52 protein-coding genes and 1 tRNA gene (2 of these 53 cut by a window edge) are annotated in these 57671 nt (G+C 40.8%); 30 read left to right on the plus strand and 23 right to left on the minus strand.

Translation table 11 applies throughout. The features are described 5' to 3' along the window. Together H6G75_RS09720 and H6G75_RS09725 are read left to right on the plus strand one after the other, a co-directional pair. On the plus strand, nt 1–1488 hold the 3' portion of the coding sequence (locus tag H6G75_RS09720) for an NADH-quinone oxidoreductase subunit M (RefSeq protein ID WP_190979735.1). The gene continues 27 nt to the left of window position 1, outside the view; 1488 of the gene's 1515 nt are visible here — the last part of the coding sequence; its start codon lies off the left edge, out of view; the stop codon is at nt 1486–1488. A gap of 67 nt (nt 1489–1555) precedes the next feature. Further along, a complete protein-coding gene (locus tag H6G75_RS09725; RefSeq protein ID WP_190979736.1) occupies nt 1556–2686 on the plus strand; it encodes a CO2 hydration protein in 1131 nt (376 codons plus the stop codon). A 131-nt stretch (nt 2687–2817) separates the two neighbouring features. On the opposite strand, the gene H6G75_RS09730 is transcribed toward H6G75_RS09725, so the two are convergent. The 3 genes from H6G75_RS09730 to H6G75_RS33500 form a co-directional block, all read right to left on the minus strand. Beyond that, the gene (locus tag H6G75_RS09730) at nt 2818–3126 is read right to left on the minus strand and encodes a P-II family nitrogen regulator (protein WP_190979737.1); all 309 of its coding nucleotides are present in this window, start codon (nt 3124–3126) and stop codon (nt 2818–2820) included. 4 nt (nt 3127–3130) lie between these two features. Next, nucleotides 3131–4102 (minus strand): sodium-dependent bicarbonate transport family permease, encoded by a 972-nt coding sequence (locus H6G75_RS09735; RefSeq protein WP_190979738.1) that lies wholly within the window; start codon nt 4100–4102, stop codon nt 3131–3133. 311 nt (nt 4103–4413) lie between these two features. Beyond that, on the minus strand, nt 4414–4539 hold the full coding sequence (locus H6G75_RS33500) for a hypothetical protein (RefSeq protein ID WP_277884085.1): 126 nt from the start codon (nt 4537–4539) through the stop codon (nt 4414–4416). Nucleotides 4540–4589: 50 nt separating this feature from the next. On the opposite strand from H6G75_RS33500, the gene H6G75_RS09740 reads away from it, so the two are divergent. Further along, nucleotides 4590–6155, plus strand: coding sequence for an efflux RND transporter periplasmic adaptor subunit (locus H6G75_RS09740; protein ID WP_190979739.1), 1566 nt, complete (start codon nt 4590–4592; stop codon nt 6153–6155). A 77-nt stretch (nt 6156–6232) separates the two neighbouring features. Beyond that, entirely contained in the window at nt 6233–9367 is a 3135-nt protein-coding gene (locus tag H6G75_RS09745) for an efflux RND transporter permease subunit (RefSeq protein ID WP_190979740.1), read from the plus strand. Nucleotides 9368–9494: 127 nt separating this feature from the next. Here H6G75_RS09745 and H6G75_RS09750 read toward each other — a convergent pair whose 3' ends face one another. The 11 genes from H6G75_RS09750 to H6G75_RS09800 all read right to left on the minus strand — a co-directional run bounded on the left by H6G75_RS09750 (nt 9495) and on the right by H6G75_RS09800 (nt 18865). Further along, nucleotides 9495–9728 (minus strand): hypothetical protein, encoded by a 234-nt coding sequence (locus tag H6G75_RS09750; RefSeq protein ID WP_190979741.1) that lies wholly within the window; start codon nt 9726–9728, stop codon nt 9495–9497. A gap of 348 nt (nt 9729–10076) precedes the next feature. Continuing rightward, nucleotides 10077–10811, minus strand: a complete 735-nt coding sequence (locus H6G75_RS09755; RefSeq protein ID WP_242051495.1) for a DUF928 domain-containing protein — start codon at nt 10809–10811, stop codon at nt 10077–10079. 52 nt (nt 10812–10863) lie between these two features. Beyond that, nucleotides 10864–11760: a DUF928 domain-containing protein gene (locus tag H6G75_RS09760; RefSeq protein ID WP_190979743.1), complete on the minus strand. Its 897-nt coding sequence runs from the start codon at nt 11758–11760 to the stop codon at nt 10864–10866. Between the two features lie 31 nt (nt 11761–11791). Next, complete coding sequence (locus tag H6G75_RS09765; protein ID WP_190979744.1) at nt 11792–12598, minus strand: DUF928 domain-containing protein; 807 nt, start codon at nt 12596–12598, stop codon at nt 11792–11794. A gap of 45 nt (nt 12599–12643) precedes the next feature. Then, nucleotides 12644–13366, minus strand: a complete 723-nt coding sequence (locus H6G75_RS09770) for a molybdopterin-dependent oxidoreductase (protein ID WP_190979745.1) — start codon at nt 13364–13366, stop codon at nt 12644–12646. 10 nt (nt 13367–13376) lie between these two features. Further along, nucleotides 13377–13985, minus strand: coding sequence for a cytochrome b/b6 domain-containing protein (locus tag H6G75_RS09775; protein WP_190979746.1), 609 nt, complete (start codon nt 13983–13985; stop codon nt 13377–13379). 198 nt (nt 13986–14183) lie between these two features. Beyond that, a complete protein-coding gene (locus H6G75_RS09780) occupies nt 14184–14672 on the minus strand; it encodes a DM13 domain-containing protein (protein WP_190979747.1) in 489 nt (162 codons plus the stop codon). Nucleotides 14673–14890: 218 nt separating this feature from the next. Next, nucleotides 14891–15580 carry a cytochrome c biogenesis CcdA family protein gene (locus tag H6G75_RS09785; protein WP_190979748.1) on the minus strand — a complete coding sequence of 230 codons (690 nt, stop codon included), beginning with the start codon at nt 15578–15580 and terminating at the stop codon, nt 14891–14893. A gap of 6 nt (nt 15581–15586) precedes the next feature. After that, nucleotides 15587–16207: a thioredoxin family protein gene (locus H6G75_RS09790; protein WP_190979749.1), complete on the minus strand. Its 621-nt coding sequence runs from the start codon at nt 16205–16207 to the stop codon at nt 15587–15589. 338 nt (nt 16208–16545) lie between these two features. Then, complete coding sequence (locus tag H6G75_RS09795) at nt 16546–16902, minus strand: hypothetical protein (protein ID WP_242051496.1); 357 nt, start codon at nt 16900–16902, stop codon at nt 16546–16548. 1054 nt (nt 16903–17956) lie between these two features. After that, a complete protein-coding gene (locus H6G75_RS09800) occupies nt 17957–18865 on the minus strand; it encodes a rhodanese-related sulfurtransferase (RefSeq protein ID WP_190979750.1) in 909 nt (302 codons plus the stop codon). Nucleotides 18866–18937: 72 nt separating this feature from the next. Here H6G75_RS09800 and H6G75_RS09805 point away from each other — a divergent pair. Then, nucleotides 18938–19010 (plus strand) — tRNA-Ala (locus tag H6G75_RS09805). A gap of 48 nt (nt 19011–19058) precedes the next feature. On the opposite strand, the gene H6G75_RS09810 is transcribed toward H6G75_RS09805, so the two are convergent. Further along, entirely contained in the window at nt 19059–19967 is a 909-nt protein-coding gene (locus tag H6G75_RS09810; RefSeq protein WP_190979751.1) for an LD-carboxypeptidase, read from the minus strand. Nucleotides 19968–20124: 157 nt separating this feature from the next. Then, nucleotides 20125–20295, minus strand: a complete 171-nt coding sequence (locus H6G75_RS09815) for a hypothetical protein (protein ID WP_190979752.1) — start codon at nt 20293–20295, stop codon at nt 20125–20127. A 325-nt stretch (nt 20296–20620) separates the two neighbouring features. Between H6G75_RS09815 and H6G75_RS09820 the strand changes: the two genes are divergently transcribed. Then, a complete protein-coding gene (locus H6G75_RS09820) occupies nt 20621–21985 on the plus strand; it encodes an ATP-binding protein (RefSeq protein ID WP_190979753.1) in 1365 nt (454 codons plus the stop codon). A gap of 183 nt (nt 21986–22168) precedes the next feature. Continuing rightward, nucleotides 22169–22624 (plus strand): DUF2141 domain-containing protein, encoded by a 456-nt coding sequence (locus H6G75_RS09825; protein ID WP_190979754.1) that lies wholly within the window; start codon nt 22169–22171, stop codon nt 22622–22624. Here the strand turns inward: H6G75_RS09825 and H6G75_RS09830 are convergent. Together H6G75_RS09830 and H6G75_RS09835 are read right to left on the minus strand one after the other, a co-directional pair. After that, the gene (locus tag H6G75_RS09830) at nt 22619–23788 is read right to left on the minus strand and encodes a peptidoglycan-binding protein (RefSeq protein WP_190979755.1); all 1170 of its coding nucleotides are present in this window, start codon (nt 23786–23788) and stop codon (nt 22619–22621) included. The genes H6G75_RS09825 and H6G75_RS09830 overlap by 6 nt on opposite strands. Nucleotides 23789–23924: 136 nt before the next feature. Beyond that, nucleotides 23925–24995, minus strand: coding sequence for a DMT family transporter (locus H6G75_RS09835; RefSeq protein ID WP_190979756.1), 1071 nt, complete (start codon nt 24993–24995; stop codon nt 23925–23927). A gap of 212 nt (nt 24996–25207) precedes the next feature. Here H6G75_RS09835 and H6G75_RS09840 point away from each other — a divergent pair, with 212 nt between their 5' ends. The 6 genes from H6G75_RS09840 to H6G75_RS09865 all read left to right on the plus strand — a co-directional run bounded on the left by H6G75_RS09840 (nt 25208) and on the right by H6G75_RS09865 (nt 31213). Continuing rightward, nucleotides 25208–25696: a hypothetical protein gene (locus H6G75_RS09840; RefSeq protein WP_190979757.1), complete on the plus strand. Its 489-nt coding sequence runs from the start codon at nt 25208–25210 to the stop codon at nt 25694–25696. A 21-nt stretch (nt 25697–25717) separates the two neighbouring features. Beyond that, nucleotides 25718–27355, plus strand: coding sequence for a DUF3352 domain-containing protein (locus H6G75_RS09845; protein ID WP_199337791.1), 1638 nt, complete (start codon nt 25718–25720; stop codon nt 27353–27355). 151 nt (nt 27356–27506) lie between these two features. Beyond that, entirely contained in the window at nt 27507–27998 is a 492-nt protein-coding gene (locus H6G75_RS09850; RefSeq protein WP_190979758.1) for a hypothetical protein, read from the plus strand. Nucleotides 27999–28120: 122 nt separating this feature from the next. Next, on the plus strand, nt 28121–28642 hold the full coding sequence (locus H6G75_RS09855; protein WP_190979759.1) for a hypothetical protein: 522 nt from the start codon (nt 28121–28123) through the stop codon (nt 28640–28642). 209 nt (nt 28643–28851) lie between these two features. Next, entirely contained in the window at nt 28852–30816 is a 1965-nt protein-coding gene (locus tag H6G75_RS09860) for a VgrG-related protein (protein ID WP_190979760.1), read from the plus strand. Nucleotides 30817–30925: 109 nt separating this feature from the next. After that, the gene (locus tag H6G75_RS09865) at nt 30926–31213 is read left to right on the plus strand and encodes a PAAR domain-containing protein (RefSeq protein ID WP_015114470.1); all 288 of its coding nucleotides are present in this window, start codon (nt 30926–30928) and stop codon (nt 31211–31213) included. On the opposite strand, the gene H6G75_RS09870 is transcribed toward H6G75_RS09865, so the two are convergent. Next, entirely contained in the window at nt 31126–32919 is a 1794-nt protein-coding gene (locus H6G75_RS09870; protein WP_190979761.1) for an ATP-binding protein, read from the minus strand. The two genes, H6G75_RS09865 and H6G75_RS09870, sit on opposite strands and share 88 nt — an antisense overlap. A 579-nt stretch (nt 32920–33498) precedes the next feature. On the opposite strand from H6G75_RS09870, the gene H6G75_RS09875 reads away from it, so the two are divergent. The 10 genes from H6G75_RS09875 (at nt 33499) to H6G75_RS09920 (ending at nt 50794) form a co-directional block, all read left to right on the plus strand. Then, the gene (locus H6G75_RS09875) at nt 33499–33900 is read left to right on the plus strand and encodes a GPW/gp25 family protein (protein WP_190979762.1); all 402 of its coding nucleotides are present in this window, start codon (nt 33499–33501) and stop codon (nt 33898–33900) included. A gap of 56 nt (nt 33901–33956) precedes the next feature. Beyond that, entirely contained in the window at nt 33957–36149 is a 2193-nt protein-coding gene (locus H6G75_RS09880) for a putative baseplate assembly protein (protein ID WP_190979763.1), read from the plus strand. Between the two features lie 56 nt (nt 36150–36205). Beyond that, nucleotides 36206–37234 (plus strand): phage tail protein, encoded by a 1029-nt coding sequence (locus H6G75_RS09885; RefSeq protein ID WP_190979764.1) that lies wholly within the window; start codon nt 36206–36208, stop codon nt 37232–37234. An 84-nt stretch (nt 37235–37318) separates the two neighbouring features. Next, nucleotides 37319–38551 (plus strand): DUF4159 domain-containing protein, encoded by a 1233-nt coding sequence (locus H6G75_RS09890; RefSeq protein ID WP_190979765.1) that lies wholly within the window; start codon nt 37319–37321, stop codon nt 38549–38551. Nucleotides 38552–38596: 45 nt separating this feature from the next. Further along, a complete protein-coding gene (locus H6G75_RS09895) occupies nt 38597–40765 on the plus strand; it encodes a hypothetical protein (RefSeq protein ID WP_190979766.1) in 2169 nt (722 codons plus the stop codon). Nucleotides 40766–40846: 81 nt separating this feature from the next. Further along, the gene (locus tag H6G75_RS09900) at nt 40847–43576 is read left to right on the plus strand and encodes a hypothetical protein (RefSeq protein WP_190979767.1); all 2730 of its coding nucleotides are present in this window, start codon (nt 40847–40849) and stop codon (nt 43574–43576) included. A gap of 82 nt (nt 43577–43658) precedes the next feature. Next, entirely contained in the window at nt 43659–46004 is a 2346-nt protein-coding gene (locus H6G75_RS09905; RefSeq protein WP_190979768.1) for a CHAT domain-containing protein, read from the plus strand. An 85-nt stretch (nt 46005–46089) separates the two neighbouring features. Then, nucleotides 46090–47850 (plus strand): ShlB/FhaC/HecB family hemolysin secretion/activation protein, encoded by a 1761-nt coding sequence (locus H6G75_RS09910; RefSeq protein ID WP_190979769.1) that lies wholly within the window; start codon nt 46090–46092, stop codon nt 47848–47850. 514 nt (nt 47851–48364) lie between these two features. Next, on the plus strand, nt 48365–49180 hold the full coding sequence (locus H6G75_RS09915) for an SDR family oxidoreductase (RefSeq protein ID WP_190979770.1): 816 nt from the start codon (nt 48365–48367) through the stop codon (nt 49178–49180). Nucleotides 49181–49252: 72 nt separating this feature from the next. Continuing rightward, the gene (locus H6G75_RS09920; protein ID WP_190979771.1) at nt 49253–50794 is read left to right on the plus strand and encodes a GMC oxidoreductase; all 1542 of its coding nucleotides are present in this window, start codon (nt 49253–49255) and stop codon (nt 50792–50794) included. A gap of 147 nt (nt 50795–50941) precedes the next feature. Here the strand turns inward: H6G75_RS09920 and H6G75_RS32680 are convergent, their stop codons facing one another. Beyond that, on the minus strand, nt 50942–51349 hold the full coding sequence (locus H6G75_RS32680) for a hypothetical protein (RefSeq protein ID WP_199337793.1): 408 nt from the start codon (nt 51347–51349) through the stop codon (nt 50942–50944). Further along, a complete protein-coding gene (locus H6G75_RS09930) occupies nt 51306–51617 on the minus strand; it encodes a hypothetical protein (RefSeq protein WP_190979772.1) in 312 nt (103 codons plus the stop codon). The genes H6G75_RS32680 and H6G75_RS09930 overlap by 44 nt, the downstream gene beginning before the upstream one ends. Before the next feature lie 148 nt (nt 51618–51765). On the opposite strand from H6G75_RS09930, the gene H6G75_RS09935 reads away from it, so the two are divergent. The 5 genes from H6G75_RS09935 (at nt 51766) to H6G75_RS09955 (ending at nt 56123) form a co-directional block, all read left to right on the plus strand. After that, nucleotides 51766–52152 carry a rhodanese-like domain-containing protein gene (locus H6G75_RS09935; protein ID WP_199337795.1) on the plus strand — a complete coding sequence of 129 codons (387 nt, stop codon included), beginning with the start codon at nt 51766–51768 and terminating at the stop codon, nt 52150–52152. Nucleotides 52153–52542: 390 nt separating this feature from the next. After that, nucleotides 52543–53640, plus strand: coding sequence for a heat-inducible transcriptional repressor HrcA (hrcA, locus tag H6G75_RS09940; RefSeq protein ID WP_190979773.1), 1098 nt, complete (start codon nt 52543–52545; stop codon nt 53638–53640). Between the two features lie 215 nt (nt 53641–53855). Further along, nucleotides 53856–54593, plus strand: a complete 738-nt coding sequence (locus tag H6G75_RS09945; protein ID WP_190979774.1) for a PLD nuclease N-terminal domain-containing protein — start codon at nt 53856–53858, stop codon at nt 54591–54593. Between the two features lie 21 nt (nt 54594–54614). Then, entirely contained in the window at nt 54615–55292 is a 678-nt protein-coding gene (locus H6G75_RS09950) for a DUF2834 domain-containing protein (protein WP_190979775.1), read from the plus strand. 162 nt (nt 55293–55454) lie between these two features. After that, complete coding sequence (locus H6G75_RS09955; protein WP_190979776.1) at nt 55455–56123, plus strand: hypothetical protein; 669 nt, start codon at nt 55455–55457, stop codon at nt 56121–56123. Nucleotides 56124–56209: 86 nt separating this feature from the next. Here the strand turns inward: H6G75_RS09955 and H6G75_RS09960 are convergent, their stop codons facing one another. Both H6G75_RS09960 and H6G75_RS09965 read right to left on the minus strand, forming a co-directional pair. After that, nucleotides 56210–56413 carry a chlorophyll a/b-binding protein gene (locus H6G75_RS09960; RefSeq protein ID WP_190979777.1) on the minus strand — a complete coding sequence of 68 codons (204 nt, stop codon included), beginning with the start codon at nt 56411–56413 and terminating at the stop codon, nt 56210–56212. 286 nt (nt 56414–56699) lie between these two features. Continuing rightward, nucleotides 56700–57008, minus strand: coding sequence for a TIGR03792 family protein (locus tag H6G75_RS09965; RefSeq protein WP_190979839.1), 309 nt, complete (start codon nt 57006–57008; stop codon nt 56700–56702). Nucleotides 57009–57143: 135 nt separating this feature from the next. Between H6G75_RS09965 and H6G75_RS09970 the strand changes: the two genes are divergently transcribed. Continuing rightward, nucleotides 57144–57467, plus strand: a complete 324-nt coding sequence (locus H6G75_RS09970) for a phasin family protein (protein ID WP_190589226.1) — start codon at nt 57144–57146, stop codon at nt 57465–57467. A 78-nt stretch (nt 57468–57545) separates the two neighbouring features. After that, a protein-coding gene (locus H6G75_RS09975; RefSeq protein WP_190979778.1) for an FKBP-type peptidyl-prolyl cis-trans isomerase crosses the window boundary here: on the plus strand, nt 57546–57671 show its start. Its footprint extends 396 nt past the window's final position; 126 of the gene's 522 nt are visible here — the first part of the coding sequence; its start codon is at nt 57546–57548; its stop codon lies beyond the right edge, outside the window.

Below are 57671 nucleotides of genomic sequence, written 5' to 3' on the forward strand. Positions count from 1 at the left end.
TTGTTAGGCGCAACTATCATTGGTTTTTGGCCTGCTGTTCTTGATGGCAAACTTGCCCGTAGTATGGCGTTTGTCTGTGCTGGTATTACCTTTTTGTGGTCAGTTTTTCTCGCCATTCAATTTAACCCAGGAGAAATTAGTCAACAGTTTAGTGAGTTTATTCCTTGGGTAGATGCCATCGGGTTAAGTTACAACCTGGGAATTGATGGTTTATCTTTGCCCCTACTGGTTTTAAATGGACTGTTGACTTGTATTGCTATCTCTAGCAGCGATATTTCCCAACCAAGACCCCGATTGTATTACTCGCTCATCTTACTGTTAAGCACAGGGGTAACAGGCGCTTTTTTGGCACAGGATTTACTATTGTTCTTCCTGTTTTATGAACTGGAACTGATTCCCCTGTATCTGCTAATTGCCATTTGGGGTGGTGCGAAAAGAGGTTACGCCGCGACTAAGTTTTTAATTTACACAGCCATATCTGGGATTTTGATTTTGGCAAGTTTCCTGGGTATGGTTTGGCTGAGTGGCGGTTCCAATTTTGCCTTAGCCAATTTGAATGCTGCTTCTTTACCACTAGCCACACAAATCTTATTGCTGGTAGGAATTTTGGTCGGCTTTGGGATTAAGATACCGTTGGTTCCCTTCCACACTTGGTTGCCTGATGCCCACGTTGAAGCTTCCACACCCATTTCTGTATTGTTAGCTGGGGTGCTGTTGAAGTTGGGAACTTACGGCTTATTGCGGTTTGGAATGAACTTGCTACCCGATGCTTGGAGTTATGTTGCACCTTGGTTAGCAACTTGGGCAGTAGTGAGTGTGCTTTATGGTGCATCTTGCGCGATCGCCCAAACTGACATGAAAAAAATGGTAGCCTATAGTTCAATTGGACACATGGGCTATGTATTATTAGCTGCCGCTGCTTCTACACCTCTGAGTGTCTTGGGTGCTGTAATGCAGATGATTAGCCACGGTTTGATTTCTGCCCTGCTGTTTTTGTTGGTTGGAGTTGTCTACAAAAAAGCAGGTAGCCGTGATTTAGAAGTGATTCGTGGCTTATTAAATCCTGAACGCGGAATGCCTGTGATTGGTAGCTTGATGGTTTTGGGAGTCATGGCCAGTGCAGGTATTCCAGGAATGGTAGGCTTTATTTCAGAATTTGTGATTTTCCGCGGTAGTTTTGCCATTTTCCCGGTGCAAACCCTACTATCTATGCTGGGGACTGGTTTGACTGCGGTTTATTTCTTAATTTTGATGAATCGAGCCTTCTTTGGGCGCTTATCTGCACAGGTAGTTAATTTACCACAAGTTTATTGGAGCGATCGCCTGCCATCTGTAGTGTTAGCTGTACTGATTGTAATTTTAGGTATTCAACCTACTTGGTTATCTCGCTGGACTGAACCAACCATCACCGCCATGATGAATGTAGATAAGGTAGTGGCAACAGTCTCTATAGAAAAGGCAAGCAAAAACAATTCAAGTCAAAAGTAAGAAGTAAAAAGTAAAAAATTTTACTTTTGCCTTTTTATTGACTCATTCCCAATTTGGAGAACTGGCAATGGTAACTATTCAAAATAAACCTGGCTCACATCCTTTAGCTGAGTATGTAGAAAGATTGCAAACAGGCGGGGCATTATTACCTGAGAGCAAGGAAAATGTTTTAGAAGTAGTTGGCATTCTGAAAAGCTATGGTGTGGTTTTAGATGCCTACTCTAACAATCTTATATATATTGCTGATCATCAATTTTTAGTATTTTTTCCTTTTTTTAAATACTTTAACGATGAATTTTCCTTGGCAAAATTACTGCGTCACTGGTGGCATGATCGCATCAATTATGAATATGCCGAATATTGCATGAAAGCCATGATGTGGCACGGTGGTGGTGGTTTAGATGCTTATTTAGATACCAAAGAATTTCAAGAACGTGCCAAAGCAGTTATCACGGCCAAATTTAAAAATAATCCCTTTGTTTTAGGATTAAACCAATTATTCCCTGAGTTTTTAACGGAACAATTGCGAGTTTCGGCTTACTACAGTGGTTTAGGTCAATTTTGGCGCGTCATGGCTGATATTTTCCTCAGTTTATCTGACCGCTATGACAACGGCGAAATTACATCAATTGCCCAAGTTGTAGACCACATTAAAGCAGGTTTAGTAGCCGATGCCCTCAAGCCAATTACATATTCTGTCAAAATTCAAGATAAAGTCTACGACCTTATCCCTAAAAGTGTTGGTTTAACATTTTTAGCAGATACAGCTGTGCCTTATGTTGAGGCCGTTTTCTTCCGGGGAACTCCATTTCACGGCACAGTTTCTTACAATGCCCAAGCTTATCAAATTCCCCCAGATCAAGGACGATTCCAGTATGGTGCATTGTACGCTGATCCTTTACCAATTGGCGGTGCTGGTATTCCTCCTACCTTACTGATGCAGGATATGCGCCATTATTTGCCAGAATATTTGCACGCTGTGTATCGTCGTCGTCTGCGTGGAGAAGATGATTTACGAGTACAAATCTGTATTAGTTTCCAAAAGTCAATGTTTTGCGTGACGACAGCCGCAATTTTAGGATTGATGCCTTACTCTGCGGACACTCAAGAACCATCTGAACAAAATGCCAACCGAGTTTATCTAGAAAAGTGGATGGATAGATTTACAACCTCACGCTTAAATGATGTTAATAGTTAAAGTGTTGAGTGCTGGACACTGAGCGCAGTCGAAGTGTGAGTGCTGAGTGCTGAGTGATGAGTAATGAGTGATGAGTAAAAAATTTAATCCTACTGACTAGTCTCTAGCCTCTAATCCCTAGCCTCTTTTACTCACCCCACACATCTAGTAGTCTCAATTTCGATTGCGTCAGAAATAAAACAAACTCCGCCAAACTTATTCAGAGTTTGTCTGACATTTGACTCTACCAAGGGCAATTTTTCAGGTGGAAAAAAGGCAATGATATAAACATTGTCTAGCATTGTCATAGCTAAATCATTGGTGATGGTGCCTCTTGTACCTTTGCCGGCTACATCTTTGATAACTGAATGTCCCCTTACGCCTGCCTTTTCTAAAGATTCTAAAATTTTACCGAGTTCAACATAATTGGCAAAGATTTCTATCCGTTTTACAGGCTGCATAATCTTACCTCCAAAATAGATTAATGCCGTATAAATAGAGCGGGATGCCGACAATGATATTAAAAGGAAAAGTCACAGCTAACGCCGTCGAAACATACAAACTTGGATTCGCTTCTGGGACGGTGAGGCGCATAGCTGCTGGTACAGCAATGTAGGATGCACTGGCACACAGCACAGAGAATAACAAGCTATCTCCTTGGGACATTCCGATCGCTTTCGCAATTAATAAAGCTATGCCAGCATTAAAAATTGGTACTAGTATCGCAAACAAAATCAGGAAAAACCCAGTTTTTTGCAAATCTTTTATTCTTCTGGCAGCTAAAAGTCCCATATCCAATAAAAAGAACGTCAGCACACCATAAAACATATCTTGGGTAAAGGGTTTTAAGGTTTGCCAACCATGTTCTCCGGTAAGAATACCCATGAACAAGCTACCAACTAACAAAAATACTGAACTGTTTAGAAAAGCTTCTTGTAATACTTCTGACCAATTAAATTCGCGATCGCTTTCATCAACGGTAAAAACCTTAACTAATATTAACCCTACGACAATTGCTGGTGATTCCATTAATGCCAAGGCTGCAACCATAAAACCATCAAAACTCATTCCTAGTTGCGTTAAAAAAGAACTGGCAGTAATAAAAGTTACAGCACTAATAGAGCCATAAGTAGCTGCGATCGCGGCTGAATTGTAAGTATCAAGTTTAATTCTCAGAATAAAAAATGTGTAAACAGGAACAATACAAGCCATTAACATCGCGGCTAAAAGCGTCAGGATAACTGATTGAGTAATTCCACTTTTAACCAGTTCCACTCCACCTTTAAACCCAATGGCAAATAACAAATACAACGATAATAATTTCGGTATTGGTGCAGGAATTTCTAAATCTGTTTTAACTAATACTGCCAAAATACCTAAAAAGAAAGCTAACACAGGTGGATTTAAGATGTTGGATACAATCAAGCTGACATCCATAATTCCACCATGCCTCCAAAAATTAGCTGAATACTCATAAACAAGTTTAGGGTAATATCGTACACATCGAAAATTCTTGGGAATATATTCAGCAAGGTTACAGGTTACAGGTTAGTCAATAAGATTCAATTTTTTACTCAGCACTCAGCACTTTTTCTTGCATGTTTTACTGACAAACATTTCTATCGTCAGAAGGACGCGGGATGTGCGGAATTAGCGTAATTTTATGCTGGTGTTGATTACTTGAGTTTTTTCAGGTAGTCCTAATGGAACTCTTAGGTAAACAATAGTTTTTATTTATCTCAATTTACCTATACATAAGGTTTTTTCTGAAATTTTAAATAATCATAACTTATTATTACACTGACAAATTTAGGGGTTAAAACTACGAAAGCTGATGTTGCCGCGATCGCCATTGCTTGACTTAGTTTATACACATTTTGGTTTCCTCCAGATATAATGCAAGCAAGTACTTGCATGAAAAGCCATGTCCCAATCTGAGTTCCCTGATTCACAGTTTCCGCTTGAAATAGAACAGCCTGTTACTCCGGACTCTCATCAGGCTCAACCAACAGATTCTCCAGCCGAACCAAAACATATCTCCCCAGCGAAGAAAAAGCTGCTTTGGCCAATAATTTTAGGACTCCTGCTGCTATTTACGGGTTTGCGTGCAGGTTGGCAATGGTGGAAAACTAACCCAGCGAGTAATGCACCTGCTGGGGCAGCAGCTGGGCAACCGATGGGAGTTCCTGTGAAATTAGCCACTGTGGAGGATGCAAAAATTCAGGAAACGTCAGAATTAGTTGGGACTTTGGATGCACCACGTTCAGTCACACTCAAGCCAGAAATTGACGGACGCATCACACAAATTTTATTTCGAGAAGGCGATCGCGTTTCTCAAGGACAAGTCGTGATTCGCCTGCAAAGTGATGATGCAGCAGCGCAGTTACTCCAAGCCAAAGCCTCGCTTGAACAAGCCCAAGCACGTCTGGCAGAACTGAAAGCAGGTACACGCTCAGAAGAAATTGCCCAAGCCAGAGCGCAGCTATCACAAGCCCAAGCGCGTTTACGAGATGCTCAAACAGGTTCTAGTCCCGAAGAAATGGCTCAAGCCGAAGCCCAAATAGAAGCTGCTAAATCTGACTTAGCCCTAGCCAAATCCCGCGCCGAACGCTACGAAAACTTACAAAAACAAGGCGCGATTTCCGAAGATCAGATGGAAGGCTATCTCAAAGAACAACGTAGCGCCGCCGCCGCCTTAGTAGTAGCCGAAAAACGCCTAGAGCAACTCAGCAAAGGTAGAACTTCCAATATCAATGAGTTGCAAGCAGCCGTTGAACAGCAAAGACAAAACTTAAGACAACTAGAAAACGGCCCCCGTCAAGAAGAAATAGCCCAAGCGCGATCGCAAGTTACCCAAGCCGCAGCTCAAGTCAAAGCCGCCGAAGTACAATTGCAATACACCAACGTCCGCGCTCCCTTTACTGGCCTTTTAGGCGATATCCCGGTAAGAGTCGGAGAATTTGTCAGCAAAGCCGATAGCCTCACCACCCTCACCAGAAATGACTCTTTAGAATTAAATATCTCTGTCCCTCTCACTCAGTCCAAGCAATTACGTGTCGGTTTACCTGTGCAGATGCTTGATACTCAGGGGCAACCTACCGCTACAGGTAACATCAGTTTTATTTCGCCCAATGCCAATTCTACTTCGCAAACAGTTTTAGCCAAAGCCACCTTTAGAAATGGTGGTAGACAACTATTGAACCGTCAGTTAGTCCAAACAAAAATCATTTGGGCTGAACGTCCCGGAATTTTAATTCCTGTAACAGCAGTATCCCGTCTTGGTGGAGAAGCATTTGTATTTGTGGCTCAAGCACCGGAAAATCCCAAACCCGGAGCGCCAGCTTTAGTAGCTTTGCAAAAACCAGTCAAATTAGGAGCCATTGAAGGCAGTAATTACCAAGTGCTAGAAGGACTCCAAGCCGGAGACAAGATTGTAGTTTCTGGCATCCTCAACTTAACCAACGGCGCACCCATAACCCCGACTCCCTAAAAAAGTATGAATGATGAAGTCTGAAACTTCATACTTTATGCTTCATACTTCATACTTTACACTTCACACTTCTAATTATGTTTGTTGATTTCTTCATCAAGCGACCAGTCTTCGCTACGGTCTGTGCCATTATTATTCTGCTGGTGGGATTAATTAGTATTCCCACGCTACCCATTGCCCGATTTCCCGATATTAGTCCCACACAAATTAACGTTACAGCTAACTACAGTGGAGCCAGTGCCGAAGTTGTAGAAAGCGGTATCACTAATCTCTTAGAAAGACAAATTAATGGTGTTGAAGGTCTCAAATATATGACCTCCAGCAGCAGCAACGACGGTACAAGCAATATTACAATTACCTTTGATGCTTCACGAAATAAAGACTTAGCTGCTGTTGATGTCCAGAATCGGGTTTCCATTGCCGAGGCACAATTACCAGATGTGGTGCAACGTACAGGAGTTAGAGTCAGCAAGCAATCCAGCAATATTCTGTTGGGGATAGGTTTATATACCGAAAATAACGAGTATGACAACACATTTTTAAGCAACTATGCTGACTTGTACATAGCTGATGCACTCAAGAGAGTCAAAGGTGTTGGAGAGGTCAGAATTTTTGGTGAACGCCGCTATGCAATGCGCCTGTGGTTAGATCCAAATCGGTTAGCAACTCGTGGATTAACCACAGAAGATGTCACTACAGCATTAGCACAACAAAACTTGCAAGTTGGTGCAGGCAGAATCGGCCAAGAACCTGCACCCAAGGGACAACAATATCAAATTGATGTGCGTGCTGCCAGCCGACTTACAGAACCCACAGAATTTGAAGACATTGTTCTGAAAACAGAAGATGATGGAACTTTAGTTAAACTCAAAGATGTTGGTCGTGCCGAACTAGGGGCAGAAAATTACAACACGTTTCTGCGATATCGGGGTAAAGATGCTGTTGGCTTAGGCATCAATCAGGTTCCTGGGAGTAACGCCTTGGATGTAGCCAAGGGAGTTAAAGCCGCGATGGCGGAACTAGCTCCGAGTTTTCCACCAGGGATAAAATATGAAGTAGCTTTTGACACAACTATCTTTGTCGAAGAGTCGTTAGCAGAAGTAGTTAAGTCTCTGTTTGAAGCCGTTGTGCTGGTTGTAATTGTGATTTTTTTGTTTTTACAAAACTGGCGCACTACATTGATTCCAGCACTGACGATTCCCTTTTCTTTAGTCGGGACATTTGCTTTTGTTAAAGTTTTTAATTTTTCGATTAATAGTTTGACCTTATTTGGTTTGACTCTGGGAACAGGGATGGTGGTAGATGATGCGATCGTGGTTGTGGAGCAAATTAGCCGATTTATTCAAGATAAAGGCATCAATCCCCGCCGTGCTGCTAGTGAATCAATGGCGGAATTATTTGGTGCTGTAATTGCGACTTCCTTGGTATTGATGGCGGTGTTTGTCCCGGTAGCGTTTTTTCCAGGAACAACAGGCGCACTCTACCAGCAATTTGCGCTGACAATTGCCTTTTCCATTGCTATTTCTACGTTTATCGCTCTGACGTTAACACCTTCATTGTGTGCTTTGCTACTACGCCAAGGACAAAGACCTACTGGTTGGCTTGGCTGGATTTTTGGACATATTAACAGATTTTTGGAGTGGGTAAGACAAGGATATCAGCGATCGCTTGGTTTTCTCACACGCATTAAAAGTGTGATTATTGGTCTATTTATCGTTTCTTTGGGATTGACTGCTTGGTTGTATACCAGCGTCCCAACGGCATTCCTCCCCGACGAAGACCAAGGTTACTTCATCACAATTATTCAAGGGCCGCAAGGAGTATCGCTGCAATACACCAGCGATGTTATGTCCAAAGTTGAAAAAGAAATCTTGCAACTTCCCGAAGTCGTTGGAACTTTTGCAGTTGGCGGTTTTGGTTTCAGTGGAAGTACTGCCAACAGTGGTATTATCTTTACTACCCTAAAAAATTGGGATGAACGTAAACGACCAGATCAGACAGTCCAAGCCCTCATCGGTAAACTACAAGGCAAGTTTTTCGCCATTCCCGAAGCCAGAGTCTTTGCTGTCAACCCCCCAGCAATTCAAGGTTTAGGTAACTTTGGTGGTTTTACCTTTCAACTCCAAGACCGCAGAGGTAACGGTGGCTTAGATAACCTAGTGCAATCAATGGGTCAATTGCTTGGTCGTGCCAATCAAACTCCTGGACTGCAACGTGTATTCACCACCTTTGCCGCTAATACACCCCAGCTACTTGTAGAAGTAGACCGCAACAAAGCCAACGCCCTGCAAGTTAATGTAGATGATATCTTTACTACCTTACAAACTGCCTTGGGGTCGCAATATGTCAATGACTTTAACCTCCAGCAGCGGAACTATCGGGTATATGTCCAAGCTGATGAACAGTTTCGTTCTAACCCCCAAGATATCGGTAAACTCTACGTTCGTTCCCGCAGAAATGAAATGATTCCGTTGAGTAATTTGGTGAAAATTACTCCCACCACAGGAGCGCAAACCATCAACCACTATAATTTATTTCGCTCCATTGAAATCAACGGTGCCGCCGCGCCAGGCTTTAGTTCTGGAGACGCTATCCAAAAAATGGAACAGGTAGCAAAACAAGTTTTACCCCCTGGTTATGGCTACGAATGGTCAGGTACATCTCTAGAAGAACTCGCCTCTGGCGGTTTAGCACCCGTGATTTTTGGTTTAGGATTAGTCTTTGTCTTCTTAGTATTAGCGGCTCAATATGAAAACTACATCGACCCTTTAATTATTATGCTGTCAGTGCCTTTAGCAATTTTTGGCGCACTGTTAGCCCAATCAATGCGGGGTTTTCCTAACGATGTATACTGTCAAATTGGTTTAGTCATGTTGATTGGTTTGGCAAGTAAAAATGCAATTTTGATTGTAGAATTTGCCAACCAATTGCGAGACCAAGGACTATCAATTACCAAAGCAGTTATAGAAGCTTCTCAAGAACGGTTACGTCCAATTTTGATGACGGCTTTTTCCACACTTTTAGGGATTTTTCCCTTAGCAGTAGCCACCGGTGCCGGTGCAGGTAGCCGTCAATCTTTGGGAACAGCCGTATTTGGTGGAATGTTAATTGCAACATTCTTAAGTTTGTTTGTAGTCCCTGTTTTATATATTGTGATTAAGTCGCTGACAGAACGATTGATTAAACCACGTCACGAAGAAACAACGTATTGAATGAGGCAAAAGGCAGAAGTCAGTTTTCCTCCTGACTTCTGCCTTTTGCATTCAAAGATAAAGTTTTACTTGCTACTGCTTGGGAAAGCCTTCAACAGAAGGGGACTTAGCAATGATTTCTGACTGACTAACGACTACCAGCAATAACTAGTCGTTCAGGAAAAGCACTATCTAACATAAACTCTGGTTCTACAGGAGATGCAGACATCTGATTTAATGATGTGTGATTAATGCCAGATCCGACAGTCATATTATTAGTTAAAGTTGTTGCAGTATGAAAGCCTGGTATAGAGTAACCAAAAGCAATTAATCCAGATGCCAGAGAGGAGGCAATTAACTGAGAGTAGAATTGTGTTGTCATAGTCTCCTCCTCTGATAAACAATGCTGGCAATACAGCCACAATTGTTAATAGGAAGAACATTGTCTGAGTATGCACATGAGAGACAGGACTTATACCATTTTGGATTTTAGATTTTGCGGAAAGTTGCGTGCGGAGAGAACTTGCGTGCGCGGGTTCCCCCCGTTGAGCAAACTTTCCAAGACAGATTTTGGATTGATACCATTTCACTTCAAGGGGCGACAATCGCATCTGTGGTTCCATATTTCGTCACTTGTGTGTAAGTCTTGCAACAGTAAAAACCCTGGCTTCTTAGTAAAACCAGGGTGAGATTAAAATTAAGCTCCATTTTTTGTGAAATTGGATGCTTTCTATTGAGGTGTAGTCACTTCTGAGGTGTGATTGATTGGTTGCAGTAGATTTTTTTCTGGAACTAATGGTGCTTCAGCCACTTCAGTATCTAATTTTACGCCCTCTGTTGTTAATAAACTTACCCAATCAGCTTTGAGTGCTGAATCTTGAGGGCTAGAGTAGCGTAACTGTGCCAAAGTATTAAGAGCATCTTGCCAAATGCCAGCATCGGCATAAAGTTTCAAGCGTTCTGGCAAAGAAGCTTTGTCTACTTTACTCATCAATTGTGGATTATCAACCCGTTGGATAGTTCCTTGAACTAACTTATCCGAGGAACGGTCTTGAGTATTACAAATTATTGAAAAGTTCCAGCGATATTTTTGACCTTTAGCAAGGGTATTAGCTGGGAGGCTTACACCAACTACACCCGCATTACCATTGGGTTTGTACTTTTGTTTGTACACCTCTTGCTCATTGTCATCTTGAACAACTAATTCTACTTCTGGTGCTTTATTTTCAGGAATATAAAAATATAAGGTAGGGTTAGCTACAGTTGTTAAACCAATATTGGAAATCGGCACAATAGCAGTCAAATACTGATTTTTCGCAACACAATTTACCCCCCGTGAACCCCCCGGAACTCTTCTACCAGGGCCTTTACCTAAATCTGGTAAATTAATCTTAACTTCTGCTTGTACTGGTAATAAAGGACTGACAATTGCTAATCCCACAATTGCAGAGATTGCGGTAGACAAAAATTTTCGTGGTAAAAGGTTGTTCATAAATTATGTACTTCTGGGTTAGAGCTTAAAAGTTGTGCTTGTTGTGGGACTGTAATGCTTCTGGTGGAGGAATTAAAGGCTGCCGTACAATTTGTTGATTTAAGCGAACACCTGGTGTAGTTAACAATTCTTGCCAATCAGATGCTATTTCGGAATTATTCGGAAGCAAGTAACGTCTTTGTGCCACAGTCGCAAGGGCATCATGCCAAATACCTGCTGCTGCATACAAAACGGCACGTTCTTGTCGGGTTGCTTGTTGTAATTTTTTTACTAGTTGCAAGTCTGGTAGGATACGTTGCACCACACCAGCTACAACTTTATTTTGAGATTGATCTGTAGGATTACATATTACAGAAAATGTCCATTTGTATTGTTTGTTAACTGCTAACAAATTAACAGGCAGCCGTATGCTAATTATGCCAGCTTTGTTATTTGGTTTATATTTTTGTGTGTAAACCTCTTGCTCAGTTTCATTTTTAACAACTAACTCTAACTCTGGTGCAGAAGTTTGGGGAACGTAAAAAAACAAGCTCGGATTGGAAACTGTGGTTAATCCTAATTGAGATTCGGGAATTAAAGCTGTAAAAGGTATTTTACCTCGTAAACACTGGCCTGTAACTGGTACTGGGCTAGTGTTCTGTTCTGGCGGAATTGTATTTTCGACCGGATTACCTCTAATGCGACCCGGAGGTGCTACTATCGGTGCTGGTTGTGGTTGAATGTCTATGTTTGCATTCTCGTTCAATGGCGGTTCATACGCTCTCGTTCCGGCTGGTATCAATCTCCGTGGACTACCAAGAACCGGAGGAAGAAAGATAATTTTTTCTCTTGCTACTGCGGTATTTACTGAATAAATACCAGTCATACCGACTGTAGTGGCTAAGATTGTTATCCCGATTTTTTGTAGTTTTGGGGAGATCATCTGCTTAAATTCTGCTATGAGGAAATGTTGCTCAATTATTTAACAACAGTTTTGGAGCTTCTTTTTGGGGAATTAAAGGTTTCTGTGCTATTTGTTTATCAAACTCCACTCCTGGTGCTGTTAATAATGCTTCCCAATCAGCTTTGACTTTGAAATCATTTGGTCTTGATGATCTTAATCTTGCTAAAGTATCAAGGGCATCATGCCAAATGCCAGCTTCTGCGTATAGTTGCACACGCTCTTGCAAAGTAGCTTGTGCTAGTTTTTTCATCAGTGAAGGGTTTTCAAAACGTTGGATAGTACCTTGGACAAGTTTGCTTAAAGCAGGATTTTGGGGATTACAGATAATTGAGAAATTCCATATATACTTTTGGTTTACGGCTAAAGTATTTGGTGGCAAATTAATTCCCACTATTCCGGCTTTAGTGTTTGTTTGGTACTTCTGCTGGTAAATTGTTTGCTCATCTTCATTTTGAATCACTAATTCCAGATAAGCACCAGTATTTTGAGGAATAAAAAAATATAACGTGGGATTGCCTATGGTTGTTAATCCCACGTTGGATTGTGGAATTAGGGCTGTAAGATTTTGTTTGTTGGCTATGCAACTTCCGCCTCTTGTGGCTGCTGGGACTCGGCGATTAGGCTTACCTAAAGAAGGTGGTAGATTTAATCTCACACGAGTAGCAGACTGGACTGTTCTTTGAGGCTGTCCCAGATTATTTGGCAGAGTTTCTTTTTTTTGCTGGGCTATTGCAATGTAAGTAGGAGAGAGAAAAGTTAACCCAAAAGCAGCTGTGAAAAATGTAAGCCAAGTTTTTGGCGGCATTGTAGCGGGCATTAAAGTATACTCCTACTATTGCGTAATTTGCATAAATTTATTTAACTATATTCCCCCAAACCACTCATAACCTTCGTCAATCCAATATCCTTTTCTGCTGCTGAGAGTACTAGTTAAAGTGACACGAGTTACCCATTTAGATTGTTTGTAACCCAGTTTGATGGGAGAGGCTAAACGTAATGGCGCACCGTTTTCTGGTGATAAGGATTGACCATTTTTTTGATAAGCCAACAAGGTTTGAGGGTGTAATGTGGAGGCTATGTCCCAGCTTTCGTAGTAGTTATCAGCAGATTCAAAGTAGGCGTAACGCACTTGAGATTTTGGTTGGGCTAATTTGATCAAGTCACTCAAGCGCACACCCCCCCACTGAACGATCGCCGCCCAGCCTTCGACGCACACATGACGAATTACCATTGAGTTAAAGGGCAGTTTTTGGATATCTGCCATGCTTAATTGCATTGGCTGATTGACTTCACCATCAATAATTAGGCGAAATTTGTTGGGGTCAATTTGAGGAGTACCATTAAAGCTATTAATTAACAGTGCATTTGGTTCAATCGCACTGATGGGAAATTCGGGGACTGGTGTCTGTGGTTTAAGTAATAATTCTCCGACTTTCAGGTTCAGTGGTTCTGTCAATTTACCGACTGGCTCTGAGAGTAAACTTGTACCACAACTACTGAGGAGTAAACCCATGCTTGACACTCCCGATAGTTGCAACAAGCGGCGGCGTGTCAATAGATGGCGCGGTGCGTTGAATTCTTCCATACCACCTCTTTTAAGTAAACATTGATTTAATTAGACGATAGCCCCCAACTTTTTGGGATAGCAGAAAATGACCAATGACAAAGATGATAACTATGGGTACGGTAATAAAGTGAATTACTCGTAAGGTTTGCCAACTACCAAATAATCCAGACAACCAATGCAGTTGAGCTGGTTTGTACATTGCCACACCGGAGACGATCGCCAAAATTAATATTGGTACAATTCCGGTATAAATTAACCGATGCCAAGCATAGTTTTTCCGTTTGGGATTCTGGCCTTTCTGTAAAACTTGCAAGTCACCTTGGGAAACAAATCGCTTTTCCCAACGCCGCGTTGAAAATATGTAAATGCCATAAGCTAATAAATTCAACGCAAACAACCACATGGCTGCAAAGTGCCAATTGCGTCCACCGCCTAACCATCCTCCGAGTAAGAATGTGCGGGGAAATGTCCATCCGCCTCGTCCACCAAACACAGGGTTAGCATTGTAAATTTGCAAGCCACTGCCAATCATCAAGAATAAACTGATGATGTTGAGGCCATGAAAGATTTTAGCAGCCAATTCTTGTTTCGGCCCTGCCGGAGGTTTGCTACGTTTACCAGCTTTTGAAGCAGCCATAGAAAATCCTAATTTTTGTATTCAAACTGATAATGTCTCAGGTGTTCTACTGCCTTATTTTTATTGGGTAATAATTGCTCACTAATACTTATATCAGGTTTATTTAGCCACTTTATGCGTTATTGAGATTAGTAATAAAATGATTACAAAACTATTTATCTATTCCCGATGAATAAAGATTAATTTGTCGGCAGATGATTACTTGAAGGCTGCATAACTAAAGGTGGCGTTAAAAGTCAGACACCAAATTACTGCACTGGCAAAATCTGCAATCTTGATATTCTTGGAGATGGCATAGCGTTGGCTACCAGAAGTTTTTTGTAAGCGCCCCAAACTGACGTACTCTTTTTCAGTAATGCCGTAAATTTTGGGTTGCTGTTGCCGATGTAAAATTACTAACAAGTCTGGCCCACTGTCAGTTTTGAAGTTTTGATCAAATTCCAAAAAGGTTTTACCATTTTCGGTAATAATGCTTGCATTACCTTGAGTGATGTGTTCTCCTTTGACAAAATTACCAGATTTGACAATTTTAGTTGGGGTTGCAGTTGTGGAAGTTGCGGGTTCTGTGGCTTGAACGCTTTCTAGAACTGGAATTGTCGAATTACCAGTCGGTTTTGTCTGTACTTGGGTTGTACAACCCATAATCGCTACAGCCGCCAAACTCAAAATTAGTAATTGCCTGTGCATAGCGCCAACGCCTCCCAATACTCATCGAAACATGAGCGCAGTCTGCAATTACTGGCTGCGCTCAATTCGCTGCTCATTGATGTTGCATTTTTCTGTGTAGTCATGATTGCAACTTACCATGAAGTTACTATTAACTACACTGAAAGTAGCGGTAAACCCTGAAAATTTAGCAAGTTTTTATAAATTTCCTCAAGAATTTTATTTGCTTTTTAGAGAATTTACAGAGGGAGGCGGGGAAACATGGGAGCTAACCACAGTTGAATCTGCACATCCCAACCCAAGAGAATGGCGATCGCAGATGCGGCTACCAAAACACCACCCACTCTATGTAACATTTCACTGCGTGATCGCAACCCTAGCAAAGATTTGCTGGCATAACGCCCAGCATAAGCGATCGCTAATAACGGTAACGCTGCCCCTACACCAAAAGCCAATAATAGTGCAAATGTCCCAAAAATTTCATGCTTGCTGGCTGCCAAAACTAAAATGCTCCCCAGCACAGGCCCAGCACAAGGAGTCCACAATAAACCAAGCTGAGTGCCTAACCAAAACTCTCCGGCTAATCCTACCCCTGTATTTCTTTTAATCCTGCCTAATTGCAAATAACTCAGCAGTAAATAGCTCCATTTAGGAAAGATTGCTAACACACCCATGAGCAATAAAATCAATATGCCCAAATAACGTAGAGTATTAGCCAACCCAGCTAACCAACTGCTGGCAATTCCTAGCACACTCCCGGCTGTGGCAAATCCACCGACTAAACCCGCTACTAAGGCTACAGGCCCATAACGGTGGGTAGAAAGCGATCGCCCCACTAACACAGGCAAAACCGGCAAAACACAAGGTGACAGTACTGTTAACGCTCCCGCCAAAACTGCTAACCCGGCTGATAGGGAAGTGATTGCCATCTCAACTTATCCTAAAAGCTGACGGATCATTTGTTCTGTATCGGAATAAGCACCTTCACCGATGTGATCGTAACGAATTACCCCTTGGCGATCGGCTAAAAACAAATGCGGCCAGTATTCGTTTTTATAAGCATTCCAAGTTTGAAATTCGTTGTCTATTGGTACTGCATAGTTAATTTTGTGCTTTTTCAAAGCTTGTTTGACGTTGTTGACCACTTTTTCATAAGCAAACTCTGGTGTGTGGACACCGACGATTTTTAAGCCTTTATCAGCATATTCTTGATGCCAACGAGTCACATAAGGCAGGGTACGCTGACAGTTAATGCAGGCAAATGTCCAAAACTGCACTAACACCACACTACCTTTGAGGTCAGCAGTGGTTAAGGGTGAGGAATTTAGCCACTGAGAAATGCCTTGGAATTCTGGAAGCAGTTTTGCATCAGGAGGTAAGGCGGCGGTAGTATTTTGCGCTGGAGTACTAGAGTTAGCAGTTGGCGCAACATTTGTAGGTGTGGAAATAACGCTTTTCTCAGAACATCCAGATGCGATCGCTACTCCACCTGCTCCTATCGCTCCTAACCCCAGATAAGTAAGCAGTCGGCGGCGCTTGATGAAATATCTATCCATAAAGCAATCCTTGTAGTTATGAAGATATAGTTCAATACTTCTTGGTTTCGGATGATTACGGAGATACCGAAACAGCTTTTCGGAGAAATGGGTGCGTACACAACGCACCCATAAATCAATGGCTTTGGTAATTTTTATCTGTGTTGAAAAATCGTTCTAATCTAAGAACTTTTACAGTATAAAAAATTACCATTTTTACATCAAAGTTTTCCAGAACGGTTACAAAAAGTTTTTCAGCGATGCTTGTATGCACAAGTGGCTTCAGGATACAAACTTCTTAATTATTAATGATGTAAAAACAGTCTTTTTAGGCAATGTATCCTCAGCGACGCAAAATATTAGGGTGTTTTAGCTGGTGCTGGTTTAGTAGCATCTTCTTTCTTCATAGCGTCACCATCTTTCTTCATAGCGTCGCCTTCTTTCTTCATAGCGTCACCATCTTTCTTCATAGCGTCGCCTTCTTTTTTCATAGCGTCGCCTTCTTTCTTCATAGCGTCGCCTTCTTTTTTCATAGCGCCGTCATTCTTCATAGCGCCGCCGTCATTCTTCATAGCGTCGCCACCAGTGTTAGAAGCAGGAGCAGCCGAAGGAGCATTATTGGGAGCAGCTTGATTATCACCAGCGCCAGAGCAAGCAACTAAGCTACCAACCAAAGCAAGACTCGCAATCACACCAACAAATTTTAACTTCATCATCTTTTGGAACCCCTTAAAAGTCTTACTAAAGAAATAGACAAGGATCATCCTGTATAATCATACGGATGGAGCCAGATTTTGATAACAAATTAACTTTTTTTTTTAATTACTTTGCAAAAATTAATTTTACTTAACTATCTGACTTCATCTTGATGATTGAGAAATGTCTATTGATTAGTACACTAATATCGTTGGGGATTACGCAAAAAGTCAAGACTTCCAGATATATTGTCTGATGTACACCCAAATTTTGGGCTGTTGCGAATGGGTGTAAGGGTGTCAAAAGAGGCGAGGGAGCAGAGAGTCAAGGGGATGAGTCTGAGGCGGAGGTTGTAACCTGCTCCAGATGAACAGTTTTTTAACTCAGCAATTTTGATTCAATTGGGTTTTTGGGAACTGCTGCATTTCTACTATCGTCACAGCTACCAACAAAAACCCAATTGTTTGAGTTAAGGAAATTTATAGATCGGTTTTGATTTTGATTTTACCAACGGCTCTACCAACTTTCTCCCATGTTCTCGCTGTTTCTACGTCTTGCCAATTGGTTCTCAAATGTTCGGCTTTCTCGTAACAGACCTGCGAAAGTATACTAAGCACACCAGATAAACTCATATTCTCAATCATTATCTCTATGTCGCTTTTGTCGTACATTTTTACAACTCCGAAGCAAAAATTTTTGAAACAGCTTTGATATAAGTAATCATCTACCAAATTTGGTAGTGATAATACCTGGAATTGCACTATCTCGTCATGCGGCAATGGGATGAATTAAAAATTACACGGAGTATAGGCAAGATATACTTCTGATGGATAGGTGAGTGATGAGTCACCGAAGTTTGCTCAACGGGGGGAACCCTCCGAAGTTTGCTCAACGCGGGGAACCCGCGCACGCAAGTTCTCTCCGCACGCAACTTCTCGCTGAGTGCTGAGTAGAAACTTAGTATGCTCAGGTGTTTCAACTATAAATAACCTCTGCTTCGATTGCGGTCAGTAACCAGGGTGTATGTATCCACAACCCATACACCAATACACCCCTAAACTCTTACACCCGACTTCAACAAACATCATCCTTAGCTTGCAGAAGTTGATACTGTCGCCATTTTTCTTGTTGACGGACTCGTTTTTCTGCCGTGAGTTGCTCAAAACAGTAGGGACAAGAAATACCCTCTTCATACTGAGGCGAGGCTTTATCTTTGTCAGAAATTGGATGTCCACAACAAAAGCACAATTCATGGCTACCAATTTCTAAACCATGACTCACAGCTACCCGCTCATCAAAGACAAAGCATTCGCCTTCCCATAAGCTTTCGGTGGCGGGAATTTCTTCTAAGTATTTTAAAATGCCGCCTTTGAGGTGATAAACTTCGCTGAATCCTTGAGCAAGCATAAAGGATGAAGCTTTTTCGCAGCGTATTCCCCCCGTACAAAACAAAGCTATTTTTTTGTGTTGATTTGGGTCGAGGTGATGCTGGACATATTCTGGGAACTCCCGAAAAGATTGTGTGTGGGGGTTCTCTGCGCCTTGAAAAGTCCCAATTTTGACTTCATACTCGTTGCGTGTATCAATTACTGTCACTTCTGGGTCAGAAATTAATTCATTCCATTCAGATGGAGTGACGTAAATACCTACTTGTTGATTGGGGTCAACTTCTGGCAAACCTAAAGTCACAATTTCCGACTTTAAACGCACCTTCATTCTTTCAAAAGGTGGGGTTTGAGCATAAGATTCTTTGTATTCTAAATCTGCTAAACGGCGATCGCTACTTAAATAAGCAAAAACAGCATCAATTCCTTGACGCGAACCGGCAATTGTGCCGTTGATACCTTCTGCTGCTAACAAAATTGTCCCTTTAATACCTTGTGCTGAACAGAAAGATAGTAAGGGTTCTTGTTTCTCGGCAAAGTCAGGCAAACTGACAAATTTATAAAATGCTGCAACAATTTGGGTATTTTCTTGGTTCATCCCTTTGGAAATGGAACAATCTTCAGGTACGATATTTAAAGTAGTTAAATTTAACTACATTTTTAATTGTACGGGGGTTTAGCTCAGTTGGTAGAGCGCCTGCTTTGCAAGCAGGATGTCAGCGGTTCGAGTCCGCTAACCTCCATGTTTAATAATGGGTGCAAGGGTATAAGGGTGTAGGGGTTGTGAACACCTACATCCTACTTTGTACAACATCCAAGATTCCTTGATCACCGTCTAATGTGACTTCTACACCCACTGGTAAAGCTGCATTTTCTTCGCCGTGACCAAAAGGTAAATCTGAGATAATGGGAATGCCTAAATCGCCCAAGCGATCGCGCACAACTTCCTCCACACTAAAGCTAGGTACATTGGCGGGAGGTTCGCAGCGAGTGAAGCCGCCTAGAACTATTCCCCGCACTTGGGATAAAACTCCACTCAACCGCCACTGGGTCAGCATCCGGTCAATTCGATATGGTGCTTCGGTGACATCTTCAAAAGCTAAAATCACATCTGTAAAATCAGGTTGTAGTGGTGTACCTAAAAGATGAGTTGCAACTGTCAAATTACCCGGAAGCAAAATTCCTGTTACCACTCCACCACCCCAACCACAGCCTTTAAGTGGGTTGATTGGTTTCCCTTCTACCCAATTCAATAGTCGTTCTCTTGACCAGTCTGGTTCATTAGCAAATGTGGTCAACACAGGCGCATGAATGCTAGAAATTCCGACATTAAACAAACTCCACAACAAAGCTGTAATATCCGAAAATCCAATTAACCATTTTGGCGTTGTTGAGTGACTCTGCCAATCCCAACTTTCTAAAATGCGAGTGCTACCAAAACCACCTCTAGCGCAGAGAATTCCACGACAATCAGGGTCAGACCAAGCTGCGGCTAATTGATGACGGCGGATTTCGTCTTTATCGGCTAGATAGCCCCAACTTTGGTCAATATTCGGACTAATCTCCACACGATAACCACGCGATCGCCAAATTTCTATACTCTGATTAAAAGCATCAAATTCTCGCAAGGCACCACTAGGCGCAATTACACGCAATAAGTCTCCAGGTTTTAGGGGTGCAGGTAATATTGCTGATTTCATCAATAAAGTTTTCAGTAGTTAGAATTAAATAATTCACAAGACTCCAACTATATACTTTAGTCTTGACGATGTACACTCATACCAATTGATCACAAAAACAGAGTCAATCGTTATTATCGACTCTGTTGCACAGGATACTGCAAAAATTAAAGAGAAATTATCTTTGAGGTGTATTAGTTGGGGTAGGTGTACTAGTTGGGGAAGGAGAAGGACTTTGCTGTGCAATTTCAGCATTTAGTTGATTGGCATCTGGAAAATTGGAAAATAAAATCCCCCCAACAACAGTACTGGCCAGCACTGCTATAACCATAGATGCTGTACTCTTCATCACAATTTCCTTTTTGCAGAAATTTATGACATCTATTCTGATCAATCTGAAAAATTATGCTATCTCGCTCAAGAAATAAGCAGCAATTGATGGTTTCGTAACATTAGATAGATGGTAGATTCAGGTTGATTTTGTAGTCAGAGCGATCGCTCGGCAAAACTAGATAAGTTAAAAGAATTCTAAATTTTATATAAAGTAAAAATTTATTATCGGAATTTGGGAAAACTAAATACGGCAATACTGGCTTTTTTCGTACCTGAATTTGTAACTATAGTTCAGGGCGAAGCTGGGAAATATAACCCAAAAAATGCAAAGGATTGATTTTATGCTTGCTATACATAGCATGACAAATACTAATGAGCTTAATCTGCGATTAGAGTCAACTTTGCAAGAAGTACCTATGTGGGAAGTTCAGCTGGAATTAGATTGTCCTGGAGATGAGTTAATTAGACTTTTTAGTCAGGAACCTTTACTTCCTGGAATTATTTTGACTAAAAACCAAGCTTTTATGGGAATGCTGTCGCGGCAAAAATTTTTTGAAAATATGAGCCGTCCCTATAGTTTTGGTTTATTTTCCCGCCGACCTATTGAAAATTTATATAACTTTCTTCAGCCCGATTTATTAGTCTTATCTGGAAAACTCAGTGTTGTCGCAGCCACAGAAAAAGCATTACAAAGGTCAATCAATTTGGTATATGAGCCGATTCTTGTATTAACTGATACTGGAAAGTATGGTTTAATTGATTTTCATCAATTACTGTTGGCTTATTCCCAAATATATGCTTTGACTTTAAATCATTTGCAATTTGTAGAAGAACAATCACAAGTTGCTAAAGCTGGTTTTCAAGATTTGCAAAATAACTATACTCGCTTACTCCAAAGTGAAAAAATGGCGGCTTTGGGGCAATTAGTGGCTGGTATTGCTCATGAAATCAATAATCCAGTCAATTTTATCGCTGGGAATATTGTTCACGCTATTAATTATACTCAGCATTTATTAGAACTAATTAGTTTATATCAACAATATTATCCTGCTCCTGAAAAAACAATTCAAAATACAATCTCGAAAATAGATTTAGATTATGTCACTGTGGATTTTCCAAATTTATTGGCATCAATGAAATTAGGTTGCGATCGCATTCAGCAAATTGTCCAATCTTTACGTAATTTTTCGCGTCTTGATGAAGCTGAGAAAAAAATAGTTGATATTCACGAAGGTATTGATAGTACTCTACTGATTTTACACAGCCGCATCAAAGAAGAAATCAACGGAGAACACATCAATGTGATTAAAGAGTATGGCGATATTCCAGCCATAGAGTGCTACCCTGGACTACTCAATCAAGTTTTTCTGAAAATCTTGACTAATGCAATTGATGCTTTGCAAGCATCTCAACCACAAAACTCTGGAGTATTAACTAAACCCATCATTAAAATTGGTACAGAATTCACTGATGAAAACCATATCAATATTCGGATTATTGATAATGGAATTGGTATTCCAGAAGAAATCCAAAAATATCTTTTTAACCCATTTTTTACGACTAAACCAGTCGGTAAAGGTACAGGATTAGGACTATCTATTAGCTATCAAATTGTTGTAGAAAAACATGGTGGACAATTACAGTGTCTATCTAATGTAGGCAAAGGAACTGAATTTATTATTCAAGTTCCTGTCAAACTTTCATAGTGTACAAAGATGATTGATGAAGACTGGTTATAAGGGTTCAAGGGTTTTGGTTCACTGATATCTATAGACTCTTATTCCAACCTACTTGCAAATTTTCATCAAATCATGGCAGTATATCTCTGCACATACTAATCAAAGTGCGATTGAGTATCAATACTATTGATGTTTCTCAAAGAAAATTTTATGAACAAAAAATTGCAATTTAGCTTCATCGTACTTGCAGCGTTAGGAAATTTGGCTACGCCATTGATGGCTAGGGCTAATTTTAATGGCAATCTCACTGTAGAAATTGATGGCTTAAAAAATACAGAGGGACAAGTTTGTGCCAGTATATTTGCCAGCAGTCAAGGATTTCCTAGCGATCGCGATCGGGTTTTAGAAAGACAATGTACTAAAATCACCGAAACATCTGTCACTATCACTTTTACAAACTTAAAAGCAGGTAACTACGCCGTCGCTGTGATGCACGATGAAAATAACGACTTCACCGTAAATCGGAGTGACATAGGTTTTCCCCTAGAAGGTTTTGGATTTTCGCAAAACCCCGAAATTCGTAACCGAGCGCCTAAATTTGACGAAGCTGCGGTTCTAGTTGCAGGTGCGAATACAGATATCAAAATTCATCTGAAATATTTATAAAGCTGATTTACCGGAATCTTGTTGAATATCTTCTGGTAGATTTGGTTGAACTGCCAAGCCACGCATTCGCTTCATCTGAGTTAAAGCATACTTCGCGGTTGCTTGTACTTCTGCATCTGGATCTTCGAGTGCGTGGCTTAATATCTGACTCATTTGCGCCATCGTATCGTAAACACGAGTTAAGTCACGGATGGCGTTTTGCCTTACTTGGGGACTGTCATCTTGCAAAGAAATAGCCAAAGCCCGGTTAATTGGCTTGAGAACACGGGTGCTAATTTCGGACAACGCCGCCAAAATTAAGCTGCGTTGCTGAGAGTCAGCATCAATCATTAAGTCTAGTAAAGGTTGAATGGCGCGAGAATCTCCTTGCTGTCCTAAGTCCCAAATTGCTTTGCGCCGCTTACTGGGGTCGGTACTGTGTAAATCTTTAACTAATTCATCAACAATATTCAGTTTGGCTAAACGAGAAGTTTTTTCGATTGGGATAATTTTTGCTGGTACGGCTGATGTAGTTTCTGGTGCAGTGGTTTCTGGAGTAGCTGTTGTGCTTTCCAACTGTGGTAGCGGTTCGGGAACTGACTCTTCAGCTGCTGGACTCAAGGCGGGAAGTGGATAATCTTCTGGTATTTGGGCTTGCTTAGACTGACGCAATCTTTTTAAGAAAAATAGCAGTGCGCCAAGACTGCCGAAAATTCCCACTCCTAGTAATGACCACCAAACAAAGTCTTTTTTCTTGGACTTGGCTGGAGGTTGAGATTTAGTATTTGGGGTGGGTGAGGCCAAAATTGGCGAAGTTGGAAACGGACTTTGTGAAACAATAGCAGCTTTGAGACTCATCTGTGTTGTCTGGTCAGCAACGCCATCTGTTCTTTTTAAAACCTTGGTTTTTTGAAATTGAGAGACAGCTATTTGCGTACTAGAGCCGTAAGTACCATCTATCGTCCCTTTGTAAAAGCCTAAATCTTGCAATTGAGATTGTAATTTTTTTACTTCCAGCCCCTGACTACCCAATGTCAGAACCCCTTGCTTGGTAGGCTGTGGGGAATTGAATTGGGCAATTTTTGGGTATGTAGGGTTAGATGTGGCTGTACTTGGACGGTTTGGGTAAAAACCCAGACTAGTAAACCAGATGAATACCAGGATAGAGGAAGGACATCGCCTCATATTGCAAGCTTTAGCCTGAAGGTAATTTTGAAATTATCCATACCACAATAGCCTCTACTATGTCTAAATGTTAAGTATAGTTAACAGACTTTTGTGATTATTTATTCTTCCCTTGTACTTGAGCTATGTACACAAATTAGGGTAAAGTTTCGGCTTCAGATTCTCTCACCTTGAGAGAAACGGAATTAAGTTTTTTTGATGATACTTCTAAAACTTGTGGCTGTTGTGTCGTAGTTGTTTCGGTGACATTGAGAGTTTGCTTCTGTCCGGCTAGGTTATCACGTTGATTAATGAGATAGATACTGATTAGTGTTAGCGCAACGCCTATCCATTGCAACGGACTGAGAATTTCGGAGAGGAAGAGATTACCAAAAAGTAGGGCAAATACTGGTGTGAGAAACGTGAGGGAACTGAGGCTGGTTAAACTACCACTAGAAGCAAAATAAAAGAATAAACCATAAGCGATCGCACTACCAAATACTGTGGCGTATCCCAACGCTAGCCAATCAGGTGTCACAATATTCTGCCATTGCTGAGATTCTGTCACAGCCGACACTCCCCATAATGGCAAACCACCAATAATCATGTGCCAGCCAGTAGCACTTACTGGGTCAGCATAACGTGTCACAAATCTAATTAACACTGTCCCAATAGCCATCGACAGCGCCGCTAACAGCATTAACCATTCACCACTCGCAAATAAGTCTTGCCAATTACCAATGGTGATATTTCCTTGCGTACCCAGCAAATGAAAAATCCATTCATCCGGTAAGCCAATTAAGCTAATACCTGTAACTCCTAAACCCAGTCCTAACCATCCCCAAAAACCAATATGTTCTTGAAATAGCCACAGCGACAACAAAGCCACTGCTAGAGGTTGGGAATCAATCATCACTGATCCTAACCCGGCACTGGTTCGCACCAAACCCTCTGCTAAAAAGCCTTGGAATAACGTCCCATCAACCAACCCAAATAAAGAAATCCATAACCAGGCTTTCCAACCCTGTGGCTGGGGTCTACCCATCAGTGCGGCTGCGACCAAAATTAACACTCCGGCCGGTAGCAAGCGCACACCCGCCATGAACAGTGGTGTGGTGTGGGGAATAACACCTTTCATAGCGACCATTGCTGTTCCCCAGAGGAAAAACGGCGCAATTAACAGTAGAGGTGCGAAGGGTAGACGAGATGCACTGAGTTTCAGTTGCATGGATTTGCTGAGACCTTTAGTTCAGATGAGCAGAGATGGCTTTAACCAATTCTACCCAATTGTGTCTTTTTGTGAAGGGAATAATACTTAGGTGTGGGGAGTGTGGGGAGTGTGGCTGACCTGACAGGTGTAGGTTTTTTACAAGAGTGTGAGCATTCAATCATGTTCGACAGAAAATAAAAGCAGACTCACAGAGTGAAACAGAGGCTCAAATGCTAAAAAATGAGTACCTCAAACAGTGGACAAATATAGTGTCACAGAAAATACCACATCTGAGGCTACCAGAAGTGGTAGGGCTGGCAACATGGAGTTTTGGCATAGTGATGACAAAATCAAGTAGCTTGAGCAAAGTGTCAAAATTTATAGCTCAAGTCAACGGTGAAAAGGCAAATACAGTACGTCAAAGATTAAAAGAATGGTATCAAGAAGCAAAAGCCAAAAAAGGAAAATTGCGTCGCACTCTAGATGTGAGTAGTTGTTTTGCGCCATTGCTGTTATGGGTGATCAGTTTACTACCGGCAAATATCTCAACCATCTTCCTCTTCGTCTTCCGAGTTGGAGTTCTTTTCCTTCTACTCCTGTTGATGATTTCTTTTGCTTCAATTCCTCCTAATTGTAAAAAACCTACACCTGTCAGCACACCCCTGGTTACACCCCTAAACCCTACACCCTGTTCATTAATTCTGCTTAAATGGCTGTGAAAGTCAGTATTTAATAGCTTTATGGTGAATCGGCAAAGCTCATTTTTTGGTTTTATAGTGGCTGGTGCGATCGCACTGGTATTAATTGCGATCGCAGGTTTTTGGTTCTTCACCAGAACTCCTGTTACCCTCGTCACTTCCACCACCTCCCAGCCCGGTGCAGCTATTTTTGTGTCGAAGCTTTCCCCGGTGATGGTGTCTTTACTCACCAACCCTGACCGTTTGCAGGCTTTGGAACGAGAAGGGGAAATTTCTAAAATCAAAACCAGTTTATTGGCTAAGAGTGGCATAGATTATCAAAAAGATATTCAGCCGTGGCTAGGGAACGAAATTACACTAGCTGTCACCACCACAGATTTAGACCGTGATTCCGCCAATGGACAGCAGCCAGGATATCTCATGGCTTTAGCTACCAACAAACAAGACAAAAGCCGTGAGTTTGTGGAGTTGCTATTTTCTAAGCGGGTATTGGCTGGCGCTAACTTAGATACCGAAGAATATCAAGGTGTGAAGGTGCTTTATGATAGCCAACTCGCAGCCGCAGTGGTTGGTGATGGCTTTGTGTTATTTGCGAATAGTCCCAGCGTTGTTAAGGATGCAATTAACAACGTCCAAGCACCAGACCTCAATTTAACTAGTTCGCCCCAATACCAAAAAGCTCTCCAGCAATTACCTGAAGCTTCTTTAGCCGTAGCTTTCTTGAATTTTCCCATCATTGCTCAATGGCAAGGTTTAGAACTACCAGAACCAACCTACGACAGTGAAATTGTATCTCTGGGCTTGAACTCCAAAGGTTTATTAGCAGAAACCAGCTTTTTAACAGCATCAGAACTCACGCCGCCAACAACGCCACTCATAAAACCAGTCGGGGCGTTGAAATATATTCCAGCATCGGTGGGTTTGGCAATTTCTGGCGCAAACTTAAGCAACTTGGCTGATAGTGATTTAGCAAAATTCTGGGCGCAAATTAAAACAGCTATTTCTGGTTCGGAAACAGATGTGATTTCCCGCTTGGTACAACCATTAACAGAAGTACAGAAAACCTGGGGGATGAACTTTAATCAAGATATTTTTAGCTGGGTGAAGGGAGAATATGCGATCGCACTTTTACCGCGTACAGGCCAAGTTCTCCCCGATTGGATTTTTGTCGTGGAGAAAACCGAAGAAGTACCAGAAGGAATTGCCAAATTAGATGCGATCGCCTCTGCAAAGGGACTTAGCAGTAGTACCCTGAGTTTAGATAAACAAAAAATCTCCGCTTGGACAGAGTTAACCGCTAAAAAAACAGCAAATAAAGACCAACCATCCTTCACCATTGAAGCCACAGCCCAAGGAATACACACCACCCTCGACAATTACGAAATTTTTACTTCTGACTTGGCGACAATGGATGAAGTTCTCGCAGGTAAAGAAAAGTCTTTACTAGACAATCGCAATTTTCAAACCAGCATCGCAGCGATTCCCCAACCCAATCAAGGTTATATATATCTAGATTGGGCAAAAAGTCAAGGAGTTTTAGAAAGACAAATCCCCGTGCTGAAACTCATAGAAGTACTGGGTAAACCATTTTTTAACAGATTGCGATCGCTCACAGTCAGTAATTACAGTAGCGAAACCAACGCACTCAAAGGCGGGATTTTCCTACAACTGCAAGAGTGAGAAAAAGTCTAAAACCAATGACCAATGACCAATAACTAATCTTTTCTGTGTCACATCCTAATGTGGCACAGCCAAATCAAACTTTTCAGGAATGAATTAATTACAATATGTATATATAACTACACTTATTTAAGCTTGTTGGAGAGCTACTATGAAAGACTGTCGCCCCCGACTTCAGAAGCGAATCGGCTGGGTTTTAGCTATCTTAGCAGCTGTTACAGCAGCACCAGCGATCGCCGAAACACCCAACTTTGGTAAGTTCAGTCTAGTACCAGGGTTTGAAACTGCCCAAGGTAAATTTTCGGGTTATACAGGTGGTTCTTTTTCCTTATCGGCGATTAGTAACCGCGATCGTGATAAAAAAGCTTGTATCGGCTTTGCAGATCCTAAACCAGATTACACAATGGTTTTAGAAAAAGACTTTGAGCAACTAACAATATTAGTTAACACTGGGAATACAGATACAACATTGCTAGTGAAAGGCCCAGACAATGACACAATTCGTTGCGGCGATGACACTGGTAGAAGTAAAGATGCTAGTATTAGCGATCGCAACTGGAAAAAAGGTATTTATCAAATTTGGGTCGGTACATTTAATCCTGATGCCAAGCATAAGTATACTTTGACAGTTCAGCAGAAATAATAGGAAATATGGGTTAGTAAGGCAAAAGGAAAAAGTCAAAAGTCAAAAGGTAGAAGATTAGTTCCTTTTTACTTTTGCCTTTTTATTTTTTACTTTCTCAATTCCATCACCACTCCCCAACTATGACAACTCGTTTAGTAAAAGCAAAACTCATCGCCACAGAACAAGCTGCGCCAGATATCGAGTTTATGTTTAACCCCAGCCAGTTAGACTTCTCGCAGCAAATTAATTTGACCAAAAGTAGTGGTGCGCGTACCGGAAGAGGTTTACCAAAAGTTAGTTTTGCTTACCCAGAACCGTGCAGACTCAGTATTAATAACATTATCTTTGATACCTACGAGAGCGGTACTACTGTCCTCACCCATCTGAAAAAATTTGAAAAAGCCGTTAACTTTGCCGAAGCTGGAGCAGGTAAAGAAAAACGCCCACCCGTATATATATTTACCTGGGGCGACCAGCAATATTTACGCTGTTTTGTCCAATCTCTTAACTACAGCCTGACTTTGTTTTTACCAGACGGTACACCAGTACGTGCCAAAGTTAACCTCACTCTAGAAGAAGTTGATGAATCAATCTCTCAGCCAGGAATGGGAGCATCTAGCAGCGTAGACCGCACTGGCGACAGCAGAAGTAGCCGCAGTTAATTGCCCTTCGGGCGAGGCAGAAGGCAGAAGAAAAATTTTTGAATTAAGAATAAAGCCTTTTTGACTCGCCGATTTGGGTTTAAGTCCCCTCTAATCGGCCTCCTGCCTCCTGCCTTTCAACTCCTGCCTCCGTTAATTCGACCTTTGGGGAATAGCCTGTAATATGCTATCTTCACTAGGCTATTGGCAACCTCCTCTTGCCAATATGTATGCCTGTTCTTTACATACCTGAGCTACTATTACAAATTGATAGCACTAATGCTTCTGCTGATTTGCTCAATGATATTTTGCAAATCACAGTTGAAGAAAGTCTGCATTTACCAGGAATGTTTACTTTAGTAATCCGTAATGATTACTTTCCAGGACAGACAACAGAAGCAACTTGGAAGCATCAAAAATTATTTGCAATTGGTAAGAAAATTAAAATTGGCTTTGTTTCCAGCACGACGCAAAACGCAGATTTTGAAGATGCAGAGCAAGGTTACGTCTTAGAAGGGGAAATTACAGCCATAGAAACTGAGTTCACCAGTGGTTCTCAAGCTCCCATCATCATTCGTGGCTATGATATGTCCCACCGCTTGCATCGAGGACGTTATAATCGCTCCTTTCAAAATGTTACTGATAGCGATGTGGTAAACCAAGTTATCGGTGAAGCAGGCATTAGTGCAGGTACAGTTACTTCAACCACTATTGTTCATGATTACGTCTTTCAAGAAAATCAGACCAATATGGAATTTTTGCGGGAACGAGCCGCCCGCCTCGGCTTTGAACTTTATGTGCAGGATAGTAAGTTAAACTTTCGCCAACCGGCTCAAGATGAATCTTTATCACTCAAATGGTTAGAAGATATCCATAACTTCCGGGTTCGTGTTAGTAGTGCCGAACAAGTCAGTTCTGTGGAAGTAAGAGGCTGGGACTACTCTACTAAAAAGTCTATTGTTTCTACAGCCTCCACAGAACAGGTGATTACAGATACAGATAACGGCAAAGGCAGTTCAAGCAGCACAAAATTCACCATCAAGCCAAAAATGATTGTGGTAGACCAGCCTGTGTTTAGTGTGAATGAAGCTGCAAAAATCGCCCAAGCATTGTGTAATGAACTAGGCGGTGAATTTGTTGTAGCTGATGCTGTCGGTGAAGGAAATCCCGATATCAGGCCAGGGAAAGTAATTAAATTGACAGATATGGGCAGTTACAGTGGTAGTTACTACGTTACCGAAACTCGCCATTTGTTTCATGAGCGAAAATTTGTCACTGAGTTTAGTGTGCGGGGTTTGCGTTCTGGAGATTTATTAGCCACCCTCTCTCCCCAAACACGTCTGCAAGCAGGACAAACTCTATTGGTAGGTGTAGTGAGTAACAATCAAGACCCAAAAGGTTGGGGTCGTGTGCGGGTGAAGTTTCCAACTTTAACTGAAGAACATGAAAGTAATTGGGCAAGAGTTGTGAGTGTTGGTGCAGGCCCAGGAAGAGGTTTTGACTGTTTACCAGAAGTCAACGACGAAGTTTTAGTCGCCTTTGAACACGGTGATATTCATCGTCCTTATGTCATTGGTGGTGTGTGGAATGGCACAGATGCACCACCAGAAGCCGTTGCTGATACTGTTGTTGGTGGCAAAGTGCGTCTACGAACTTTTAAAACCCGTGTTGGGCATAAACTCCAATTTGTTGAGGAAGACAAAGGCACTAAAAAAGGCGCATATCTGCAAACAGTAGACGGTCATAATTTGCGGATGAATGACAGCGATAAATTTGCTGAATTAGAAACTACAGGCGGTCACAAATTTCGCTGTGATGACAGTAGTAAAACTATTAGCTTGACTTCTACAGGTGACATTACAGTTAAATCTGGGACAACCGGAACAGCCAAGAAAATTAGTGTCAATGGTGGTGAAATTGCTTTAACTGCAACACAGAAAATTTCTTTAACTGTAGGGGGTACAAGTATTGAACTTACAACTAGCGGTATTACCATGCGAACAACTGGAACTTTGAGTATACAAGCAGCTAGTTCCATCAGCGTGCAATCTGGAGGTTCTTTGAGTGCTAATGCTGGTGGCGCACTCTCCGCTAATTCTAGTAGTTCGATTAGTGTCAATGCTGGCGCTGCTGTCAGTATCAACGGTGCAGCTTCCGTCGGCATTTTAGGCGGGATAATTCGGTTGAATTGTTAATTTGGTCAATGGTCAATAGTCATTGGTCATTTGTCCTTTGTCATTTGTTCTTCTCCCCCTTGCACCCTGCACCCTGCCCCCTACCTCTTCTTCTACTCCCTAAAAAATTATGTTTCCCGCAGCAAGATTAACTGATTTAACTGTCACAGGTGATCCAATTACTGCGCCTGGTGTGCCGAATGTGTTAATTGCAGGTTTACCCGCAGCTTGTGTTGGCGATTTAGTAGCGGGGCCTGTGGTGACTGGTAGTATTGTAATGGGGTCGTTTACGGTTTTGATTGGTGGTAGACCTGCGGCGCGAGTTACATCTCAGGTAGCTGGTGTGAATACTGTCACAGGTGTGCCGTTAACTACTGTTGTGGGTATAGGTGCGCCGACGGTGTTAATTGGTGGTTGAAAGGTAAAAGAGCCTTTACTCAGCATATTTTTTGGGACTTCCACATTCTTGCGAGCGGTGATGGGAATGTGAATGCAGAAAACTGTACCTTGTTCGGGTTCGGAGAAGCATTCTATTTTACCGTTATGCTTTTCGATGATTTTGCGACAAATGGGCATTCCTAAGCCTGTACCTTTGCCAATGGGTTTGGTGGTGAAGAAGGGTTCAAAAAGGCGATCGCGCACATCTTGGGTCATTCCTGAACCATTATCTTGAATCCGAACCACTACATAAGGCGCATTCGTCAATGTTTTACCATTTTCTAATGAGGTGCTAATAGTAATCACCCCTTCTTTTTCTTGACCATCTAAAGCATCGATCGCATTGGCTAGAATATTCATAAATACCTGATTTAGTTGGCTGGGATAACACTCAACTAAAGGTATGACATCATAATTTTTAATGACTTCAATTCCTAAGTTGCCACAGCTGGTCTTTAAGCGATTATTCAAAATTAGTAGAGTGCTATCAATACCTTCATGAATATCGGCTGGAGTCATTTGTGATTGTTCGGTGCGGGAAAAGTTGCGTAAAGATAACACAATCTCCCGGACACGCTTAATCCCTAAACTCATGGAACTGATTAGTTTTGGTAAGTCTTCTGAAACAAAGTCTAAGTCAATTTCTTCGCTGAGTTCTTGCGCTGCTGGAATATAATCGCAGTTATCTTGATAAATATGCACTAGACGCAATAAATCATCAACATATTGTTGAGCGTGGTTAATATTTCCACTAATAAAGTTGACTGGATTATTAATTTCATGGGCAATACCAGCAACTAATTGCCCCAAACTTGACATTTTTTCACTTTGAATTAACTGTGCTTGTGTTTGTTGTAATTCATGCAGTGTAGTTTGGAGTTGTTGTGCTTGAATTTGGGCAATTTTCGCCGCTTCACAACTTTGTTCATAAAGCAAGGCTTTTTCAATCGCCACTCCCGCCTGCATTGCCAATATACTTAATAGTTTTAAGTCTCGGCTAGTATAATTAACCGCAGTTTCGCTACCAATTACAATTGCCCCAACTACCCGTTCTTCCACATTTAACGGCACACAAATCAAGGAATTGAATTGTTTATTTTCTCCTAGATATCTGGGATAAGCGACAATATTGTTCACAATTTCTCCGCGTCCCATCTGTACTATATTACCAATAATGCCTTCGCCTAATTTTATCGGTTGCTGGAGATAACCGCTGCTACCAATTTCTGCGAGAATTTCAAAAACATTGGTTTTTTGATTTAATAATAAAATCGCGCCACCAGTTGAGGGAATTAATTGAGCGGCTTCTTGGATGAGTAATCGAGAAACTGGGCGGAGATTGAGACTGGCAGTTACTTGAATGGAAATATCATGAAGTAAATCAATTTCCTGATATCTTTCTAGCAGTTCATGGGCGAGATTTTTCTTCTCAGATTCTTGTTTGAGTGCATAGAGGAGGAGTGAAACAACACCAGATGCTTGTTGTGAACCGCGTACCCAACCAATTACTTCACCAGCAAATTCTATTGGATGGGCGATCGCACAATTTTCTCCTGCTTGCCCGAAGAGTATTTCGCCTTCTGTATTTTCTATAGTAAACTGACAATCTATCGCTTTAGCAAAATCATTCAGAAGAGCTAATACATCCTTTTTTACAATCAGATTTCTGAAATTGCTTTTAACCATTTGCTCTCATCCTGATTTTATTTCAGATTTTGCCTAAGCATCAGTCTTGTATACCTAATAGATGGACATTTTCATTTATTCTTGGCTATTTGTCACCCCTATAATTAGTGCCAAACAACTGCCATTTTTTAGGTATTTGCTGGGATTTTGTAAAATTATATTTTTAAATAAAGTTGATGCAACTCGATTATAAGTTACTCATTTCTGATAGTTCACCGTAAATTCATTGATTTTTGTACATTCAGTAAATGTACTGAGGCAAAATACTAAAAACTTTTCAAGACAGACGGACGCGGATGGAATTTCGGTGATTGTCAGGACTTACGCACAGGCTACAGAAAATCGTAGACGCGATAGCGGCTTGCCGCAGGCTACCACAGAGGCGCAGAGTTCACGGAGAAATGAGAGTTTAAGAGGTGTTTTGCGTAAGCCCTAATTGTAATAGATTCGCTGAAAGGTAAGGATATAGAATCACTTAGGATGTTGCCAAAAAGAAAGTTAACTCGACTTTTGGCGAATGGTATTAGTTTTAGCGATCGGCATAAAGTAGCGTAAACTGCTCATCACTGTGTACCTACCATGCCAGAACTCAATCAAAATCAACACCTGGGTGCAGGCTGGTCGTTTCCGTTGCGGGTGAATGTCCAAGGAGGTCTGCAACTTAGTAAAGCAGAACGCAATATTGAAGAGTCGATGATGCTGATTTTGCGTACCGAGTTGGGTGAACGTGTCTATCGTCCTAACTTTGGTTCGCGGTTGTCGGAGTTGACTTTTGCACCGATGAACACTCAAACTTTATTACTTTTGCGTCTACACGTCCAAGAAGCTTTGGAAATGTGGGAACCGCGCATTGTTTTAGATGCGGTGCGTGCTGACCCAGATCCCCTGCGAGGTCGTGTAGATATTGTGATTGAATATCATCCCAAAGATAGCCATGATTCGCGGAGTTTAGTATTTCCGTTTTATTTAAATGGTCAGTAGTCATTTGTTATTGGTCATTTGTCATTTGTGTGTTTTAACTAATTATTTTTAATATTGTGGAATTTGATTTTTTACCAAAATTACCCAAGTCTAATCTAGACGATCGCACTTTTAAAGATTTAGTTGATGAGTGTATTCTGCGGATTCCCCGCTATTGTCCAGAATGGACGAATTATAATCCCAGTGACCCAGGTATCACGCTGATTGAGCTATTTGCTTGGTTGACTGACCAAATGTTGCTGCGGTTCAATGAAGTACCCAAGCGCAATTACATTACTTTTTTAGAATTATTGGGCGTTAGGTTGCAAGCACCAGCCCCTGCGGTGGCAGATATTACTTTTTATCTCAGTGCGGCTTTACCAGACACTTATACAATTCCGGCTGGGGTGGAGGTGGCGACAATTCGCACGGAAACAGAAGAGGCGATCGCATTCACTACAGATCGGCCTTTAATTATTGATAAACCACAAATTCGCCACTTTCTCACCTGTCCCACTGCTGATCAAAAACCGGAAATTTTGCGCGATCGCTTTACTAATTTATGGACGATGCGCTCTGATGGTGAGTGGTATGGTAGAGAGTTGGCACTGTTTGAAGAACAACCCCAACCCGGAAACACTTTTTATTTAGTGATTGATGGGGAATCTCAGTGCGAAGGAAATGTTCTCGCCTTGCAATTAAAAGGAGAAGCCGCCACCGCCACAGGGATTAACCCAGATATTCCGCCGCGCCGTTGGGAAGCTTGGAACGGGGTGGAATGGGAAGCAGTACTACTACAAGAATCGGATGATAGCACTAAGGGTTTTAGTTTTAGCGAATTGCTGACTCAAGGAATTAACCCCCTGCAAGGTGCAGATATTGTCCTGCATTTACCGCAATCTTGGCCTGTGACGACTTTCACCGCCTATCAAGGGCGTTGGTTGCGTTGCGTTTATACTGCACCCCAACCCAATCAACCAGGATATAGCAGTTCACCACGGATGATTGGTTTGGCTGTGAGATCCATTGGCGGAACGGTGGGTGCGAGTCAAAGTGAATTGATTCGCAATGAAATTTTAGGGGAAAGCGACGGTACACCGGGACAGACTTTTCAGTTACAAGGCGTTCCGGTATTGAACCGTCGAGAAGATGAATATTTGATCATTTCACCACCAGGGGGAATTCCTCAACGGTGGTATGAAGTCAGCGATTTTGCTAATTCTCTTCCCCAAGATTTGCACTACACAATTGATTCGCGCACCGGGACGGTACAGTTTGGCCCGGTGATTCGAGAACCAGCCCAACTCCAGCAACAGACGGAATTAAGGAGGAGTGGTGGTTCGGCTCCGCTCACCAACCGGGAGTGGGGAGTGGGGAATATTCAGGAATTAGAAAGGCAATATGGGGCTGTTCCGCCGCGTGGGTCGGTCATTCGGATGGTTGCATACCGCACAGGTGGCGGGCGTAAGGGGAATGTGCAACGGGGGACGATTACCGTAGCGAAAAATGCGGTTCCTTATGTGGCGAGGTTGATTAACCATACACCTGCGCGTAACGGTTCAGATGCGGAATCTTTGGAAGATGCGGTGATTCGCGTTCCGGCGATGTTGCGAACCCGCGATCGCGCTGTGACTCCTGAAGATTTTGAAGTGCTGACCCTACAAGCTGGCGGTGGTGCGGTGGCGCGGGTGCGTTGCTTACCACCAACAACTACACAAGAGGCTGGAACCATCAAATTATTAGTTGTCCCGGCGGCGAATACAGATGCAATTAATCGTGGTGAAGGTATTGAACCGGAATTATTTAGTTTGAGTCCGCAACTACGCGACCAAATTATTGCTTATCTAGATGAACGGAGGTTATTAGGAATCCAAGTTAAATTGCAAGCCCCGGAATATGTGGGGGTAGCCGTGCAAACCGAAGTTGCGCTGGAACCAGAATACAACCATCCTGCCGCCCAGCAAGAGATTTTGGGTAAGTTACGGGTGGCGTTGTATCGATTTCTTAACCCGATTACGGGGGGTCAGGATGGGAGAGGCTGGCCGTTTGGGCGACCTGTTTACCCTTCGGATATTGTCAATTTGTTCCAGCAATTCCCGGCGGTGCGGTATTTAGGGGTAGTGCAGTTGTTTGAATTACGCTATGTGGGTTCAACTTGGGTGCGATCGCTTCCCCAAAATCCGGTGATTGATCCGGGGGCGTTGGGTTTAATTTGTTCTTGGCAAAATACGCGGTTGCGTTCTGGTCATGTGGTCAATTTAATTCAGTAACCTCTTGCATAGATATTTTTTGTCTCGCGCAAAGGCGCAAAGGCGCAAAGAAAGATATGAGTAGTCAAATTCTGCACTTGCAATTAACTTCAATGCAATTACCTAACGCCATTCAAACATCGGCGGTGGGTAAGGGTGCAGATGATTTTTCGCAAATAGCACTTAGTAGTCAAACTACGGTACGTGCGGGGTGTGATTTGGTGGTTCATCCGCCGGAACCGAGTGAAATAGTTTTACAGCTAGAAAACTTGGGTAGTCGGATGCTGCGGTTGAATGTGCGGGTGGAGGGAAATTTCCCGGCTGAGTGGTGTCGCATTGGGATGGAGGGGTATGAACTCGCGCCGCGATCGCGGATGGATGTGGTGTTATATTTCCAACTTCCCGCCGATTTTTTTGAAACTCCCGCGTTGGTGGCTGGTCAATCTTTGGTGTTGGATTATCACAGTCGCATTCACGTTAATTACACCGAGGAGGGTACTGGTAGACAGTTAGTTGAAACGGCTGGGTTAAATTTGTATGTCCGTCCCCGCAGTCTTTATCCTAAGTTTTTACCTGCGGTTTATCGAGAAGTTGATTTTATTGGGCGCTTCTTGAAGATTTTTGAACAGGCGTTTGAACCCTCAGTGCAAACGCTGGATGTGTTTTGGGCTTATCTCGACCCCATGACCGCACCGCAGACATTGTTACCTTTTCTCGCGCACTGGGTAGCTTGGCCTGTTGATCGTCGTTGGACTATAGAAAGACAACGTTATTTAATTCGTTCGGCGGTTGAACTGTATCGCTGGCGGGGAACACGTAGAGGTTTGCGTTTATATATACATCTTTATACAGATTTACCTTTAGATGAACACGTTACTAGAGAAGTTGATAAACATATTTGTATTGAAGAAATTCGCGGCGAAGGTTTTGTTTTAGGTAATACGCGCTTAGGCGAAGATGCAATGATTGGCGGCGGTCGTCCCTATCATTTTATCGTCCGCCTCCGTCCCCAACGCCCAAATCAAGTAGATGAACAATTAGTAAGACACATTATTGAACAAGAAAAACCTGCTTTTTGTACCTACGAACTTTATGTAGATAGTTAAAAGTGCTGAGTGCTGAGTGCTGAGTGTTAAGTAAAATATATTCCCCCTATACCCCTACACCCTTACACCCCTGAACCCCCAATTATGGAAATTCACCCCCTAGAACGACTACAAATTCAAGATGGTTTATTAATTAACGCTGAACGGTGGAAGCGATCGCATGATTATCACCGTCAGAGGCAAAATATTCATTATCAATCACTTCATGAACCGGGAATAGTTGAAGGTTTGGGGGTGAGTTTGATTCCTGCGCCGAAGGATGTACCATCACAATATAACGATGGGCGATGGTTACAAATTCAGCCAGGAATTGCCATTGATGTGAATGGGAATCCGATTGTGGTTCCGCAACCGATAGACTTTCATATCTCGGCTGATATTACGGAAGAAAAACCCCGCTTAATTTATTTAGTTGTGCGTTATGTAGACCCAGATACTTTACAACGCAAACAAGTAAGTGAATTTGAAACAGAAACTTTTCGGATTGATGAAAAAACAACACCGCCTGATGCTTTTGAGGTGGAGTTATGTCGAATTTTATTACAACCGGGATTAGTAACTTTAGAAAATCCCCAGGATGTATTTTATCCTAGTTTGAATAGTTTGGATTTTCGTTATCGGAAAATTGCGCGATCTCGTCCCACTAAGTTGGTGCGTGTGGCGCATCTTGATACTCAGGAAACTAAAGAAGGTAATAGTTTTGCAAATCTCGCTTCTTTATTAAGATACACCGAAAGTCTTACCTGTACTCTCCAAGGAGATGAGCAAATTCCCCGCTTAAATTTTCCGCTTTTAGACCCAACGATAGCAATTAATTATGATTTGCTATTTATTACTGGGAGTGAACCATTAATTTTAAATGTGCAAGAATTAGCTAATCTCAAAAGTTATCTAGATAGTGGTGGAGTTTTATTAGTTGAATCATCCACTGATGCTGTTGATAGATTAGAAAGCGTTTTAGAAATTACGGAAAGTTTAGCCACACCTTTAGAAGATTTACGCCGACTTGATAAACATCATCCCTTACGAACACAACCATTTTTATTTGCTGCTTTACCAGCTATAAATCAAAAGCCTCTGCAAATTTTAGTTGCAGGTGGCATTGTTTTAGTTATTGGTGATTTATCCCTAGCTTGGGGATTAGATGAAAAGTTAACTTTACCACGAGAAACAATTCGCACGGCCCAAGAGTTAGGCATTAATATTCTCAACTTTGCCTGGAGTCGTAAGCGAATGACGCAATTAAGGCAACAAACTGCAATTCCTGTCTCAACTAAACCTGATGCTTTAAAAAATATTTTCAACAAATTAGAATAATTTCTTAACTTTTGCATTTTTACTTTTTACTTTTAACTTTTTTATATGGCAGTTAATCTCGTTAATACTAAAATTTCTACTCAAGTATTGAACTTTCAACCAGGTGGTTCACCAGCTTCTTTTGAAGTAACTGTAGTGAATGAAAGTAATCAGTTTGCTTCGTTTCAAATCGAAATCATTGCGGCTGGTGGTGGTGAAAGTTTGGGGACTAATTGGTACAGTATTAAACCTGCGGTGAGTGCGAAAAATCCACCAGGGGATAGTACAAAATTTGAAGTCACAATTACTAATACACCTGTTGTCGGTTTTATCGGCAAAATGAACTTGATTGTGCGGATTTTTTCGCTGGAATTGCGGGATGAAGACAGACAATTGCTGCGGTTAATAGTTGAAGCAGGTGTTGGTGCTGTACCGATGCAGGTTGAGTTACCAATAAGAGAATTTACAACTCAACCACAGGGAACGATTGAGATTCCTGTGCGGGTTTTTAATCCTAGTCAGCTACCTGCGAGTGTTTCTTTAAAACCAATGGGACTTAAACCCCAATGGTTTATTAATGGCGATGAAAAACTATTATCAGTTCCGCCAGGTAATAAAGCAGAAACTTCATTTTTATGTCAGTTACCAATTGCAGAAGAAGTACCGAGTCAAGCCTATCTTTTTACTATTGAGGCTAATTATCTCAATGGACTTCCATCTAGTAGTCGAGAAGGCGTAGTTAATGTTACTCCGTCTGGATTTGTTGATTTTCAATGCACACCAGAAAAACAACAAATACCTGCATCTCGTCCTTGGCTACCACAATTAAAAGTTAATTATACTACTTATCAACTCGAATGCCAAAATCACAGCAATATAACTCAAAAGGTAAGTATTGAAGTTAAAGAAGATGAGGAAACCAAGCGCAAATGTTTTTGGGAAGTACACCCAGAATTTGTAGAAGTAAATCCGGGAGAAGTTAAAAATTTACAATTATTAATTAGTAAGCAGCGGTGGTGGTTAGGGTGGAAGGAAAAACGGGCATTTAAAGTTAAGGCTATTGTACCAGATAACCGCGTCAATATTAATAATGAAAATCAATATTTACAACTCATTATTCATCCAATTTTACATCCTTGGCTACAGATGGGCTTAGGATGTCTTTTACTATATTTACTTTGGTATATATCATGGTTAAATCCTGATAACCCATTTTTTGGTCATCGTGATGCTGTAACATTTGTACAGTTTAATGGAGTAGGCGATCGCGCCGTTAGTAGTTCCCAAGACCAAAGTATTATTAGATGGAATATTGCAGGTTTTACTAATCCCTTGATTAACCAAGATGATGGCAGAATGGCTAAAAAGATTGGTAAATCTGTGCGAATTGTACGCTATAAACCTGTGAGTAATGATGTAGTCGCCGCAGGTTTAGAAAACGGAGAAATCCAAATTTGGGATGTACTTGGTGGGACAAAAAAACCAAAAGCAACTTTTTCACTTGAAGGTGAGAAATCAGACCGGGTTTTAAGCTTAGAATTTAGCCAAGATTCTCACTTTTTATTTAGCGGTCATGGTAGTGGTGTAGTGGCGCAATGGGATGTAAATAGCGCATTGTTAGATGATGAGAAAACTATGACTAACCCGATTAATAGTAAGAATTTCAACTTTCCTGTATATGCTCTTGCTACTGTTGGACATGATAAACAAAATTTAGTCATTGCTGGGAGATATAACAATTTAGCTATCTGGAATTTTACCAAAGATAAATTATGGAAAATTCTCTATAATCGCCCAGGTAGCCAAAACGATTATATTGTCAGTATGGATAGTCCTGAATACAAACCACATTTATTAGCAACAGCCGATAATAGGGGACAAATTACATTATGGGATATGAACCAATGTTTAAAAAATAGTAACAATCAATGTCAAATTTTAGAGAAATGGTCTGATGGTCATGGTGAGAAAGCAGTGCGTTCTGTGGCGTTGAGTCGAGATGGTTGTTATTTAGCTAGTGGTGGTGATGATAATCGCGTTATGCTATGGTCTTTAACTCAAGAAGGTAAAAGAATTTCTCCAGTTGGTCAAGAAATACGTAAGGAAAAACAAAGATTTAATAGTGTAGATGTGAAAGTTGTGAAGAATAAAATTTTGATTATTAGTGGTAATGATGATCATAAAGTCAGGTTAGATATTAGAGATTTAAATAAAAATGTTGGTTGTAAACAATAATGATGAATACTTATAGACCTAGTTAAAATTCTTTTTACTTTTACCTTTTTACTTTTAACTTTTTTTTGGGGGGGGGTAAACATGACTGCCATAAATTCAAGAACTAGTAATTCCCAACTCGGTTTGAGTATGGCAGATGTGTTACTATTACCGCCACAACAGCGCAAAATTGTCCAGTGGTTAATTAAGCATCCTGATAGCGTTACCCTCACCCAAGTATCAATTCATTTAGATTTAAATCAACAAGCAACTTTAGCTTTATTGGATGAATTAGTTGACGAAGGTTTTGTCCAGCAAATATTAACTGGCGGTGAGGTGAAATATCGCGTTAATTTGGCAGCAAAACGCGGTATTCAACAACAAAATCTGCAACAAACCCTTGCGCCGGGAAATCCTCTGGCGATTATTTTTAATCCTTCTGGTGATTATGCAGTCCAGGCTGGCGCAAAATTTGAAATTAATGTCACGGTAACAAATAAAGGTCAAGAAAGTGCGTTAATTGATATTTTTATTGATGAATTATCACCGCAATTAATTCAATGGTGTGATGCACCAAAGCAAAGGTTAGCACTAAGTCCTAACTCTGTGGGTGAGGTGTTATTTGAATTTCAAGTACCTATAACAGCAATTCCTAGCACTTATAACTATGCAATTGTTGTTGATGCGCCGCTACATTATCCTGAAGATACGCCAATTCGACATGGGGCAAAAATTCAGGTTTTACCTGCAATTGAAACGGTAGTTAGAGTTAGTGACCCGACTTTTAGCTTACTACCTTTAACGAGTTCGCGATCGCCTGCCAAAATTCCCCCAGGCGGAATCTTGCAAGTTAATGTCAATGTCCACAACCGTTCGGATAGGGTAGACAGATTTCGCCTCAGTTGTCTTGATTTACCCGAAGAGTGGGTGAGTATCCGCTATCCCGAAGGCTTGGAAACAGCCGGACTTGTTATCCCCAACATGGGTTTGAATCTCAACCCCGGCGAGAAGGGAGAAATTTTACTTCAATTCCAACCACCACTAGGCGCAAACGCCGGACTTTATTACCCCAGCATCCGCTTGTATTCGGCGAATAATCCCGATTTGATGCTGTTGGACGTGATTTATTGGGAAATTTTACCCTCTTACCTGCTAAATGCAGAAATGCTGATTGTGGTAAATCGGGTGAGACGCAAAGGTGGAACTTTTGAAGTTAAATTGACGAATGCGGGTAATACTGTCAGGGAAATTACTTGTCAAGCGGTTCCTGTCGATGAAGATAAGGTGTGTACTTACGTAACTTCGCCAACGGTGTTGCGTGTATTACCAGGGGAAAAAGCTGCGACACAAGTGACAGTCACACCTGTGAAATGGTGGTATCGTCCCATGTTTGGTGCAGGAAGATTGCTGAATTTTCGCATTGAATTAACAGATCAGCAACAAATACCTTTACCAAACCCCGCTTTACCGGGAAGCTTAATTTGGGAACCGCGTCCCTGGTGGCAATTTTTACTTGTATTACTGACGGCTTTAGGAATTATCGGTGCGATCGCATTTTTGATTTGGCTGTGGTTATTCCGTCCCCCAGCAGTTCCTAAAATTCTGCAATTTCTCTCCTCCGATGCTACTTATCAAGCATCCAACAATGATTTTATTCGCTTAAGTTGGCAAATTCGCCACCCCAAAAAATTGCAAACATTAGCTTTAACTGGTTTATTTGCTGATGGTACGGCGGCGGTACAACCAATAGTTTATACCTTTAACGGTAAACTTCCCCAAGAACTACAACCATTTTGTCAAATGGGTGCAGTCTTAACTTGTTCTAACGTCCCTACCGATGCGCGTAAACCAGGAGATTATACTTTTCAACTGCAAACATTTGCTAATAATCCCGACTTACCAGCCGACACAATTAAAACCAATACGATTAAAATCGTCCCCATTCCCCCACCACAAATTTTAGAATTTTCCCCAGCACAATCGGTTTACCAAGAAGTGAAACCTAGCACTAATAAAATTAGTCCCGATACCATTCGCCTCAACTGGAAAATTAACGATTTAGATAAAATCAAAGAATTACGAGTAATTGGGCGATCGCCAGAAAATTTAGTTAACAGTCCATTGCAAACTTATAATGTTACTCAAGGTATTCCCGATACAATCAAAGCCTTTTGTAATCAACAAGATAATCAACTAACTTGTCGTAATATTCCTGCTAACAATCGCGGCGCAGGCAACTATATATTTGAACTGCAAGTATTTACTAAAACTGATACAGATAAACCAAGTATTTCTCAAAAAACAGACTTAGTTAAAGTCCAACCGTTACCCAGTAAAATTCTCGAATTTAAAATTGATGGGAACAACCCCTTACCAAAATATCCCATAGTAATTAATCCTCTTAAACCAAACAAACCCCTCAACTTATCTTGGAAAGTCGAAGGTAGTAATAATATTAAAGTCGAACTTCTTCCCGCGCCAGGAGATATCCCTCGTAACGGTACAATACCCTACCCAGTTAATCAACAACCCAGTAGCGAAACCATCACTTTACAAGTTACCAATTCCACTGGTGAAAAAGTAACTCGTTCCGTCACCATCGAAACTTTTTTACCACCTAATTCCGCAACCAATCAACCACAACTACCACAATTAGAAGGCGCAAAACCAGAAATCCCAACTATACCCCCACCACCAACAACCCAACCCTCCGGTACATCTCCCGGAACCTCACCATCTCCAACCAACAACACCGCACCTAATCCCAACTCTCCCACACCATCCCAACCAGATAAACTCTCCCCCTTAGAACTCCCCCCAGGATTTGATTAAAACTAATCTCTCAATTTCCTCTCTGCGCCTCTGGTTACTGAGCGAAGTCGAAGTATGCGCCTCTGCGTGAGATAAAAAAACCATGAAACCCCATCTATTATTAACAATAACCTTAACCTCCTTCCTCCTCTCCTCCCTTCCCGCCAAACCAATAGACGCACAACAATATCGCGCCAACTTACTCTTAAACCTTGGTAATAGACAACTCACAAACGGACAATTTAAATCAGCCTTAACATCCTTACAAGAATCACTCAAACTATATCAAATAACAGGCGATCGCACCGGAGAAGCCACAGCACTATTTCGCATCGGTGACGCTTACTTTACTCTCGGTAGATATAGAACAGCCATTAACTATTACAACCAAAGCTTACAACTAACTCAAAACTTTCCTAACCAATCACTGACAGTCCAGATTTTTGAACACCTCAGCAATACATATATTAATCTTGGTGATGAAAAGTTAGCAAAAAAATATCAAGCACAAGCCACCGCACTGAAAAAAGAAATTGGTAATCCCGACAGAGAAGCAGCTTTTTTAGGTAACGTTGGTTTAGATCATGATGCAGCGACTGAGTATAAACAAGCGATTGCTTTTTATTCCCAACAATTCACAACTGCTAAGGATAATAATAACTATCAACTGCAAATTGATTCCTTACAAAACATCGCTGCAACTTATCGTAAATTAGGACAATATACCCAGGCGATCGCAACTTATCAACAACAGTTAAAATTAGCCCAGCAATTAAACAATAATACCATCGTCAGTTTAACCTTTAAACAGATAGCCGAAACCTATCAAACCCAAGGTGACTTTCAAGCTGCGATCGCTTTTTATCAACAACAGCTACAACTTACCGATAAAGCCCAAAAAGCCGAAGTCATCAGACAACTAGGACGCGCTTACACTTTTGCCAAGGAATACGAGCAAGCGATCGCATTATATCAAGAACAATTAAACTCTGCCAAAGCTAATAAAGATAATTACACCCAAGGTACAGCTTTAAATAACTTAGCTTTTGTTTATCTCAACTCAAACAAATTCGATGAAGCTAAAACGATACTGCAAGCAAGTATTAAAACTTGGACATCTCTACGGTTAGATATAGGTAACACAATTGATTATGCTGTGGAACAAAGTAATACCTATCGCTTGCTACAACAAGTTTTAATTACGCAAAATCAGCCAGAAGCCGCTTTAGAAATAGCTGAACAAGGCAGTATTATGACATTCCTACAATTAATGGGAATGCGGTTAGCTTCAGAAACCAAAGATAATAATTTAAAAACTGCACATAAATCAATTATTTTACCGACAATTATTGATATTCAAAAAATTGCTAAATCACAAAAAGCTACTTTAGTCAAATATTCTCTTATTCCTGATGATGGCTTATATATTTGGGTAATTCAGCCCACAGGTAAAATTAGCTTCCGCAAAGTAAAACCAACACCAGAAAATACCTTCAATTCAACTAATTCGATTCCTGAAATAGTTGCAAGTATTCCTAATTACCTGGGCATCAATAGTCAAGATAACCAAGCAAAAAAGCTTGTCAATCCTTTATTACAGTTACATCAAATATTAATTAAACCCATTGCTGATTTATTACCGGAAAATCCGCAAGCCCAAATAATTTTTATACCCCAAGATGAGTTATTCTTTGTACCTTTCTCAGCTTTAGTTGATATTTCTGGTAAATATTTAATTGAAAAACACACAATTTCAACTGTACCAGCAATTCAAATTTTGCAGTTAGCCAAAGAACAACGAGGTAGAACAGGCGGAAGTAAAGTTGTGGTTGTGGGTAATCCTACCATGCCAAAAATTTCCCACGCAATTAATCAAGCACCGCAACCTTTACCACAACTCATAAATGCAGAACAAGAAGCTTTAGCTGTTGCTGATTTATTTAAAACCAAAGCGTTCATTGGTAGTCAAGCAAGTAAAGCCGCAATACTTCCTTTATTACCCAAAGCTAAAATCATTCATCTAGCAACTTATGGTGTATTAGATGATATCAAAAGACAAGGTATCCCCGGCGGAGTTGCGTTAGCTGGAGAAAATACCGGACTCCTCACCGCCAGCGAAATTCTCAACTTATATAACCAACCAAAAGGTAAACGTTTGCGTGCTAGGTTAGCTTTTATAAGTGCTGGTGAGCCTGGACATGGTAGCATGGGTAACGGCTTATTGGGTTTATCGTTAGCATTGATGACATCGGGTATACCTAGTGTGATTGTCTCACAATGGGCAGCGCCAGATACACCAACATTTATGTTAACTACTGAGTTTTATCGCCAATTAAAGCAAAACCCTAATAAAGCCCAAGCATTACAACAGGCGATGTTAGTCACTATGAAGCAGTACCCTCATCCCAAGGATTGGGCAGGATTTAATTTAATTGGAGAATTACATTAAAAAATAATAAAAAAGATTCACAATATAGCAAAACCAGAAACAATAAATCTTACATAGGAATGATTTTTTATAACCAAAATTTCAAATGTCAAATTTAAAATCTACCGTTTATTTTGGGTTATTCAAAAAACACATACATTGGCTATCTATTAGCCTGATTTTTAGTTGTGCTTGTGTCATTTTAGCTTCGCCATCATTAGCACAAGCACCCAATCCTCAAGGAGATCCAAACCAAGACCGTTTTCCCCAGCCAGGAACAACGCCAGAACCCTTACCGCCAGAATCACAACCACCCATACAACCAACCCCAAACCCAACCCCAACACCTGAAACTCCACCCACAGAAAGTTCTCAAACTATTAAAGTAGAAAAAATCAATGTTACTGGGAGTACAATTTTCCGTCCAGAGAGATTCAAATCAATTACTCAGCCTGTAGAAGGGCGTGAAGTTACAGTTGAAGAACTACGTAAAGTAGCGGATGCAATCACGCAATTGTACCTTGACCAAGGCTACATTACTTCTAGGGCAATTTTGGTAGACCAAACCGTTAACAATGGAGTAGTTGAAATTCGGGTAATTGAAGGGAGAATTGAAAAAATTGAAGTTCAGGGTACGAAACGGTTAAATCCTGAATATGTGCGTAGTCGTGTAGCGTTAGGCGCAGGTAAGCCGCTTTTGACTGCTGCATTAGAAGATCAATTAAGATTACTCCGGGCTGACCCTTTATTTTCTAACGTTGAAGCGAGTTTAAGGGCGGGTAGTGGTGTCGGTCAAAGTATTTTGATAGTGCGTGTTACTGAAGCACAACCATTTAATGCAGCTTTGACTGTTGATAACTATTCTCCTCCTAGCATTGGTTCGGAAAGATTGGGTATTAATGCTAGTTATCGCAACATCTCTGGGTTAGGTGATGAATTTGATGCTTCCTATTATTTAACGACCAGGGGAGGCGCAAATGTTTTTGATTTTAATTATCGCCTACCACTGAACCCAATGGATGGGACTTTACAACTGCGAACCTCATTCAATGATACGAACGTTGTCGAAGAACAATTTGCGTTTTTAGACATCAGAGGAGAATCTCAACTCTACGAAATTAGTTTTAGACAACCACTAATTAGAACACCCCGTGAAGAATTTGCCTTATCTTTAGGTTTTGCGGTGCAGAATGGTCAAACCTTTACCTTTGCAGGGCCGACACCCTTTGGTATTGGGCCAGATGAGGAAGGTAACAGTCGTACTCGTGTAATTAAATTTGGTCAAGATTATGTTGTGCGAGATTTGAATGGTGCTTGGGCATTGCGATCGCTATTTAGTTTCGGTCTTGGTATATTTGATGCTACCAGCAATCCCAACCCAATTCCCGACGGACAGTTTTTTAGCTGGTTAGCACAAGCCCAACGAGTCCAACGCCTGGGTACAGATAGCATATTAGTCGCCCAAGCCGAATTACAACTAACCCCCAATGCTTTGTTACCCGCCCAACAATTTGTAGTCGGTGGTGGTCAGTCAGTCCGTGGTTATCGCCAAAACGTCCGCGCTGGTGATAACGGTGTGCGCCTCACCGTCGAAAACCGCCTGACAGTCCAACGCGATGCGTCTGGTAATTCCACACTGCAAGTTTCACCTTTCTTTGATATGGCTTATGTCTGGAATGTGGATGATAACCCAAATATTCTGCAACGACAAAAATTTATTGCAGGTATCGGACTGGGCGTATTATTTCAACCCATACCACAGCTTGATATCAAACTTGATTACGGATATCCCTTGATAGATTTGGATGACCGAGGGAGAAACGCCCAAGATGATGGTTTTTACTTCAGCGTTGGCTATCGGTTGTAGGTGTTTTGAGAGGTTAGAATGCGCGGGTGCATTCATTTTCAGCACATAGCCCTCAGACTGAAGTCTGGGGCTATACAAACTAAACCCGCGTAGGCGGGTTCAAAACCTTTGGTTTGATGTTAGTCCGCCTATGCGGACTTTGTTTTTATAGCCGCGAATTCCATTCGTTGGGGCTAGGTGCAAGATATGTGTCTACGTAATTATTTTCTAAAGAAAAAATAAAGATTGCGATCGCAAATTTTTAAAATATAGTAAATTAAAAATTAATCTCCTGTATAAAGTCATTTCAAGTTAATATTCAACAGGGGTTGCGCTACATTTAAAACCTGAAAAACTAGTATTTCAGCATTATTAATCATCGAAAAAAGTCTTCTATAAGACAAAATTGAGTCTGGAATAATCAGCTTGCAAAAATTAATTGCAGGTTGCCTAACTGTTTTCAAGGTGAAATATCTACTACGTCTCATTAGAAACAAACAACTTTAACAATTCACTTTATTCATCAAAATTGATTATGACATCAATAGCAGGTAAAACAGTACTCTTAACTGGAGCATCTGGTGGTATTGGTTCATTTATTGCGCGTGCTTTAGCAAAAGAAAAAGCGACAATAATTGCTGTTTCTCGCTCCCAAGCAAAGTTAGATGAAATCTGTACAGAAATAGAAGCTGTGGGTGGTAGAGGAATTAGCATTGAATTTGATATTAGCCAAGTAGCAGAATTACCAGAATTAATTCAGCAAATTAATCAAGTTGCAGGTCAAATTGATATTTTAATTAATAATGCTGCTATTGAAAAATATCGACCATTTCAGCACTATACTTTACAAGATATTCAGTCTACTTTGACCACAAATTTAATTGCAGGTATGGAATTAACACGCCTGATTTTACCAAGTATGTTAGCGCGAAATAGTGGTCATATTGTGAATGTTGCCTCTGGTTCTGGTAAAAAAGGAATGCCGTACAACAGTATTTATTCAGCTAGTAAAGCCGGTTTGATTATGTGGACTGATGCTTTACGCCAAGAATTAGCTGAGACAAATATTGGTGTGTCGGTAGTTTGTCCTGGATATACTGCAACGGGGATGTTTTCAGCTTTGGGAGTACCTGCGCCTAGTTTAGCGCGTGTTGCACCACCACAAGAAGTTGCGATCGCAATTTTAAACGCCATCAAGCAAAATCAAGCCGAAGTCATTTTAGATGGGTTGGTTTCTAAACTTTTATTTTCTAATTTTCAGCTTTTTCCCAAATTCGGTGACTTAGTTTTTAAATGGATAGGTGTCACTAAACTCAATAAAACTTGTGCTGAAAAGCAAATGCGAATTTGATAACTAATAATTTATTCTGACTCCTAAACTCCGACTTCTCAACTCTTATTTAATTAACAGGTTTAGATATCAATGTCTAATAATCATTATGATTTTATCATCATCGGCACTGGGGCTGGTGGTGGAACTTTAGCATATAAGTTAGCTCCTAGCGGTAAGAAAATTTTAGTTTTAGAACAAGGGACTTTTTTACCTAGAGAAAAGAACAATTGGGACACAAAACAAGTATTACAAAAAAACTACTATCGTACTAGCGATATTTGGTATGACCAAGATAATAAACCCATCAATCCAGCCGCACATTATTATGTAGGTGGCAATACAAAATTCTATGGTGGTGCGTTATTTAGGTTACGCGCAAGAGACTTTGAAGAAGTAATTCATCAAGGCGGAATTTCACCTGCATGGCCCTTAAAATATCAAGACTTTGCTCCTTATTACGACCAAGCAGAAAAACTTTACGAAGTACATGGTAAACGTGGTTTAGACCCGACGGAACCACCCACAAATTATGATTATCCCTTTCATGCTATTAGTCATGAACCTTATGTTCAAGAATTATATTTAGGTTTAAAAAATCAAGGTCTACATCCATTTTATTTACCTCTCGCCATTAAACTCAACGAAGTCAACCGTCATTTAAGTGCTTGTATTCGCTGTGATACTTGTGATGGTTTTCCCTGCATGGTTCATGCTAAAGGTGATGCGGAAGTGAATGGGATGCGTCCAGCGATCGCCTATAATAATGTCACACTAATTACTCAAGCCAAAGTTGTTCGTTTACACACTAGTCCATCTGGTCGAGAAGTCACACAAGTAGAAGCAGAAATTCAAGGACAGCCGCAAATCTTCTCTGGCAATATTGTGATTGTGGCTGGAGGTGCAATTAATTCCGCCGCATTATTACTCAAATCTGCTAACGATAAACACCCCCAAGGTTTAGCTAATAGTTCACAACTTGTAGGGCGAAATTATATGGTACATAATTGTGCAGTCGTCATGACCTTAAGCACAAAACCAAACCAGACAATTTTCCCCAAAACTTTAGCACTAACCGATTTTTATTGGGGTGAACCAGATTTTAACTATCCAATGGGTAGTATCCAATCACTGGGTAACATCCATAAAGATAGAATTATCACCTATGGGCCGCCATTAATGCCCAATATTGTTGCTGAAAAAATAGCGAATCATTCTCTGGCTTGGTGGGTAATGAATGAAGATTTACCCGATGAAAATAATCGGATATCTGTGCAAGACGAGAAAATTTTTATTAACTATCAAAATAATAACCAAATAGCTTTTAATCGCTTAATTCAACGCTGGATTAAAACTTTAAAATCACTTGATCAAGCTACAGCAAATCAGCAATTTTCATTACACATCACTCAAAATCTCGGCTTAGATGCTGTCGGTCATCAATGCGGTACTTGTCGTTTTGGCGAAAATCCCCAAACCTCTGTCTTAGACATTAATTGTCGTACCCACGACATTGATAATCTTTATGTCGTTGATGGCAGCTTTTTCCCTTCTAGTGCTGCTGTTAACCCATCTCTCACAATTATGGCCAATGCTTTGCGCGTAGGCGAACATTTATTAGCAAGAATTAAGTGACTCTCCAAGATTCGGGGTGTAGGGATGAAGGGGTGTAAGGGTGTAAACTGGATTTCTCACAAGAGAGAAATCCAGGGGTGTGGGAGGTGTGGGAGGATGGTGAAGAAATCTTTCCCCCCACCCCTGACAGGTGTAGGTGTTTTACAATTAGGAGGAGTTAAAACGGTAGAAATCGTGAACAGGAGTAGAAGGAAAAGAACTCCAGCGAAGAAGTTGAATAGAAAGATGGTTGAGTAAATTAGCAATCAGAGTTAACAATCCTTGGAGAAAACAAGACAGATGAGGTTGAGGATGAAGGTTAAGAGGTTGAGAAAATAAAATGTGCCGAGAAGGAAGTGTTTCTAGGTTAGGGGGAGAAGATTGATTTTCAGCCTCGCCACCAAGCATAACCATCCAAAGAGTAGAAACAGCGATGGCTAACCAAAGACGTTCAGCACGTTGAGGGTCAAGTAAACGGGTGTTGTGCCAATCCCAACCGTCAGACTTAACATCGCGGTAAACGCATTCAGTGCTAGGACGTAAACCGTACCAGAGTGTGGCAGCTCGTTGGCTCAAGGTCAGTCAGAATCAACCAAGGATCTTTGTCGCCAAGATCCCAACGGGCAAGTAATGTACATTCAACTCGATTGGTTACAAAGCAAATAATTCGACCTGACCAAGATGTTCCAGGCGCAGAAACCACATCTGCAAGTGGATGCCATATATTTTCATGTGGCAGGCGATAATTTCCTTGATGGTTAATGCGTAAAAACGGATGCCAGCCAGCAGCGACAATCAATTCATATAACCAACAAGCATACAGTCCTCTGTCAGCAGTAACCATAACATCAAACTCAGTTGGTATGGCATCTTTGATTGCTACTCACACCCTTGTCAAAAACCTACACCTGTCAGCCACACTCCCCACCCTCATTTGGAGCATCACTGAGAATCATTGCTCATGCGAAGGGGAAGATTTTCTGTCAACATAAATGTATAGGATAGTTTACAAAAACTTCATTACCGATAAATCCTTTGGTCAACCTATGATGCAAATTAGTGTAGAGGAATTAGCCGAACGTTTAGCTACTGACGATGCAAATATTCAGTTAGTAGATGTGCGAGAACCCCAAGAATTAGCGATCGCCAGTCTCCCAGGGTTTGTTAACTTACCGTTGAGTGAATATGCTAACTGGAATGAGAAAATTTTCACGATGTTGAATCCAGAAGCCGAAACCCTCGTCCTTTGTCATCACGGTGTACGTTCTGCTCAGATGTGTCAATGGTTAATTGCTCAAGGATTTACCAATGTCAAAAATATTACAGGTGGTATCGCAGCTTATTCCCAACTAGTTGACCCAGACATCCCACAATATTAGTCAATAGTCATTGGTCATTTTTCCTTGCTTCTTCCCCCTACACCCAAGGTTGGTGAGCGGAGCCGAACCACCACTCCCCACAATCAGCATTTATCCTGACGACATCTAACTTAAATGGTGAGAAAAATAAGTATCTACCAATACAACTTATTTGTAAAAATTGTGGGAAGATACTTAATAATTAAAAAATTTTAAATTCTCAGACAGCTTTTTTTTGGCTGAAAAGATTAATAGGTTCAGAAATCGCAACTTAATTAATGTTGCTGTCGGTAACTATAATAGAAATAAAAATTTTGCTATCTTAATTAACTAATATTAATCTTTTTTTGCATTAGCTCAAAAAATTTTTTTCAAACTTTTCTTAAATTTGCTTTCACTAATAGACACCTTATGGAAGTCCAGTTAACGAATCGACAACAGCACATCCTTTGGGCAACAATACGTCACTACATTGCGACAGCAGAACCTGTTGGATCAAAGGTTTTGGTGGAAGAGTATGACTTAGGTGTTAGCTCGGCCACAATTCGCAATGTGATGGGTGCATTAGAAAAATCTGGGCTACTTTATCAACCACATACCTCAGCCGGAAGAATACCTTCTGACTCCGGTTATCGCATTTATGTTGATCAGTTAATTACACCTTCGCTGCGAGACGCTACACGAACAGAAACCTTAGCCAAGGAAGTAGAACTGTCACTCCAACAACGCCTGCATTGGGAAGATTGGAGTTTGGAAGCCCTCATTCACGGAGCTGCACAGATTTTAGCTACATTAAGTGGTTGTATTAGCTTGATTACTATGCCCCAAACTTCAACAGCCTTAGTGCGACATTTACAGCTGTTGCAAATTGAAGCTGGTAGAATCATGCTAATTGTCGTCACAGATGGCTATGAAACTCATTCTAAAGTGATGGATTTGCCACCAGGAAAAGAGGATTCACAACTCGATGCGGAAGTCATTGATCGGGAATTGCAGATAGTTTCCAACTTCTTAAATAGTCATTTACGCGGGCGGAGTTTATTAGAAATAGCTAACTTAAATTGGAGTGAATTAGCTCAAGAATTTCAACTGTATGGCGAATTCTTGAAAAGTTCGGTTGCGGAATTAAGCCGCCGTACTCAAGTACCAGCCGCAACACAAATTATGGTGCGTGGTGTCACAGAAGTATTGCGTCAACCAGAATTTTCTCAATTGCAGCAAGTCAAAACAATTATGCAATTGCTAGAAGAAGAACAAGATAAATTATGTCAATTAATCTTTGATGAACCAGAGACAGAAGATGCGAGTAAATCTAGGGTGACAGTGCGAATCGGTGCAGAAAATCCATTAGAGCCGATACGTACTTGCAGCTTAATTTCTTCTACCTACCGTCGAGGTTCTGTGCCGATTGGTAGTGTCGGTGTTTTAGGGCCAACGCGCCTAGATTACGAAAGTGCGATCGCAGTAGTAGCCGCCGCCGCCGATTACCTTTCCGAAGCTTTCAGTTAACAGTTTTTTTCGCAATCCCACGGAATAATTTTGTATCTTTAGTAACCCTTGATGATTTGACTTCATCTAGGTTTTAATGGAATTTCCTACCTCATACGTTTCAACTTTACAGAAATTCTAGGGTATCATCTTGGAAACTAGGACTGTTCCCAAACAAGTGAAACGCATTTTGTGAGGAAGAATCACACTTGCAGATAGGCTAGAGAATTCAGTCAATGATCAAAGTTGTGGGATTGTTGTTAATGGCCGGATTTTGGTTATTCATGCTTTATGACTGTATTCGCAATGAACCAGACAAGCGATTATGGCTGTGGGTTTTAATTATTGTCAACTTTTTTGGGGCGATCACTTACTGTTTTCAACGTTGGATACCGCGAGAACATTTCCCAGTTTTGAAGTATTGGAAGAACTTGACAAGTAGCCGTAAACGGCGGAAAGCAAAAGTAAAAGCCAAAAGTATCAAGCAAGCTGCTAATTATGTAAATTTCAGTCATCATCTTCCAGATGAATTGGAAAACTTTGATCAAGCAGCAGCCGCAAATCAGCAAGATTTTAACAACGAAGATGACCATCTCCAAACCCTTTGGAACGAAGTATTTATTGATATTAAAAATAAAAAATTTACTTCCGCCAAATCTTATTTAGAAACTATATTAAAAATAGACCCAGATTATAAATATGGTGATGCTTCTTTAATGTATGGCGAAACATTGTTTGCTTTACAAGAACTGGAAACCGCTAAACATCATCTAGAAAATCACATTCAAAATTGGAATCACCCACAAGCTTATATCATCTTGGCTGAAATTCTCTCTCTCCAGGGAGATGTGGAAACTGCACGTAATTATCTCGAAACAATTATTGTTAAAATTCAAGAATCTTCCTATTTCCACTACAAACGTAAACGACTTGTCAGTAAAGCAGCCAAACTATTAAGAACCATAAAGCGTTAAAATAAACTTATTTTCAAGTTTATGTTGCGGCAAGTATCTCTATTTTCCCTTTGGGTTGGATTTGTGGTTTATGCTTTCTTTTTAGCACCACCTGATCAACCTGACACATTTGAGTTAATCAAGAAACTTTCTATCGGTCAGTGGCAAGGGATTAATCCTTTAATTATTTCGTTATTCAATATTATGGGAGTTTGGCCGCTCATTTATAGTGCAGTAGTCTTTACTGATGGGAGATGTCAAAAAATACCTGCTTGGCCGTTTGCAACTGCATCTTTTGGTGTGGGTGCTTTTGCTTTATTACCTTATTTATTTCTCCGGAAACCAAATCAAGAATTTTTTGGCAAAAAAACTATTTTCATCAAGCTGCTAGATTCTCGTGTGACTGGTATTATACTCACCGTAATTGCAAGCATATTAGTTGGTTATGGTGTGCAAAGTGGAAACTGGCAAGATTTTATCCAACAGTGGCAAACTAACCGCTTTATCCATGTGATGAGTTTAGATTTTTGTATGCTGTGCATATTATTTCCGGTGTTGCTAGGAGATGATATGGCACGTCGAGGCTGGAAAAATCATCAAATATTCTGGTTAATTGCTTTGGTTCCGTTATTTGGGCCATTGATTTATTTGTGTTTACGTCCAGCTTTACCGGAAGTTGAGACAACAGGTATATCCAAGCAACAAGCGACTGTTAATTAAAAATTAAGATACCCGACTTCTTTTAGTATTCGGGTATCTGAGAGTTCATTTCATACTTCATACTTTAGACTTTATACTTCAGATTTTTTCTCTTCCTTTAGGGTTTTGCATCCTTTGAGGTTGTTGAGAATAATTTAGATGTTCTTAGGCTAATTAAATTTGATGATGAAAAAACTTATATTATGGCTAATATGGGTTGGATTCATTATTTATATTGTGTTTTCTGCCCCACCACTGCACCTTGAAGAAACCCTAAAACTACTCAAGAATATACTGACTTTTAATTTAAGCGCAGTTAATCCCATTATTGTTGCTTTATTTTCATTGGTTGGGATTTGGCTTTTAGTTTACAGTGGTTTGTTGTTTATTGATGGCAGAATGCAACAAATTCCCTTTTGGCCTTTTGCCTTAGCATCAATAGGTTCAGGTGTTTTAGGACTTTTACCATATCTAGCTTTACGTGAACCTAATCAAGAATTTTCTGGACAAAAGGATACATTTTTGCGCTTGTTAGATTCTCGCTTGTTCGGGATAATTTTGAGTTTAAGTACTATTGTGATAGTTGCTTATGGCTTATTAGGTAATTGGGCAGATTTTGTGCAACAATTTCAAAGCGATCGCTTCATTAATGGCATGAGTTTAGCATTCTGCCTATTCTGTGTTTTATTCCCCACCGTTTTGGGTGATGATATGGCGCGTCGTCGCTGGAATAGTCCCGCAATCTTTTGGACAGTATCACTTATCCCTTTAATTGGTATATTGGCTTATCTGAGTTTACGTCCGTCTTTACAAACAAATCTTACTCAAGAATTTGCGGTAATAAATAGATAATTTTACTTTAGCGATCGCTGCATGTACAAAAATAGATTATGGGTATTACTTTCCTCATAATCTATTTTTTGCAAGCAGCCTAATTATTAGTGGGAATTGTAAGCAACCAAGTGCAGTACATCTCGAACTACACTAAAACCATTTAAATCCCACAGTAAATAAGCGAGAAAACCAATCATAGCTAAACGACCATTCCAAAGTTCTGTTTGAGGAGTTAATCCAGCTTCAAACGCATTTCGATCTTTGCCATTATATGCAGTTTCAGTTTTATCGCTAGGATAACGTTCCATTGTTAAATTTCCTAAATAATATAATTACATCTCTTATAGTAATTACCAAACTACATCCTATTATCTGTCTCTAGTTTCAAATCACCAGTAAATCTAGAGAAAGAGCTTACTCATAAAATTACTCTTACAAAGGATGAGTGTTTTGGTTTATAAATACATAGTTTATAATTTATCAAAATTTATTAATACAAATAATTACCAACTAGAAAATAGTAATAACTACTTTAGTCAGAAGTAATCCAAATTTTATTTTTATTAAACAATAAGCATTATTAGACGCTAAATATCAGGTATAAGGGAATTTTCTTACTTGATATTCTGCGGATTCAATCATCTGAAAATTCTTGCCTAATGCTTGCCCGAATTTATTATCAATCGCTGCTAAGTCTGCTTGAGAAATAGCTTGCCATTGTTCTCTTGTGGCCCAACGAATAATGAAAGTTACTTCTGAGGGGTTGTTTGGGTTAATCCAAACTTCTTTGCTGAGGAAGCCTGGATACTTTGCTAATGCTGTTGTCCAAATTTCTGCATCCTTTTGGATAAAAGTTTCGCGCAGATTTGGGTCAACCTGAAATTTTAGCAGTTCTATAACCACACCCATTGATTCCTTATGTTTGCTAATTTGCCAAAATAGAGATGTAGGCTAGAATTAACTCCGCTTCCAGCATAGCTTGATTGCATACACTCAAGAGCAAGGAGGCTGGTTTGAAATAAATAACAGGAAGGACGTATGGACAGCAACAACTGGTTGCAACAGCTAATGATGGTGGGAATTGGTACAACGTCTTTGGTGGCAGAAAAGCTGCGTGAGGTGAGTGATGAATTAGTCAAAGACGGTAAGCTGAACCCTGAGCAAGCTAAGGCAGTAATGGATGATATTGTACAGCAGCTAAAGTCAGAGCAAGGCAATTGGGATGCTCAAATGCAACGACAAATGCGGAATATGTTGCAGGATTTAGGAGTGGCGCGTCAGTCTGAGGTGGATGAACTCCGAGGGAGAATAGACCGTTTAGAACGTCAAGTACGCGATTTAGAAAATAAGCTTTGGCGTTAAGATGTGCTTTGTGATTTAAACTAAATGTGTCCTGTTGGTATTGCTTTTACCAAACGACCTCAGTATGGAGGACTAATTTTGAAAGCAATTTTACTCAGCGTGGGTGTCATGCTAGTTTGTGTGGTGGTTTTAGTATTAGCGCAATTAGGCGGTAAACCGGATACTGCCGTTGCTGCTAATTTAACCCAAGCGCAATCATCACCC

The organism is Nostoc sp. FACHB-280 (assembly GCF_014697615.1).
In the GTDB taxonomy this organism is placed as follows: Bacteria; Cyanobacteriota; Cyanobacteriia; order Cyanobacteriales; family Nostocaceae; genus Nostoc_B.

Coding starts and splice junctions, on each gene's coding strand:
- H6G75_RS09790 (WP_190979749.1), bottom strand. CDS start 16,207: ATGGATAGATATTTCATCAAGCGCCGCCGACTGCTTACTTATCTGGGG.
- H6G75_RS09730 (WP_190979737.1), bottom strand. CDS start 3,126: ATGCAGCCTGTAAAACGGATAGAAATCTTTGCCAATTATGTTGAACTC.
- H6G75_RS09740 (WP_190979739.1), top strand. CDS start 4,590: ATGTCCCAATCTGAGTTCCCTGATTCACAGTTTCCGCTTGAAATAGAA.
- H6G75_RS09745 (WP_190979740.1), top strand. CDS start 6,233: ATGTTTGTTGATTTCTTCATCAAGCGACCAGTCTTCGCTACGGTCTGT.
- H6G75_RS09930 (WP_190979772.1), bottom strand. CDS start 51,617: ATGGTTACTGCTGACAGAGGACTGTATGCTTGTTGGTTATATGAATTG.
- H6G75_RS09840 (WP_190979757.1), top strand. CDS start 25,208: ATGCTAAAAAATGAGTACCTCAAACAGTGGACAAATATAGTGTCACAG.
- H6G75_RS09935 (WP_199337795.1), top strand. CDS start 51,766: ATGTATAGGATAGTTTACAAAAACTTCATTACCGATAAATCCTTTGGT.
- H6G75_RS09855 (WP_190979759.1), top strand. CDS start 28,121: ATGACAACTCGTTTAGTAAAAGCAAAACTCATCGCCACAGAACAAGCT.
- H6G75_RS09725 (WP_190979736.1), top strand. CDS start 1,556: ATGGTAACTATTCAAAATAAACCTGGCTCACATCCTTTAGCTGAGTAT.
- H6G75_RS09915 (WP_190979770.1), top strand. CDS start 48,365: ATGACATCAATAGCAGGTAAAACAGTACTCTTAACTGGAGCATCTGGT.
- H6G75_RS09895 (WP_190979766.1), top strand. CDS start 38,597: ATGGCAGTTAATCTCGTTAATACTAAAATTTCTACTCAAGTATTGAAC.
- H6G75_RS09900 (WP_190979767.1), top strand. CDS start 40,847: ATGACTGCCATAAATTCAAGAACTAGTAATTCCCAACTCGGTTTGAGT.
- H6G75_RS09860 (WP_190979760.1), top strand. CDS start 28,852: ATGCCTGTTCTTTACATACCTGAGCTACTATTACAAATTGATAGCACT.
- H6G75_RS09905 (WP_190979768.1), top strand. CDS start 43,659: ATGAAACCCCATCTATTATTAACAATAACCTTAACCTCCTTCCTCCTC.
- H6G75_RS09750 (WP_190979741.1), bottom strand. CDS start 9,728: ATGACAACACAATTCTACTCTCAGTTAATTGCCTCCTCTCTGGCATCT.
- H6G75_RS09770 (WP_190979745.1), bottom strand. CDS start 13,366: ATGGAAGAATTCAACGCACCGCGCCATCTATTGACACGCCGCCGCTTG.
- H6G75_RS09845 (WP_199337791.1), top strand. CDS start 25,718: ATGGTGAATCGGCAAAGCTCATTTTTTGGTTTTATAGTGGCTGGTGCG.
- H6G75_RS09945 (WP_190979774.1), top strand. CDS start 53,856: ATGATCAAAGTTGTGGGATTGTTGTTAATGGCCGGATTTTGGTTATTC.
- H6G75_RS09765 (WP_190979744.1), bottom strand. CDS start 12,598: ATGCCCGCTACAATGCCGCCAAAAACTTGGCTTACATTTTTCACAGCT.
- H6G75_RS09865 (WP_015114470.1), top strand. CDS start 30,926: ATGTTTCCCGCAGCAAGATTAACTGATTTAACTGTCACAGGTGATCCA.
- H6G75_RS09850 (WP_190979758.1), top strand. CDS start 27,507: ATGAAAGACTGTCGCCCCCGACTTCAGAAGCGAATCGGCTGGGTTTTA.
- H6G75_RS09875 (WP_190979762.1), top strand. CDS start 33,499: ATGCCAGAACTCAATCAAAATCAACACCTGGGTGCAGGCTGGTCGTTT.
- H6G75_RS09815 (WP_190979752.1), bottom strand. CDS start 20,295: ATGAAGAGTACAGCATCTATGGTTATAGCAGTGCTGGCCAGTACTGTT.
- H6G75_RS09960 (WP_190979777.1), bottom strand. CDS start 56,413: ATGGAACGTTATCCTAGCGATAAAACTGAAACTGCATATAATGGCAAA.
- H6G75_RS09760 (WP_190979743.1), bottom strand. CDS start 11,760: ATGATCTCCCCAAAACTACAAAAAATCGGGATAACAATCTTAGCCACT.
- H6G75_RS09775 (WP_190979746.1), bottom strand. CDS start 13,985: ATGGCTGCTTCAAAAGCTGGTAAACGTAGCAAACCTCCGGCAGGGCCG.
- H6G75_RS09810 (WP_190979751.1), bottom strand. CDS start 19,967: ATGAAATCAGCAATATTACCTGCACCCCTAAAACCTGGAGACTTATTG.
- H6G75_RS09890 (WP_190979765.1), top strand. CDS start 37,319: ATGGAAATTCACCCCCTAGAACGACTACAAATTCAAGATGGTTTATTA.
- H6G75_RS09735 (WP_190979738.1), bottom strand. CDS start 4,102: ATGGATGTCAGCTTGATTGTATCCAACATCTTAAATCCACCTGTGTTA.
- hrcA (WP_190979773.1), top strand. CDS start 52,543: ATGGAAGTCCAGTTAACGAATCGACAACAGCACATCCTTTGGGCAACA.
- H6G75_RS09830 (WP_190979755.1), bottom strand. CDS start 23,788: ATGAGGCGATGTCCTTCCTCTATCCTGGTATTCATCTGGTTTACTAGT.
- H6G75_RS09780 (WP_190979747.1), bottom strand. CDS start 14,672: ATGCACAGGCAATTACTAATTTTGAGTTTGGCGGCTGTAGCGATTATG.
- H6G75_RS09920 (WP_190979771.1), top strand. CDS start 49,253: ATGTCTAATAATCATTATGATTTTATCATCATCGGCACTGGGGCTGGT.
- H6G75_RS09800 (WP_190979750.1), bottom strand. CDS start 18,865: ATGAACCAAGAAAATACCCAAATTGTTGCAGCATTTTATAAATTTGTC.
- H6G75_RS09955 (WP_190979776.1), top strand. CDS start 55,455: ATGATGAAAAAACTTATATTATGGCTAATATGGGTTGGATTCATTATT.
- H6G75_RS09885 (WP_190979764.1), top strand. CDS start 36,206: ATGAGTAGTCAAATTCTGCACTTGCAATTAACTTCAATGCAATTACCT.
- H6G75_RS09870 (WP_190979761.1), bottom strand. CDS start 32,919: ATGGTTAAAAGCAATTTCAGAAATCTGATTGTAAAAAAGGATGTATTA.
- H6G75_RS09795 (WP_242051496.1), bottom strand. CDS start 16,902: ATGATGAAGTTAAAATTTGTTGGTGTGATTGCGAGTCTTGCTTTGGTT.
- H6G75_RS09835 (WP_190979756.1), bottom strand. CDS start 24,995: ATGCAACTGAAACTCAGTGCATCTCGTCTACCCTTCGCACCTCTACTG.
- H6G75_RS09825 (WP_190979754.1), top strand. CDS start 22,169: ATGAACAAAAAATTGCAATTTAGCTTCATCGTACTTGCAGCGTTAGGA.
- H6G75_RS09785 (WP_190979748.1), bottom strand. CDS start 15,580: ATGGCAATCACTTCCCTATCAGCCGGGTTAGCAGTTTTGGCGGGAGCG.
- H6G75_RS09970 (WP_190589226.1), top strand. CDS start 57,144: ATGGACAGCAACAACTGGTTGCAACAGCTAATGATGGTGGGAATTGGT.
- H6G75_RS09910 (WP_190979769.1), top strand. CDS start 46,090: ATGTCAAATTTAAAATCTACCGTTTATTTTGGGTTATTCAAAAAACAC.
- H6G75_RS09950 (WP_190979775.1), top strand. CDS start 54,615: ATGTTGCGGCAAGTATCTCTATTTTCCCTTTGGGTTGGATTTGTGGTT.
- H6G75_RS09820 (WP_190979753.1), top strand. CDS start 20,621: ATGCTTGCTATACATAGCATGACAAATACTAATGAGCTTAATCTGCGA.